General features: G+C 46.6%; 54 protein-coding genes (1 of these 54 running past the window's edge). 2 read left to right on the forward strand and 52 right to left on the reverse strand.

Features of this window, described 5'->3' with window-relative positions; translation table 11 throughout:
- Positions 1–134: 134 nt before the first annotated feature.
- The 9 genes from LUCIF_RS26325 to LUCIF_RS24430 form a co-directional block, all read right to left on the reverse strand.
- Positions 135–296 carry a hypothetical protein gene (locus LUCIF_RS26325; RefSeq protein ID WP_165865920.1) on the reverse strand — a complete coding sequence of 54 codons (162 nt, stop codon included), beginning with the start codon at positions 294–296 and terminating at the stop codon, positions 135–137.
- A gap of 60 nt (positions 297–356) precedes the next feature.
- Positions 357–1,886 (reverse strand): methylmalonyl-CoA decarboxylase subunit alpha, encoded by a 1,530-nt coding sequence (gene mmdA, locus LUCIF_RS24395; protein WP_122630415.1) that lies wholly within the window; start codon positions 1,884–1,886, stop codon positions 357–359.
- A gap of 77 nt (positions 1,887–1,963) precedes the next feature.
- Positions 1,964–3,145 (reverse strand): MFS transporter, encoded by a 1,182-nt coding sequence (locus LUCIF_RS24400; RefSeq protein ID WP_122630416.1) that lies wholly within the window; start codon positions 3,143–3,145, stop codon positions 1,964–1,966.
- Positions 3,146–3,188: 43 nt separating this feature from the next.
- Positions 3,189–4,373, reverse strand: coding sequence for a CaiB/BaiF CoA transferase family protein (locus tag LUCIF_RS24405; protein WP_122630417.1), 1,185 nt, complete (start codon positions 4,371–4,373; stop codon positions 3,189–3,191).
- 152 nt (positions 4,374–4,525) lie between these two features.
- Positions 4,526–5,293, reverse strand: coding sequence for a LytR/AlgR family response regulator transcription factor (locus LUCIF_RS24410; protein ID WP_165866155.1), 768 nt, complete (start codon positions 5,291–5,293; stop codon positions 4,526–4,528).
- Entirely contained in the window at positions 5,268–6,986 is a 1,719-nt protein-coding gene (locus LUCIF_RS24415; protein ID WP_122630419.1) for a LytS/YhcK type 5TM receptor domain-containing protein, read from the reverse strand. Before LUCIF_RS24415 ends, LUCIF_RS24410 begins: the two co-directional genes overlap by 26 nt.
- Positions 6,987–7,095: 109 nt before the next feature.
- Positions 7,096–10,224, reverse strand: coding sequence for an efflux RND transporter permease subunit (locus LUCIF_RS24420; RefSeq protein ID WP_122630420.1), 3,129 nt, complete (start codon positions 10,222–10,224; stop codon positions 7,096–7,098).
- Positions 10,205–11,332, reverse strand: coding sequence for an efflux RND transporter periplasmic adaptor subunit (locus LUCIF_RS24425; protein ID WP_122630421.1), 1,128 nt, complete (start codon positions 11,330–11,332; stop codon positions 10,205–10,207). The genes LUCIF_RS24420 and LUCIF_RS24425 overlap by 20 nt, the downstream gene beginning before the upstream one ends.
- A 105-nt stretch (positions 11,333–11,437) precedes the next feature.
- A complete protein-coding gene (locus LUCIF_RS24430) occupies positions 11,438–12,025 on the reverse strand; it encodes a TetR/AcrR family transcriptional regulator (RefSeq protein ID WP_122630422.1) in 588 nt (195 codons plus the stop codon).
- A 282-nt stretch (positions 12,026–12,307) separates the two neighbouring features.
- Between LUCIF_RS24430 and metA the strand changes: the two genes are divergently transcribed.
- Positions 12,308–13,225: a homoserine O-acetyltransferase MetA gene (metA, locus tag LUCIF_RS24435; protein ID WP_122630423.1), complete on the forward strand. Its 918-nt coding sequence runs from the start codon at positions 12,308–12,310 to the stop codon at positions 13,223–13,225.
- Positions 13,226–13,235: 10 nt separating this feature from the next.
- Here metA and eutC read toward each other — a convergent pair whose 3' ends face one another.
- The 33 genes from eutC to kduI all read right to left on the reverse strand — a co-directional run bounded on the left by eutC (position 13,236) and on the right by kduI (position 46,732).
- The gene (eutC, locus tag LUCIF_RS24440) at positions 13,236–14,003 is read right to left on the reverse strand and encodes an ethanolamine ammonia-lyase subunit EutC (protein ID WP_122630424.1); all 768 of its coding nucleotides are present in this window, start codon (positions 14,001–14,003) and stop codon (positions 13,236–13,238) included.
- A 14-nt stretch (positions 14,004–14,017) separates the two neighbouring features.
- Positions 14,018–15,382: an ethanolamine ammonia-lyase subunit EutB gene (locus tag LUCIF_RS24445; protein ID WP_243638791.1), complete on the reverse strand. Its 1,365-nt coding sequence runs from the start codon at positions 15,380–15,382 to the stop codon at positions 14,018–14,020.
- A gap of 31 nt (positions 15,383–15,413) precedes the next feature.
- A complete protein-coding gene (locus LUCIF_RS24450) occupies positions 15,414–16,814 on the reverse strand; it encodes an ethanolamine ammonia-lyase reactivating factor EutA (RefSeq protein WP_207858416.1) in 1,401 nt (466 codons plus the stop codon).
- A gap of 101 nt (positions 16,815–16,915) precedes the next feature.
- A complete protein-coding gene (locus tag LUCIF_RS24455) occupies positions 16,916–18,346 on the reverse strand; it encodes an amino acid permease (protein ID WP_122630426.1) in 1,431 nt (476 codons plus the stop codon).
- Positions 18,347–18,380: 34 nt separating this feature from the next.
- Complete coding sequence (locus LUCIF_RS24460) at positions 18,381–18,566, reverse strand: hypothetical protein (protein WP_122630427.1); 186 nt, start codon at positions 18,564–18,566, stop codon at positions 18,381–18,383.
- A 297-nt stretch (positions 18,567–18,863) separates the two neighbouring features.
- Positions 18,864–19,430: an ANTAR domain-containing response regulator gene (locus LUCIF_RS24465; RefSeq protein ID WP_122630428.1), complete on the reverse strand. Its 567-nt coding sequence runs from the start codon at positions 19,428–19,430 to the stop codon at positions 18,864–18,866.
- Positions 19,427–20,857 carry a sensor histidine kinase gene (locus LUCIF_RS24470; protein WP_122630429.1) on the reverse strand — a complete coding sequence of 477 codons (1,431 nt, stop codon included), beginning with the start codon at positions 20,855–20,857 and terminating at the stop codon, positions 19,427–19,429. The genes LUCIF_RS24465 and LUCIF_RS24470 overlap by 4 nt, the downstream gene beginning before the upstream one ends.
- 374 nt (positions 20,858–21,231) lie before the next feature.
- The gene (locus LUCIF_RS24475; RefSeq protein WP_122630430.1) at positions 21,232–21,819 is read right to left on the reverse strand and encodes a hypothetical protein; all 588 of its coding nucleotides are present in this window, start codon (positions 21,817–21,819) and stop codon (positions 21,232–21,234) included.
- A gap of 72 nt (positions 21,820–21,891) precedes the next feature.
- Positions 21,892–22,473 carry a GH25 family lysozyme gene (locus tag LUCIF_RS24480; RefSeq protein WP_122630431.1) on the reverse strand — a complete coding sequence of 194 codons (582 nt, stop codon included), beginning with the start codon at positions 22,471–22,473 and terminating at the stop codon, positions 21,892–21,894.
- A 292-nt stretch (positions 22,474–22,765) separates the two neighbouring features.
- Entirely contained in the window at positions 22,766–23,875 is a 1,110-nt protein-coding gene (locus tag LUCIF_RS26655) for a phage tail protein (protein ID WP_207858420.1), read from the reverse strand.
- Between the two features lie 5 nt (positions 23,876–23,880).
- The gene (locus LUCIF_RS26330) at positions 23,881–24,135 is read right to left on the reverse strand and encodes a hypothetical protein (protein ID WP_165866156.1); all 255 of its coding nucleotides are present in this window, start codon (positions 24,133–24,135) and stop codon (positions 23,881–23,883) included.
- A gap of 52 nt (positions 24,136–24,187) precedes the next feature.
- A complete protein-coding gene (locus LUCIF_RS24495) occupies positions 24,188–24,553 on the reverse strand; it encodes a hypothetical protein (RefSeq protein ID WP_122630433.1) in 366 nt (121 codons plus the stop codon).
- A 12-nt stretch (positions 24,554–24,565) separates the two neighbouring features.
- The gene (locus tag LUCIF_RS24500; RefSeq protein WP_122630434.1) at positions 24,566–25,570 is read right to left on the reverse strand and encodes a gp53-like domain-containing protein; all 1,005 of its coding nucleotides are present in this window, start codon (positions 25,568–25,570) and stop codon (positions 24,566–24,568) included.
- A gap of 128 nt (positions 25,571–25,698) precedes the next feature.
- The gene (locus LUCIF_RS24505) at positions 25,699–26,616 is read right to left on the reverse strand and encodes a gp53-like domain-containing protein (protein WP_122630435.1); all 918 of its coding nucleotides are present in this window, start codon (positions 26,614–26,616) and stop codon (positions 25,699–25,701) included.
- A gap of 5 nt (positions 26,617–26,621) precedes the next feature.
- Positions 26,622–30,254, reverse strand: coding sequence for a host specificity factor TipJ family phage tail protein (locus LUCIF_RS24510; RefSeq protein WP_122630436.1), 3,633 nt, complete (start codon positions 30,252–30,254; stop codon positions 26,622–26,624).
- Between the two features lie 92 nt (positions 30,255–30,346).
- Positions 30,347–31,300 carry a phage tail tube protein gene (locus LUCIF_RS24515; RefSeq protein WP_122630437.1) on the reverse strand — a complete coding sequence of 318 codons (954 nt, stop codon included), beginning with the start codon at positions 31,298–31,300 and terminating at the stop codon, positions 30,347–30,349.
- 12 nt (positions 31,301–31,312) lie between these two features.
- Positions 31,313–31,789, reverse strand: a complete 477-nt coding sequence (locus LUCIF_RS24520) for a hypothetical protein (RefSeq protein ID WP_122630438.1) — start codon at positions 31,787–31,789, stop codon at positions 31,313–31,315.
- A 41-nt stretch (positions 31,790–31,830) separates the two neighbouring features.
- A complete protein-coding gene (locus LUCIF_RS26335) occupies positions 31,831–31,980 on the reverse strand; it encodes a hypothetical protein (RefSeq protein WP_165866157.1) in 150 nt (49 codons plus the stop codon).
- Positions 31,981–32,093: 113 nt separating this feature from the next.
- Complete coding sequence (locus tag LUCIF_RS24525) at positions 32,094–32,483, reverse strand: C40 family peptidase (RefSeq protein ID WP_122630439.1); 390 nt, start codon at positions 32,481–32,483, stop codon at positions 32,094–32,096.
- 125 nt (positions 32,484–32,608) lie between these two features.
- On the reverse strand, positions 32,609–33,226 hold the full coding sequence (locus tag LUCIF_RS24530) for a DUF1833 family protein (RefSeq protein ID WP_122630440.1): 618 nt from the start codon (positions 33,224–33,226) through the stop codon (positions 32,609–32,611).
- Between the two features lies 1 nt (position 33,227).
- The gene (locus tag LUCIF_RS24535; RefSeq protein ID WP_122630441.1) at positions 33,228–33,590 is read right to left on the reverse strand and encodes a hypothetical protein; all 363 of its coding nucleotides are present in this window, start codon (positions 33,588–33,590) and stop codon (positions 33,228–33,230) included.
- Positions 33,591–34,130: 540 nt separating this feature from the next.
- Positions 34,131–34,508 carry a hypothetical protein gene (locus tag LUCIF_RS24540; protein ID WP_122630442.1) on the reverse strand — a complete coding sequence of 126 codons (378 nt, stop codon included), beginning with the start codon at positions 34,506–34,508 and terminating at the stop codon, positions 34,131–34,133.
- 69 nt (positions 34,509–34,577) lie between these two features.
- Entirely contained in the window at positions 34,578–35,765 is a 1,188-nt protein-coding gene (locus LUCIF_RS24545) for a hypothetical protein (RefSeq protein ID WP_122630443.1), read from the reverse strand.
- A gap of 508 nt (positions 35,766–36,273) precedes the next feature.
- Entirely contained in the window at positions 36,274–36,525 is a 252-nt protein-coding gene (locus tag LUCIF_RS24550) for a hypothetical protein (RefSeq protein WP_122630444.1), read from the reverse strand.
- Entirely contained in the window at positions 36,510–38,111 is a 1,602-nt protein-coding gene (locus tag LUCIF_RS24555; RefSeq protein ID WP_122630445.1) for a hypothetical protein, read from the reverse strand. Before LUCIF_RS24555 ends, LUCIF_RS24550 begins: the two co-directional genes overlap by 16 nt.
- Positions 38,112–38,323: 212 nt before the next feature.
- On the reverse strand, positions 38,324–38,518 hold the full coding sequence (locus tag LUCIF_RS24560) for a hypothetical protein (RefSeq protein WP_122630446.1): 195 nt from the start codon (positions 38,516–38,518) through the stop codon (positions 38,324–38,326).
- 319 nt (positions 38,519–38,837) lie between these two features.
- Positions 38,838–39,206 carry a LuxR C-terminal-related transcriptional regulator gene (locus LUCIF_RS24565; RefSeq protein ID WP_165866158.1) on the reverse strand — a complete coding sequence of 123 codons (369 nt, stop codon included), beginning with the start codon at positions 39,204–39,206 and terminating at the stop codon, positions 38,838–38,840.
- 659 nt (positions 39,207–39,865) lie between these two features.
- Entirely contained in the window at positions 39,866–42,241 is a 2,376-nt protein-coding gene (hypD, locus tag LUCIF_RS24570) for a trans-4-hydroxy-L-proline dehydratase (RefSeq protein WP_122630449.1), read from the reverse strand.
- A gap of 14 nt (positions 42,242–42,255) precedes the next feature.
- A complete protein-coding gene (locus LUCIF_RS24575; protein ID WP_122630450.1) occupies positions 42,256–43,158 on the reverse strand; it encodes a glycyl-radical enzyme activating protein in 903 nt (300 codons plus the stop codon).
- A gap of 19 nt (positions 43,159–43,177) precedes the next feature.
- Positions 43,178–43,741, reverse strand: coding sequence for a helix-turn-helix domain-containing protein (locus LUCIF_RS24580; RefSeq protein ID WP_122630452.1), 564 nt, complete (start codon positions 43,739–43,741; stop codon positions 43,178–43,180).
- A gap of 265 nt (positions 43,742–44,006) precedes the next feature.
- A complete protein-coding gene (locus LUCIF_RS24585; protein ID WP_122630454.1) occupies positions 44,007–44,993 on the reverse strand; it encodes a 2-keto-3-deoxygluconate permease in 987 nt (328 codons plus the stop codon).
- Positions 44,994–45,056: 63 nt separating this feature from the next.
- Positions 45,057–45,812 carry a 2-dehydro-3-deoxy-D-gluconate 5-dehydrogenase KduD gene (gene kduD, locus LUCIF_RS24590; RefSeq protein WP_122630456.1) on the reverse strand — a complete coding sequence of 252 codons (756 nt, stop codon included), beginning with the start codon at positions 45,810–45,812 and terminating at the stop codon, positions 45,057–45,059.
- Between the two features lie 92 nt (positions 45,813–45,904).
- Positions 45,905–46,732, reverse strand: a complete 828-nt coding sequence (gene kduI / locus LUCIF_RS24595) for a 5-dehydro-4-deoxy-D-glucuronate isomerase (protein WP_122630457.1) — start codon at positions 46,730–46,732, stop codon at positions 45,905–45,907.
- A 350-nt stretch (positions 46,733–47,082) separates the two neighbouring features.
- On the opposite strand from kduI, the gene LUCIF_RS24600 reads away from it, so the two are divergent.
- On the forward strand, positions 47,083–47,268 hold the full coding sequence (locus tag LUCIF_RS24600; RefSeq protein WP_126720625.1) for a hypothetical protein: 186 nt from the start codon (positions 47,083–47,085) through the stop codon (positions 47,266–47,268).
- 116 nt (positions 47,269–47,384) lie between these two features.
- Here LUCIF_RS24600 and LUCIF_RS24605 read toward each other — a convergent pair whose 3' ends face one another.
- From LUCIF_RS24605 to LUCIF_RS24650, 10 genes are all read right to left on the reverse strand, one after another.
- Positions 47,385–48,152 (reverse strand): IclR family transcriptional regulator, encoded by a 768-nt coding sequence (locus tag LUCIF_RS24605; RefSeq protein WP_122630461.1) that lies wholly within the window; start codon positions 48,150–48,152, stop codon positions 47,385–47,387.
- A gap of 333 nt (positions 48,153–48,485) precedes the next feature.
- On the reverse strand, positions 48,486–49,292 hold the full coding sequence (gene modA / locus LUCIF_RS24610) for a molybdate ABC transporter substrate-binding protein (RefSeq protein ID WP_122630463.1): 807 nt from the start codon (positions 49,290–49,292) through the stop codon (positions 48,486–48,488).
- A gap of 216 nt (positions 49,293–49,508) precedes the next feature.
- Positions 49,509–49,940, reverse strand: coding sequence for an RbsD/FucU family protein (locus LUCIF_RS24615; RefSeq protein ID WP_122630465.1), 432 nt, complete (start codon positions 49,938–49,940; stop codon positions 49,509–49,511).
- 12 nt (positions 49,941–49,952) lie between these two features.
- Entirely contained in the window at positions 49,953–51,020 is a 1,068-nt protein-coding gene (locus tag LUCIF_RS24620; RefSeq protein ID WP_122630467.1) for an ABC transporter permease, read from the reverse strand.
- 19 nt (positions 51,021–51,039) lie between these two features.
- Positions 51,040–52,578 carry a sugar ABC transporter ATP-binding protein gene (locus LUCIF_RS24625; RefSeq protein ID WP_165866159.1) on the reverse strand — a complete coding sequence of 513 codons (1,539 nt, stop codon included), beginning with the start codon at positions 52,576–52,578 and terminating at the stop codon, positions 51,040–51,042.
- Positions 52,578–53,309 carry a DUF2291 family protein gene (locus LUCIF_RS24630; RefSeq protein WP_122630471.1) on the reverse strand — a complete coding sequence of 244 codons (732 nt, stop codon included), beginning with the start codon at positions 53,307–53,309 and terminating at the stop codon, positions 52,578–52,580. Before LUCIF_RS24630 ends, LUCIF_RS24625 begins: the two co-directional genes overlap by 1 nt.
- Before the next feature lie 87 nt (positions 53,310–53,396).
- Positions 53,397–54,395 carry a D-ribose ABC transporter substrate-binding protein gene (locus LUCIF_RS24635; protein WP_207858422.1) on the reverse strand — a complete coding sequence of 333 codons (999 nt, stop codon included), beginning with the start codon at positions 54,393–54,395 and terminating at the stop codon, positions 53,397–53,399.
- 96 nt (positions 54,396–54,491) lie between these two features.
- Entirely contained in the window at positions 54,492–55,982 is a 1,491-nt protein-coding gene (gene glpK, locus LUCIF_RS24640) for a glycerol kinase GlpK (protein ID WP_122630473.1), read from the reverse strand.
- A gap of 43 nt (positions 55,983–56,025) precedes the next feature.
- Positions 56,026–57,564, reverse strand: a complete 1,539-nt coding sequence (locus tag LUCIF_RS24645; RefSeq protein WP_207858424.1) for a DUF1593 domain-containing protein — start codon at positions 57,562–57,564, stop codon at positions 56,026–56,028.
- 12 nt (positions 57,565–57,576) lie between these two features.
- On the reverse strand, positions 57,577–57,671 hold the end of the coding sequence (locus LUCIF_RS24650) for a transketolase family protein (RefSeq protein ID WP_122630475.1). Its footprint extends 847 nt past the window's final position; only the last 95 of its 942 coding nucleotides appear in the window; its start codon lies beyond the right edge, outside the window; it ends in the stop codon at positions 57,577–57,579.

The raw sequence follows: 57,671 nt of genomic DNA on the forward strand, positions 1-57,671 counted from the left end.
CACCGACAATAATCATTACCACGTTGCCCCACCAAAGCTGGGCAAGGCCGGTTTGTTCGACCAGCGAATACAGTAGCGACGAGATTTGTTCAAACATGCACTTTCCTCCTATAGTATAAGGTTACGAACAAGAATTAGTGGCCGCCCTTCAGCTTGCTTTCATCGACATGGCCCAGCTTGTTCAGATGGGGAAATATATACAAAACCAGGCTGATGCCATAAATAATTACGAAGCTCAGTAGAAAATCGATAACGCTTAATATGATCGCGCCTTCCATCGAATCAGGTACTGTCATTTTGCAGGTCTCCTTTCTAGCTGTTAATAAAACCCGGATCCATGGCAGTGAAATCAGAGATTACAAGGGAATGTTACCATGTTTCTTGGCCGGCCTGTTTTCCCGCTTTGTCGCCAGCATGTTGAGGGCCGCGATAATACGGGGCCGGGTTTCCTTCGGCTCGATGACCATGTCCACAAAGCCGCGTTCGGCAGCTTTATAGGGTGTGGCAAACTCTTCGATGTATTTCGCCGTCTTGGCCTGCACATCCGGATCACCGCGGAAGATAATGTTGGCGGCACCCGCCGGTCCCATGACCGCGATTTCCGCCGATGGCCAAGCCATAACCTGGTCGGCTCCCAGGTGTTGCGAACACATGGCAATATAAGCGCCGCCGTAGGCCTTCCGGATAATCACGGTAATTTTCGGCACAGTTGCTTCAGAATAGGCATATAGCATTTTTGCGCCATGCCGGATGATACCGCCATATTCCTGAGTAGTGCCTGGCAAAAAGCCCGGCACATCCACCAGCGTTATCAAAGGAATATTAAATGCATCGCAAAAGCGAATGAACCGTGCGGCCTTGTCGGACGCATTAATATCAAGGCATCCAGCCATAATCTGCGGCTGGCTGGCGACCATTCCTACCGTTTGACCATTAATACGCGCAAAACCGGTAATAATGTTTTGCGCGTATTGAGACTGTATTTCATAAAACTCACCGTTATCGATGACTGCTTTCATAATATCTTTCATGTCGTAAGGCTGATTAGGATTATCCGGCAATAATTCATTTAAACTTGCTTCTGTACGGTTAGGATCATCGCCGGTATCGACAACCGGAGCACCCTCTAGGTTATTGCCGGGCAGAAAATTTAAAAGATACCTTACCTGGCGCATGCAGTCTTCGTCATTTTCAGCCGCAAAATGCGCTACACCCGATGTGCTATTATGCGTTACGGCGCCGCCGAGTGCCTCGGCTGTTACTTCTTCGGCGGTAACGGACTTGATAACCTGAGGTCCTGTAATAAACATCTGGCTGGTATCCTTCACCATGAAGATAAAATCAGTCAGCGCGGGTGAATAAACTGCACCGCCGGCGCATGGCCCCATAATAATCGAAATTTGAGGAATTACACCGGATGCCTGGGTATTGCGCCAAAATATTTTACCGAACCCGGATAAAGCGTCGATTCCTTCTTGAATCCGTGCGCCGCCTGAGTCATTAAGGCCAATAATGGGAGCACCCATTTTGAGCGCCAAATCCTGGACTTTAACAATTTTAGCAGCATGCATTTCACCCAGTGAGCCGCCGACAACTGTAAAATCCTGCGCATAGATATACACCAAGCGTCCGTCCACCGTACCGTAACCGGTTACTACCCCTTCACCGGGAGCTTCTTCTTTTTCCATGCCGAAATGAACGCAACGATGCTTTACAAATTGATCAAGCTCAACAAATGTACCGGGATCAAGCAGCTTTTCAATCCTTTCCCGCGCCGTCAGCTTGCCGCCGGCATGTTGTTTGGCAATCCGCTTTTCGCCCCCGCCGGCCTTTACTTTTCTTTGCATCTCCTTCATATTCCGGACTTTTTCCTGAATCGTAACCATACCTTACCTCCATCAATAAACCCCGCCTAAATTAAAACATAGTCCGTGGTTTAAAAGAAAATACCTTCGCTTATTTTTTAGATTACTACTTCATCCCGGCGCAAAAGAAAGATCGAAGCAAAACTACCTATAAACGCCGTACCGCCCAGAAGATAAAAACCGCTGGCAAAACTGCCGCTTTGATCCACCAGCAGCCCGATAACCGGCGGCAGCGCCATGACCCCCCAGGCGCCCAGCGTATTTACAAAGCCCATCGCTAAGCCGGGATTTTTCGGACAACTATATACGGCAAAATTGAAGATTCCGCCAAAAGGCAAACCCGCCATAATCCCGGTAAAAACAATAGCAGCGGCGGCCACTGGCAAGGTTTTCGCATTGGCTATCGCCACAAAACCAAGGGCTAAACAAAAATGGGACAAAACTAACAAAGATTTGGTCGAGAGCCACTTTTTCCCCAGAATAATTCCACCCAGAGGTCTTGAGATAATGCCGAGTAAAAGCACCAAGGAACCGACTATCCCAGCCATCTTCGGTTCAACATGAACATTTTTGATCAGCAGCGTATTTACCCAAACGCCTGCCGAGGTACTCGTGCCGAAGCTTCCCAGCTGCGCCAGCGTAAGCAGCCACATATTCCGGCCGCCAAGTATATAACCCCAGTCAATTTTCTGTACTGTACCAGTAACCGGCGTATTGGGAGCAAAAAGAAGCCATAGGATCAGAAAAGCTCCCGCCATGCCGCCGGTTGTGAAAAACACGCCATGCCACCCCAGCGTGCTGAGGAGTTGCGGAATAACATAGATTACAAAACCGGCCCCCATTAGAATCGAACCGCCATAGACACCCTGGGCCAGCTGGATTTCTTTGCCGGCGAAAAAGGTCGGCACATAGCGCAATCCGGCAACAATGGCCGAACCGGTGCCAATGCCGGTAATAAATTTCCACACGAGAATTTCGTGATACGTATTGGAAAAACCGATCATGACATTGCCGATGGTTATTATGAACAGACCAATCGCTGCTACTTTCTTAGCCCCCAGCTTGTCGGAAAAAGCGCCTCCCGGCATTTGCAGCAAACCATGGGTAAAAAAGATAGCCGTTGTGAAAAATCCGGCCAGCGCCATTGTGATAGAAAGTTCTTTTATTAAGGTCGGTACAAGAGGTCCGTGATTTGTATAATTAACGGAAAAAACAAATCCGAGCATTGCTGCAAAAAAAAGTGCTTTCCATCGTTGAGCCCATAACGTTTCTTTTTCCATGTTACTAACTCCCCTTTCAATAAATGCAAAGATAACCGGCAGATCAAATCGCTTTTTGGGCCCGCAAGTCCGCAATCTGTTCCTTACTCAGGCCCATAAAGTCCTGTAAAATTTTCTCAGTATGCTGCCCCAGCAGCGGCGCTGGGGTTTCCACCGCCCCCGGAGTTTCCGACAGCTTGATGGGTAGGCCCGGCATCTTCAGGCTGCCGGCTACGGGATGCACAACTTCAACAATCATGTCCCGCGCCTGAATCTGCGGATTTGTTAACACACGATCGACCGTATTAATCGGTCCGCAGGGAATGCCGGCGCCATCCAGGATTTCAATCCACGCGTCAACGGTTTGGGCAGGAAATATGCCGTCTAATATTGTTTTGAGTTGTTTTTGATTTTTAGTTCTGCTGGCGTTTGTGGCAAAGCGTTCATCATGGATCAGCTCCGTACGGTTTACTAACTGACAAAACTTTTCCCATAACCTGTCATTTCCCACGGCAATGATAATATATCCATCCTTGGCGCGGAAGGCTTCAAAAGGCGTAATGGACGGATGACGGTTGCCGATGGGACCGGGCACTGTCCCGGAAACTAAATATCTGGCAATTGCATTTTCCAATATGGCTACCTGACAGTCCAACATTGCCACATCCACTTTTTGTCCCTTTCCGGTTGCCGACCGGCTGTATAATGCCGTCAATATGCCAATCACCGTAAATAAACCGGCGGTAATATCACCGACCGACGCTCCGGTCCGTGTCGGTTCTCCCCCTTCCTGCCCGGTAATACTCATAATTCCGCCCATTCCCTGCACAATTACATCATAAGCTGGCTTCGACATATAAGGTCCGCTATGTCCAAAGCCGGAACAGGCGGCATAGATAAGACGGGGATTGATTTCCCGCAGAACATCATATCCCAGGCCAAACTTTTCCATTGTTCCGGGCCGATAATTTTCGACCACAATATCCGCCTTTTTGACCATTTTCTTAAAGAGTTCCTGCGCTTCAGGCGACTTAAGGTTTAAAGTCATTGAGCGCTTGCCCCGGTTCAGACTCATAAAATAGGCGCTTTCTTTACCGACAAAGGGTCCGAAACTGCGTGAATCATCTCCTGTTGCCGGACTTTCAATTTTAATTACGTCCGCTCCAAAATCGGCGAGCATCATGGAAGCGTACGGACCTGCCAAAACTCTTGTCAGGTCCAGCACCACCAACTTATCGAACGCTTTCATAAAACAGTCCCTCCTTGATTTTTCTAGTGAACTATATTTGCTCCCATGATATCACGACGTTTTTTTTAAAAATTCTAAAATTGGTTAAAATAACAAAAAAGGCGCCTAAAGCGCCTTTTTTTCCTAACGAAATACATAAATATAATTATACTTTATATCTTTTCAAATGCCTTATTAAACTCTTTTAGATAATGCCGGGCGACGGGAACCTGTTCGTCATTATATCCTTCCAGCCTAAGCATGTACGTATTATTAAACCAGGGGATCACTTCACATACTTTATCAAGATTAACCAGATAGCTTTTATGCGTCCGGAAAAAGGATTGGGACGCCAGTTTTTCCTCAATTTCTTTCAGCGCCAGTTTGGTAATAAAGTTCCCCTTGGCGCTGCAAATCAAACACTTGCCTTTCTCGTCGGCCTTTACAAAAAAGATATCGGCAGGATGCAATATAAGCATTCTTTCATTAGCCCAAACGCAAAATCGCCGGTGACCGCTTGCTTCATTTTTATTAAAAAAATCACAAACGCGGGTATTGGCAAGGTTACTGGAGACGTGAAGAGACTGCAGTTTTTTGATTGTTTGCTCCAGCCGCTGTTCATCATAAGGCTTTAAAATATAATCCACAGCGTTCAGTTCAAAGGCCTTAACGGCATATTCACCATACCCCGTAACAAAAATAATATGCGGCGGATGCGGCAGTTGCAAAATTTCCCAGGCTGTGGTAATTCCGTCTTTTTCGCGCATTTGCACATCCAAAAAAATTACATCCGTCTGGTGCTGACTCCATTTCAAGAACTCGACCGTCTCGGAGCCATCTTCAAATTCGCCAATCACCTGAATGCCTTTCAGTTCTTCGAGCATACACTTAAGTTCTTCCCGGGCCGGATATTCATCATCCACAATAATCGCTTTTAACATCCTCATCCTCCTTTGCAGCGGGAAGTGAAATGGTTACCTTGGTACCTTTTCCCAGTTCACTTTCTATGAACAGGCCATATTGTTCACCGCAAAAGTTTTTCAAACGGTTATTGACATTACTGATCCCAATATGGTCCCCTTTCGGGTCCGGTTTAAATACTTCCTTGATCTGCGCTTTTGCCATACCGACGCCGTTATCTTCTACCATAAGTTTTACTTTGTCTTCCTCTGCCCGGCCCGAAATAGTCACCGTTCCCCCTTCCCTCTTTGGATAAAGTCCGTGTTTAATAGCATTTTCCACAATCGGCTGCAAGATCAAAGGGGGAACATAGCATTTGCATTCTTCGGGTATATCATATATAACCCTAAGTTTGCCCTGAAATCTTGCCGCTTCGATTTTGACATAATCATTGACGCGCTGAATTTCTTTTTCCAGACTGATCATCGTATCGGAAAGGGTCAAGTTGTTCCGGTAATAGTTGCCTAAATGAATTAACAGTTTTCTGGCAGTTTCCGGTTGCTTCCGGCAATAGTAAACAATCGTGTTTAAGGCGTTAAATAGAAAATGGGGATTTACCTGCGCCTGCAGCGCTTTGATTTCCGCCCGGGCTAACAGGACCGATTGACGTTCCCCCTTACTGACTTCAAGCTGGGTTGATATTAACAGCGCCAGGCCTTTAATCAGTTCGATCTCAAAGGGACGGATGCTATTCTCGCCAAATTTATAAATAATAAGGGCCCCGATTACCTCTTCATGGTCTTTCAGCGGTGCAACAATTTTCGATCCCAGCAGGCAATCCGAATGCTGACAGCCTATTTCAGCGCGGGTTTGGGCCAGCGTATACTCACCGGTAGCAATAGCACGTTCCGTACTCCGGGTAAAAGCTGTCCCGATATGGCCGTGCACCGGCGCACCGACGGATGACAAAACCTCTGTACGATTGGTAACTACCACCGCAGCTAACTCTTTGACAGTGCTATAAATAATTTGCGCGGTCTTTTCCGCCGACTGCCGGTTCAACCCTTTCCGCAAATAAGTTACCGTAGTGCTGGCAATTTGCAGTGTCAATCTGGCGGCAGCCCCTTCCACCAGTTCCTGCTCGCGAAAAATATTTTCCAGAATTATAACTAGAGCCGTAATTCCCAGCGTATTCATGAAAAGCATCGGCGGCGCTATCTCCTCGACAAAACGCACCGCCTGTTCAAAGGGCCTGTCTACCAGCAGCAGCAATATCATATGGCAAAATTCAAGAAAAAATCCCAATACCAGGGCATAGGGCCATTTTTCCTGCGCCGGGACTCTTTTACTGAACATACCCGCGGCGAATCCTTCGAGCACGGTAGCCAAGGCACTGCCCAAAGCGCTGAATCCGCCCAGATAATATCGATGAAAGCCGGCGATCAGACCCGCTCCCAGCCCTACCGCGCGCCCTCCCACTAAACCGGCCACGACTACGCCAATCGCGCGGATATTCGCAAAACCGTCCGTCACGGGAAGACCGATGTAACTGCCTAAAATGCCCACCACTCCAAAGAATACCGAAATTCCTATCTTTTCATTCGCTGAAGTCCCGCTTTTAAGCATTATGCCGCGAAATAACTTAGCCTTGCTTAAAAAAAATACAACCACCAGCATGACCATCAAGCCACTCGTTAACTGATTACTTATTTGTTCCCACTTAACAAGCATCATTTCATCATCCTAACGCAAGATTAATTCTGTAGTTTTTGCTTCCGGCCTGATTTATTAATTATAACATCCGCATAGGCTGTTTGGGAAAAAACATCGCCGCCAAACCGGCTTATGCTTTATGATCCGGCAGCACATCATCAGTTTGAGTGTTGCTGTCATGACTGGCATCCAGCAGTCCGTGCGCCATGCTGACACTCCATTTACGGCTTCTTAAATCATCCAATATGGTATACACCACCGGAACAACGATCAGCGTTAAAATGGTTGAGGTAATCAGACCGCCGATAATGGCATGCGCCATGGGTGCCCGGGTTTCGGCGCCCGGTCCGATGCCAAACGCCAGAGGGAGCATGCCGAACACCATGGCGGTGGTCGTCATCATGATCGGCCGCATCCGGATCACCGCGGCCTCAATTAAAGCCTGGTTCCGCTCTACGCCCTGCCCAATCCGCTGTTTGGCAAAATCAATCAGCAGGATTGCGTTTTTCGTAACCAGCCCCATCAACATGATAATCCCGATTAAAGACATCATGTTGAGCGTGCTGTGCATAGCCAGGAGACCCAGAATCGCGCCGATAATCGCCAGCGGCAAAGCCAGCATAATGGCAAACGGATCAATATAGTTTTCAAACTGGGCGGCAAGAACAAAGAAGATAAACAGCACCGCCATGGCCAAGGCTATGAGAATTCCCTGAAAGGCATCCGCCATTTGCTGCGATTGTCCCGTAGCGACAAATCGATATCCGTCGGGCAGTTTAACAGCCGCCAGTTTCTTAGCCAGCAGCTTGTTGAAATCCCCCAGGGTAATGCCGCGCAAATTGGCTGAAATCGTAACCTGGTCCTGCCGGTCATAACGCAGAATTTGAGTCGGACTGGTAGCATAAACCGTCTTGGTTACCGCCGAAAGAGGAATCATGACGGTTTGCCCGTTATTGTCCCGGTACGCACTCGGCAGGTAGACGTGATTTACATCCGTCAGGCTGCGCCGGTCGTCAGGAGCCAGTATGACCCGCACGTCATAGGAATCGTCCTCATCCCGGTATTGGGACACAACGGTACCGTTAAACATGGTTTGCAGGGTATCGGCAATATTGGCCGTCGATACGCCAAGATCCGAGGCCTTATCCCGGTCCACTACGACTTGGGCATCGGGGTTGCCAGCCTCATAACTGGAAGAAACATCAACCGCTCCCTGTGTAGCGGCGACGATTTGTTCCACCTGTTCGGCAAGACCGGCCAGTGTATCCAGAGAGGTTCCCTGAATCACTAACGACACCGGTTTGGTACTCGACAAACCGGATTTTTTGGTTATGCTGATTTGTACCCCGGGAATTTCATTCAATTTTTCCCTTAGAACGGCAATCACGTCATTATCGCTGACGTTCCGCTGATTTTTGGGTTTCAGTTCGGTCACAATATTGATCGAATTCACGTCCGCCGTGCTGTAGGTCATGGTTACCTCCGGCAAACTGTGGACAATCCGGGATATCTTGTCGGCAATGTCCCCCACGGCCTGTACATTCATGCCAGGATCCACACTGGCCGACACCGAAAGTTCGCTGTTGTCCGCGTCGGGAATAAAGGTCGATCCCACCAGCGGCAGCAACGCCAGGCTGCCTGCGAACAGCGCCACGGCGATTAGGAGAACCTTACCGCGGTGTCCCAAAGCATAGCGGAGCAATTCACTGTAACGAACGGTCCAATGGTCAAAGACCCGGTTCCACTGCCGCCAAATTGTTTGCAGCCGGCTTTGGGACTGTTCCGGTGCAGGCGCCAGGTATTTAGCCGCTAACAGCGGCGTCAGGGTAAAAGCAACCAGCAGTGACACCAGAACACTGACGGCTACCGTAATCCCGAATTGCTTAAAAAACTGCCCCACAATGCCAGTCATCATTCCTACGGGCAGGAATACGGCAACCAGGGTAAAGGTCGTTGCCATAACCGCGAGACCAATCTCATCGGTCCCTTCCGAGGCCGCCACCTGCTTGTCTTTTCCCATTTCCAAGTGGCGTACAATGTTTTCGATAACAACAATGGCATCGTCGATCAGGAGCCCGACAGCCAGGGATAAGGCCAGCAGAGACATGGTATTGAGGGTAAAATTCAAAACCTTCATAACAAAAAAGGAAGTTACAATCGATGTTGGAATGGCGATCGCGGCAATGACCGTGCTTCGCCAGTTCCCCAAAAACAAAAAGACGATGACCACCGCCAGCAGACCGCCTAAAACCAGATTAAACAGTACGTCATGAATGGAGTCGTTAATCTGCCGGGAATTATCCCGCACTAATGTCATTTCCACTCCCGGCGGCAGGTCCTGCTTAATCTTGGCCATTTCCTGCCTGACATTTTTGGCGACTTCTACCGTGTTGCTGCCGGATTGTTTCATAATATCCAGGCCGATGGCCGGTTTATCATTTAGTTTGGTTAGGGTTGTCGCCGTTTTCGTGGTATCATCCACACCGGCAATATCCCGCACATAGAGCTGCACCCCGTCCCGCCGGGCAATGGGAAGATCCAAAAATTGTCCGGGCGCTGTAATACTGCCTACGGTTCTTAAATCCGTATTGCGTTTTCCATCCGTAAGCTGGCCGCCGGGACTTTCAATATTCTCGCTGCGCAGACTGTTTAATACTTCCGGAATTGTCAGGTCAAAAGCGGCTAGTTTATTGCTGTCCATGTTCACCTGGATTTCCCGCTCCAGCGCTCCCTGTACATTGACCGCCGCCACTCCGTTGACCGCTTCCAGTCTTTTGGTCACTACATCTTCGGCCAGCAGCGTCAACTCCCGCTGACTTAGATTCCCGGTCAGAGCAATGGAGGCAATCGGCAAATCCGACGGATCAAACCGGGTCACAATCGGCGCATCCGCATCCTGCGGCAAAACCCCTTGCAGCCGGCCTACCTTATCGCGTACATCCTGGGCAGCGGTGGCGGCGGATGTTTCCATGGTAAACTGGATGACCGTTGTCGAAGTTCCTTCTTTTACGGTCGATGTAATATGGTCAACACCCGGTACGACACTGACCGTTTCCTCCACTTTTTGGGTTATTTTCGATTCCACCTGTTCCGGGGACGCGCCCGGATAATTTACCGTAACCGCGACAACAGGGATTTCAACATCGGGATATTCATCCACATTCAGCGACAGATAACTGAATAAGCCCAGCGTAACGAGGGCCAGAATCATAACCGTCGCAAATACAGGCCGCTTCAGACTAATTTCCGTCAGTTTCATTTTTCCCCACCTGTTCCGCTACCTGTACGGCATCCCCGTCTTTGAGCTGGTTTACATTACTGATTAGGACGGAGTCACCGGCCTTTAGCCCGGATTTAATTACCATGCTGTCACCCGTTACCGCGCCAACGTCAACTGGATGACGCACCGCTTTATTATTTTCCAGGGTAAAAACATAGTACAAACCCTGTTTTTGAACTACCGCAGCCTGCGGCACCGTTAATACCCGGACTGCTTCACCCGTTGCCAGTTGCACTTTGGTAAACATACCCGGCTTTAAAAGTCCCGCCGTATTATTGATCCTAATTTTCGTGCGAAACATCCGGTTGGCCGTGCTGGCCGCCGGATTCATCCGTTCCACCAAACCGTCAAATATTTTGCCGGGATAGGCATCCACAGTAGCCGCCGCTTTCTGGCCGGCCTGGACGCGGCCCAGATCTTCCTGTTCAATATTGACCACGGCATATACCGTATTAATATTTTCCACAACCATCAACGGCGTTCCGGGTGAAACCACCTGGCCGACAGTCGCCGTCTTGTTGGCGACAACGCCGTCCACAGGGGCCGTAATAACCCCGTACCCGTACTGTTGTTCCGCGCTGTTCAGACTTGCCGAAGCACTGGACAAATCCGCCTGGGACGATTTTAATTTGGCATCGGCCGTTTCGAGCTGCTGCTCGGATATTGCGCCCAGATCATAAAGCTTTTTATACCGCTTATAATCGGCAGCCGCAAAATCATAATTAATTTTTACTTTCGTAACAGCGTCCCGGGCCGTGCGAACCGAATTGGCCTGTTCCACACTTTCCAGTTTTACCAGTGGGTCGCCCGCTTTAACCGACTGTCCTTCGTGCACAAGCACCGTCTCAATCCGTCCGGCAATCTTGGCGCTGACCGCAGCCGCTGTTTGCCCTTCAATCGAACCATCCAGCTTTAATTGGGGCGTCATGCTTACATACTGGATTTTCTTGATTTGGACGTTCACCACACCGTCATCCGCCGGCGGCTGATTTTTAGCGCTGGAAAATGCCCCGCTCCGGAATGCCGCCATCAATGCAACAAATAGAATCACGGGAAGAATCCAATACTTTACTCTGAACCGTTTCATCCCATTGTTCCTCCTCTTCCGGTTTCGGCCAATCCTGTCCTTCACATCACATACCTACCGGTCGGTATGTGATTTCCGCCAATGATCCTGTCGTGGCATTTCCCGCTACTTCCGGTCAAGCAATTGCCAAAGGTTGTCCATCATTTGTTTTCGCAGCAGCGGCGTATTCAATTGTTCACCCAGTGAATTCTGACCATTCAGCATGGTCAGAATGAGGATCGCCAGAGCGTGACTGTCCAGGTCGGACCGAATTTCACCCTGCTCCATGGCCTGCTTAAGCTTCGTCTCAATTGCCTGGCAGAACAGAGCGTGATTGCGGTCAATCCGCCCTTGTATTTCCGGGAAATTCTGGATAACTTCCAAAATCAAACCGGCAAAGTTCAGGCGGTAGTCGCCTTTACGGATGCCAAGCAGTTGATACGTGTACCGCTCCATTTCCCGTTCGGCGATGACCGTATCGAGTATTTCCCGCACTCCTTGCGAACAGCTGAACAATTCCTGGTATTTTGCCTCAAACCGGTCAAATAAATAGTGCAAGGCCGTGCACAGCACTTCTTCCTTACTGCCGAAGTAATGATAAATTCCGCCTTTCGTTATGCCTGCCTCCCCGGCAATATCCACAAGGGACACATACTTGTAACCGCGCAGCAAAAACAACCGCAAAGCAGCAATGGTAATATTTTCTTTAGTCATCGTTTCTTAACTCTCCCGTAAAAAGAATACTTCTTCATACCTACCAGTCGGTATGTGGTTATTATCGCGCAAACCGTTCCGGCTGTCAATCCAATGCGGCCTGATTTCGTCAAGTAAAATCTAACAGTTTTTACGCCCATTGACAAGGCCGGTGGAAGTCATTAAGATTAAATTAGATGAAGGGAGCATCTGTTTGTATAAGAAACAGGTGCTTTCCTATATTTTAACTGTCTGGAAGTCACAAGAACAACTGATTTCCAAATACATAAGCCGGAGGTAACAATGCCGATCAAGATTCCCAATAACCTGCCCGCCGCCAATATCCTGGAAAGCGAAAATATTTTTGTCATGTACGAAGACCGGGCCTATACGCAGGACATACGACCCCTTAAAATATTGCTTTTAAATCTCATGCCGACTAAAATTACTACGGAAACCCAGTTGCTCCGCTTATTAGGAAACTCACCCCTGCAAGTGGAAGTGGACTTTATCTATACGGCTACCTATGCCCCGACGAATACGCCGCAAGAGCACTTAATCAAATTTTACGAAACTTTTGACGCCGTTCGCGGCCGCAAATACGACGGCATGATTATAACCGGCGCGCCGGTTGAGCAGATGCCTTTCGAACAGGTGGCTTACTGGGATGAACTTTGTCAGATTATGGAGTGGAGTAAAACCCATGTTTATTCGACACTTCATATCTGCTGGGGAGCCCAGGCCGGCTTATACTATCACTATGGCATCGCTAAATATGACCTGCCGCAAAAAATGTTCGGCGTTTTTCCGCATAAAAAGGTTTCCGGCTTCCAGGGCAAACTGTTCCGCGGCTTTGATGATGTTTTTTATGTGCCCCATTCGCGGCACACGGAAGTCCGGCGGAAAGATATCGAAAAAGTGCCGCAGTTACGCATCGTCGCCGAATCCGATATGGCCGGGGTTTATACCGTTACGGCGCAAAAGGGGCGGCAAATTTTCCTCACCGGCCACTCCGAATATGATCCGCTCACCCTGAAAGCCGAATACGACCGTGACGTGGCCCAGGGCTTGTCCATCCAAATTCCGCTCAATTATTATCCCGGCGACGACCCCGCCCAAACGCCGCTGGTACTTTGGCGCAGCGCCGCCAACTTATTGTTCTCCAACTGGCTCAACTACTATGTCTACCAGGAAACCCCCTTCAATCTCTCCAGCTTATAAAAAAGCCGAATCATATCTTTAACTCAACACCGCTTTTTTTCTCCCGCATTAACACTTCTACTAAATTTACAATCTGCGCACCAGCTTCTACTGCCGGTACACCTCTTCGATGAATATTAGAAATTACCGTTCTTTGTGATTCCGGCTTTAATGTGCTCGATTCATAAGCCATGTAAGAACTCATACTTTCACCGGTTGCCAAACCCGGTCTTTCACCCACAAGCAATATCGTCACCCTTGCCTGTAATGCTTCACTTATTTTATCCATGGCTGCAACCCTGCCATATTTAACAAAGATAGGAGTGCCTATTGTATAACCCTTTGCTGTTAACCCATCCATTATCATAGGATAGATATCTGCTAAATTAGCATTTATGGCACAGCTGCTTAGTCCATCGGTTGCTATGATTTGCACCTCAGGATTATGAATACAGTTATGCTTAATATGATCTATCGTTTCCTGTGAGAACAATCTTCCTAAATCTGGCCTTTTGATATACTGCTCTTTGTCTTCCACTAATGTTTGCACTTTGAAAAATCCAAACTGATCAACGATACTTTCATCGACATAAGACCATACTGCATCCATTGCGACCGCATGATCCGCTCTAAATTTCAGTAAGGTTTCCGTTTTACATCTGTCCCCTGCCCTGCCTAACCCAATCCTTGCATTTGTCGTCTTTTTTAGCCTGGCACAACTTTCTCTATCTCTAGGGCTATCAATCATCACCCGGTCAAAATAGTCAACTGCAGAAATATCTCTTATCATTTCATTCATACTATTTTCCACTCCTAAACTGTAAATAATGAAGGATCTCCGGCCTTTTCTGTCAGTTTGCCGTTTTCCAATATACCCAGTTGTTCCATTCTTTGATTAAAATCTTTAATCGGTTTCTTGCCAGTAATGTCCCGCATGGCAGCAACGTCATGATAGCTGGTCGTTTGGTACATTAACATCACATCATCCCCTCCAGGGATACCCATAAAATATGTACAATCACACGCTGCAAGCAGCAATGCTAAATTTTCCACATCGTTCTGGTCTGCCTTCATATGATTGGTATAGCACACATCCACTCCCATAGGCAGACCTGTTAATTTCCCCATGAAATGATCTTCCAGTCCGGCTCTGATCATTTGACAGCCATCATACAAATATTCCGGCCCCATAAAACCGACTACTGTATTGACTAAAAAAGGATGATATCGTTTAGCCAAACCATAACATCTCGCTTCCATGGTCACTTGATCCGCACCATGATGTCCTTCAGAAGACAGTTCCGATCCTTGTCCTGTTTCAAAGTACATAAAATTAGGACCCCGGGAACTCTTTTTCTCTTTCATCAAATAATATGCCTCATCCATAAGCTGTACCGTTATACCGAAAGCTGCATTGGCTTTTTGTGAGCCAGCCAGACTTTGAAACATGAGATCCATGGGAGCGCCACTCTCTAGTGCTGCTACTTGACTGGTGACATGAGCTAATACACAATTTTGAGTAGGAATATCCCATTTCACCATAAATTCCTTAAATCGATTTAAAACAGCAGATATACTCTCAATGGTATCCACAGCAGGATTTAATCCAATCACAGCATCACCAATGCCATAACTGATTCCTTCCATCGTAGAAGCCATAATACCAGCTAAATCATCCGTAGGATGGTTAGGCTGCAGCCTTGACGACAAGGTCCCTTTTTCACCAATCGTCGTATTACAAGTAGCAAGATTGTGTATTTTCTTAGCCGCGTACACTAAATCCATGTTGCTCATTAATTTAGTGACGCCAGCGATCATCTCTGAAGTCAACCCATCTTGGATATTCTTGATCTCATCCTCATTTGATTTTAGCAAAAATTCTCTAAAGGCTCCCACGGACATGGATTTAATTTTACAAAAGGCTTCCTGGTTAATGCTATCTTGAATCGCTTTCGTAACGTCATCGTCTTCATAAGGAACTACCGGATTATTTCTCAAATCGCCAAGAGCCACTTCCGATAAAACAACCTTCGCGGCCACTCGTTCGGCTGTATCGTGGGCTGCAATGCCTGCTAAAATATCCCCTGATTTTTCTTCATTGGCTTTAGCAAGTACTTCTTTTATATTTTTAAATTGATAAGTTCTTCCAAACAGCCTGGTCTTTAACATCATTTCCATCACCTGTTTTTAATCTTTTAATTAATCTTTACTATTTAAAAATCAACGTTTTTACAACGGTAGGCACAACATTCGCTATTGATTTGCCAATATCAATATAGTCACCATTATTAACCTTGATTTGATCAATACAAATCACTTTTTTAATGTTATTTGACATATTCATAATGATTTGCCCTAATGCTTTCGCAAAATCATTTTCAACAATTACAATCACTGGCTGACTACTCGTTGCAAACCCTGCAATGATGGCTTTTGCCATCTCTTTTATTTGCAAATAAGATGGTGATTTGGGACCTTGGAAAGCGAGGGCTACCGGGATATTTTCATATCGTTTGATTTTTTCACCAACCGCTTTGAACATCTGATCTATATTCTCATCCTCTGTAAGCTTAATAATAGGGATATTTTTAAGAGGGGTCAGGTCATCATCAAACAAAATGGTACTACCGCTAATTTTTATAGAATGACTACCTGCTCCTATGACGGTAGCCCTAATTTTCTCTCTGGATTCTACAAGGCGATGTTGATGTTGCTCAAAGGCTTTTCGAATCGAGTATCCTAATAAAGGACCGATATCTCCAAATAGAATCACATCTTTTATGTTGCCTATTTCATAATCACTATATATAAATTCAGCAACACCGCCTGAAAACATGATCTTTTCCGCCTCCAGCCCTTTATGCGTTTGACCGATAAATAATTTCACGGCTTCTTCATGTAACCTTTGATTGCTGTTTATTTGTACAAGCATCTCAGCAAAAATATCGGTAAGAATTTTTAAGTCTGTCAGTCTAGCCACTGTCCCAACAGCTAAATTTAAATGCATACTTTTGATAAATTGAATTACTTTATCTGAAATATAGCGAATCATACCTTGTTGATCAATTTGTATCAACCTCCCACCAATATCTAAAGCAAAGGAGTCAATCACTTCCCCTTCCCTAAAAATTGCAGCATTGGTAGTTCCCCCGCCAATATCAAAATTAATGACTGTTTCTGTAAAATGCTTAGATGCTTCAGCAGCTCCCGCTCCATAGCCAGCCAGTACGGACTCTAGATGAGGTCCAGCCGTTGCAACGACAAAATCACCAGCAAAATCCGAAAGAATACTGAGTACTCGCTCTGCATTCTTTTTACGGGCTGTTTCCCCAGTAATAATGATTGCACCTGTCGCTATTTCGTGTTTTTGTACACCCGCTTTGTCATATTCAAATTCAATCATTTCTTTTATTTTTTTTAAATTGATCTTGTCCATTGAAACGAATGGCGTGAAATGGATCTTACTTTTATAAATGATTTGTTTATTTGTAATTTTTACTTCAGGAATAAGGAACGAAGTAGCTGTATTTTGCACTGTAATTTTGCTAAATATAACTTGGGTCGTCGTTGTCCCAATGTCAATGCCAACACTTAAAAACTCATCCTTCACCTTATATTTTTCACCTCCCGGGAGCAGCATAAATAGGAAAAAAGAGCCTAACCCGAATGCCTGAAACGAACATAACATTCCTAATTAGACTCTAGTGCGGTCTAAAAGTTGGGACCCTTAAACCACTTACGGGCACTAACCATATAATAAAATATCAATAAAACGGTTACGCCCAGCATCGTATACCCAGTTATTTCATTAGGCGGCGCTACAAATAATACGGTAATAAAAAGAATCCAGATTAAACCGATCGCGTTAGCCGGCATGCTCCATTTACCCAAGTGCCATGGCCCATTGTTCTGCGCTGTCCAGGAACCATTCAGTTGAGCACGGAATTTCAAAAACAAGGGAATCCCGTAGGATAAATATAACGCTATGGTACTAATGGAAACAATGATGGAATAACCACCGCTATAAACTGCCATCAAAAAAGCTACAACTACTGACAACCAAATTGCCGAAGCTGGCGAGTGAAAACGTTTGCTGATACTGGACCAAATTTTTGATTTAGGCATTCCACTGTCACGGGAAAAAGCAAAAATCATGCGGGAATTGGAAGTGACAGAGGAAAGACCGCAAAACCACATTGCTAACGTTACCAGCCATAGCGTGGCTCTTCCAGCCCAACCGCCAAGTGCCTGTTCCACTACATAAATAAACGGATTACTGGCGCCGGCTACTTGACCGGCATCACCGATAGTGCTGGTAATGACAAACAACATGAAAAATCCAAAAACAGCCGAAATTAATACCGACAGGTATACACCCCAAGCCGCTTTTACCCGTGGATTAACGGTTTCTTCCACAGTATGCGCGGAAGCATCGTACCCGGTATACGTCCATTGAGCCTGCAACAAGCCTAGCAGGAAAGCCCACCAATACGGGTATTCACTGGTTGTAAAACCTGTTTTAAAAACAGAACTCACATCATGATGCGGACCGAAAAGCAAAAGAGCGCCAACCAGAACTAAAACACCAATAATGTGATAAGTGGCACTAAAATTATTGAGCCAAGCTACTACTTTAATACCAACATGATTCAATAAACCGTGACTTAATAAAATGCAGGCATAAATCAGCAGAAAATGATTCCAGTCTTCTTTAATTCCTAATAACGGCGCTAGAAACTGCGCCGCACCAAAATCAATCCCTGCAGTAATGGCAAACTGACCAACCATATTGAACCAGGCTGTAAACCAGCCCCAACCAGTACCACCCAAAATAGTAGCCCAATGATATAACGCACCGGAAGTAGGGATGGCGGAAGTTAGTTCGGCAATTCCTGCTGCCACCAATAATGTGAAAATAGTTGCCAATGGCCAGCCAATGCCAGTCACAGCCGGCCCCCCCATACCAAATCCATAGCCATATAGAGTTACCGCGCCAGTCAAGATGGAAATAATGGAAAAAGAAATAGCAAAATTAGAAAATCCCCCCATATCGCGCAATAGCTCTTGCGTATAGCCAAATCGTTGTAAGTCATTAGCATCTTTGTTTATTAGCGTTTCTTTTGGGTCATCGTAATGAGACATACGTCTTCCTCCCTTACTATTCCTGAATAATTCTTTAATGAGTTTCCTGCAACAATGCTTTACTGACAGTTGCTCTACTTTTTTTACCTGCAGACGCTAAAGAAAACATTACATGGTTTTCTTCTTTATAATTGCGGACATTATTATTGGCAACTACTACAATCGATACGCCAACCAGCAACGCTGTGGCGATAATGATTGCCCCAATGACTATCCCCATCTCTCTCACTCCTTTCTTACTGTTTTTATCAGATTAAAATAAAAAAGCCCATTATAGCTAAAGTAATATTACTTCAACGATAATGGGCCACATTGCCCGATATTAAAATGCTGCTTCAGCTTTTATTTATCATTTTCATACTATAGAAGAAAATAAAAAAGCCTAATAGGAATGTCAAAAACTCAACATTCTTACCAGGCTTTAATGCCCTAATATTCCTTTTTAAAAAAGTTCTAAAATAACCAAGTAAACGATCACTGTCAATAGCATTTATTATTTTTCATAATAATGCACTGACTATTTTTTGTCAATAATATTTTTAGCAATTTGTGCTAACGTCATTCGTTGCCGCATGGCCTCCCTGAGGAGCCATGTATGAGCTTCCCGCGCGGAAATAGCCAATCGTTCCTGAACAATAGACCTGGCTCTGGCAATCACTTTTTGACTTTCCAGTTGCGCTTTCGTTGCTTTTAACTCTTGGTTTACATGACACAGGTCTTGCCAGCGGGCATAAGCAATACGAACCGCTGCCAGTAAGTTTTTCTCTGATACCGGTTTTACAATATAGCCGTATACATGCACAGCTTCTGCTCTTTTAATAAACTTAGGCTGGCTGTATGACGTTACCATGATGACTGGTATGTTAAGCCCATGCATAATCTTGGCCGTTTCTAAACCATCCAAACCTGGCATCATAATATCAAGAATAACCAGCTCCGGTGCTGTTTGTTTGGCCAGTTCCACCGCCTGCAGACCATTGCCGCACTCTGCACAAACAATATATCCGGCCTTTTCCAACACTTCTTTGATGTCGTTCCTTATTAATACTTCATCTTCCGCAATAAGAATAGATAATGGCTTCATCGTATCCCCTCCCCTGTACTGAGCGGAAAAGAAACCGTTGCAATTGTTGAACCGGAATGATGTTCCAATCTAAAATGACCGCCTAATTGCTCACAAATTAATAACTTTACAATATGCAATCCGAGTTTTTCTTCCTCTGAACCATATAATTCACAACCGCTATCGACTACAAGTAAATGAACAATGCCTCCTGATTCCTCAATAAATATACTGATTTCGCCATAGGGAGCCGACTTTATTCCATGTTTCAAACTATTACTAACCAATTCATTAAAAACCAGACCAATAGATACTGCCTGATTAATTGAAATGAGCACGGTTTGCCCTTGCACTAAAGCTTGGATTTTCTGCTTAGGCAAACAGTAGTTTTCTAAAATCCTGTCTAAAATATATTCTGCCAATTCCTTAAGGTCGATAGACTCCAAAGAATACTGCGCAAAAACCTCATGCACCATCGAGATGGACAAGATCCGGTTAACACAGGCTGTAAACTCTTGTTTTATCTTCTTAGAATTAGAACGGCGCATCTGCAAGTGCAGTAATGAAACAACATTTTGCAAAGTATTTTTTATTCGATGATGAATTTCCTTTATAACAGCACTTTGCACATGCAATTCCCATTCTTTTTGCCGTAATTCCGTAACATCCCGGACCGATATTACACATCCGCTAAGTTCTCCTCCCGTTACCAGCGGATGGGCCTGAAACATATAACTCGCATGAGCAAATTCATAATTTACCGGCTCTTTTAATCCTTCAACCATTTCCTGAAATGAAGCAAAAGATAAAGCCTCTACCAGATTGCCGTCAACTGAATCCGTTCCATATATGACTTGGACGATAGACACTGCATGTTTATTGGTATAGATAATTTTCCCCTTGTGATCCATAATAAAAATTCCATTTCCCAGCCATTTTTCCCAATCCCACCCCGTCATCGTCAACGACATGAATGTATGACTCAAAAGTTCGGCCGTCTGACTCAAAAATTCCACCTTTTCTTCTTGACGGATTTCTGCAGAAATATCTCTTTCCATGATTAAAACACCAATTGTCATTCCTCGATCATTGGTGATTGGAACCACCGTCTGGGCAATCGGCAGACCTTCTTGACTAATGCCACGAATATTGCGTACTATTTTTCCTGTAGATAAAACCTGATATACAGCTGGTTCCCGTGTCACATAAGCCATTTGACCTACTACGCTATTATGATACAAGGATGGGGAGTTATGAGAGTATGCCCACGCCAAAACAATCGCATCCACTTCATTAGTACTCAAAGCATCAATGAAAATATCCGTGCCTGTTAATGTTGCGATAACATCAAGCTGATTTACCATATTCTCTAGAATACTAATATCTTGCATAGCTAAATTCGTATGTGCCAGACACAAATCACGAATCGAGTGCTTTTCCTTAGGCATTGAAAAAACCTCCGATTTTATTCACTAAAAACCCTAATAACACAAAAAAACCTATTAAAATCATTAGTTCTACACCTGATTTTAATAGGCCACATTGCCAATATTAGATTTTCATTATTTATATGATTATTACAATTTAATATTTGTGTCTAATTCGCGGATTTAATAAAAAGTCCTGCAAAAATGTTACTCCTTCTATTTCTTGGAATGCTTCCACATTGTATCTTTTATAAGGGCAGTATATTCAAAGACTAGTTCCTCTTTCTGATCCGAAATCAAAGAGCGGACTTAATCAAAATAAAAAAATGGCTCCGGGTTTCCCCAAGAGCCAATTGTGCCATCTTTATTGGAATCCTAATACTACTTGCTAAACATCAAAATCGATACTGTACTCCACCGGCATTCGTTTCCCTGTCATGATAATACCAAAACTGATTAATATCCAGTTTTTCAGCTATGCCATGGCTGCCATAACCGATCCCGATGGCTCCCTTCTTCGTCCGGTCAATCGGAGGTACTGTAATATTCACGCCCACGGAGCTGGTCTGATCCATAACGACTTTGCCAGTTTGAAATTTCTGGGTTTCACCCTGCAATAAATCGAATTTATAATCTTGGCCGTTCACCTTTACATTGACAGCCGGTTTTTGAATGTCAGCCTGAACATCTGTCCCTTCCTGCCGGGTAATTTCCTGCTTCGTCTTTGGGTCTATATATTTTATAGTTTCCTTCGGCACATAGACAACCTGGGTTTGCGTTTTTGTTTCCCCCTGCACAATAACAGGCGGCTGATTCTGTGCCTGATTCAACGTATCCTGAGTACCGGCCAGCTTGGCTTGCAATGTTGCCAATTCGGCCTGCAGCGGCGAAATCCGCCATTTGTTTGCACCCCACACTCCGGTACCAATGCCTAAAATAAAGACGACTGTCAAAATGACAGCCGTCTTTTTCACCGTAGTCATTATATCACCCCAAACAGTTTAAGATCATTAAAGATAAGACCACCGCTGCCTGTTAAGCGATGGTCTCAAAATTTATCCGTAATATTCATTTCCGTCGAAAGTTTGGCCATTAATGTTTAGAGAGTCCGTATATTGCCACATCCTGGAACGCGAGAAATCATTACTGCTTCCCCACTGAGCATTCCAATACGGCACATAATCGGCTAATTGGGAAGTGTCAATGATTCCGGTCAGCCATACATAGGAAGCGTAAATCCCAACATACTGATATCCTGCTTCGTTCAGAGCGCAAATAAAAGCGGAACACATATCGGTGATAGTTTGATTGTCCGGCATCCCGTTCCGTTCCTTATATCCGTCCGCATCCTCCAGGTCATACCATATGCCGAATTCCGGATTGACACCATATTCTTGTAAAATATCCTGTACATACCGGGCTTCTGTCTTGGCTTCCTCAACATTCAAAGCATAACTATAATAGTACACGCCGATCTTTAGGCCGGCCGATAACGCTCCATTCACGTTGTCGGTAAATTTTTCGTCAAGATGACGGAGGCCATAACCAAGCCGGATTATAGCAAATTCACAGCCGACGTCCACTACCGATTGCCAATCTACTTCGCCATTATGGTAGCTTACATCAATTCCTCTCATTCTATTCCCCCCTTTATTTATCATATGGGTTTTCGCCAGGCTTGCTTAGGCCAGCAACCAGCAGTAGCAAAAATTCCGTCAATCCGGTGTGGAGTCATTCTTTTACTGCAAACAAACGATTAACTGCCACTTTCAATCGTATCCAGTTTAGTTTGATATTCTGATTTTAGTGCCGTGTAATTCGCTTGCGCCGATGCTGCCGTAGCCGAATCACCCGCTATTAGCGCGTCGAATAGGCCAGAGACAACGCAATAAATTGAGGCTGGTATTCGATATTTACATTTGGTGCCTCCTAATATTTCATGGTTGCATAGTAGGCAATATTTTTGCCGCGAGTTTCTGGACCACCTGTGGCACCAGTATTATAGGTACCAGGATTAACTTCACTTCCAGGCCAGCCATAACTGGTAGAGCTATACCGTTGCAACCATACTGTCCCTGTTGTAAAACCACCGGAATGTAAATGACTTTCAATGCTACTATGTTCTGCGCTACCCAATAAACGCCCCGTGACCATTAATGTAACCCCGGTTACTGTTGCGGTAACATTCGCTGATATTGTAATGCTTGTACTGCTTACGATGCTAGAAACGGTCGCTCCTGTCGGGATTCCTGAGCCGCTAATTGGCATACCTACAGCCAACACAGCTGTTGTCATGCCGCCGGGGATTGATATATTGGCAATAGCATTACTACCAGATGTTGTATTCCCGGTAATATTGGTCTGGTCAAATCCCCGGTTATCATCAAGCACTCGAATATCCTCACCACGAAGGTCAGGAAGCCGAAAGGTTGTTGAACCATCGCCTACGGAAAAAAGTCCCCAAAGACCGCCTGACCATTTTGCTTCTGTCGTAGCTAACCCGTTAGTATTAGCAAAATTCCAAAGTCGCGGATAATCAGAACGATTTACAAGTTGGCCTATCAATTTTACACGTCCCGGCCTAACAATCATAGAAGGCGGTGCAATATCTCCAGGTAAGACACCATCCCGAATATCATCAACAATCCATTTTACTGTTCCGTCTGTCAAGTAAGTTCCAACTCCTGTCCACGTCGGCTCTGTCATCGCCGACGTTCCAGCGGTAATACATTCCATACGGGCATAATTTGGCGCATTGGCAGAATAGCAAATATCGCCAACTTCATAAGCCTTGCCTACTTGCCAACTATTTAGGCCCTTATGGCTATCAACATAATCAATTGATGCCTTCTTCGTATCCAGCTCATTAATCGCCGACTGCACATCCGTGGCTGTAATATTTCCAGCCGGCGTGTTCTGGATCATGCCGGCCACAAGTCCAGACACATAATCAAAAAATTGGCCTAAGGCCGTTTTAAACGTCCCGGCAGTCGGATTGCCAACTAAATCATCTTTTCTAGGCAAAGTCGGATTCGCCATAATAATCACTCCCTAATTTTTTTGAAAAACCTTCCGCTAAAGATTTTTTCAGGGCTTTGATGCCAGCAGCGGGCCATTGCCAAAAACCTTAATACCCCGCCTGCCAAAGCAAAAATGGTCAATATTTTTACGACTTTATCCAAGTCTAAGTCCACTGCCTCACCCTCCCGCTCATAAAAAAATAGACGCTGATGCGCCCCTAATTGGCTGTTGTCGTCGAAGCCGTACTGCCATGCCTCGGACAATTGGTATTCGTACACTGGCCCGTTGAAGTATCGTTTTTGTTTCCACAGACAAAACAATAAATATCCATTAACCAATCGCCTCCAGCTCAGTTTGATAGACAGCCCTCAGGTTAGTATAATCCGCCTGCCTTGCATTGGCCGCCGCAGTATCGCCAGCAGTCACTGCCGTTAGATAAGCTTGGGTTATTTGTTCAAACTGCGGTTTATATTTAGCATCAAGAACAACAATTTTTTGCTCTGCGGTCTGAACTGGTGGCCATACTAAAGCAGCCAGAAAAGCACCATTTGAGATTGAATATTTACCTTGATTACTAATTGCATCTTGCCATTGACCCTCTGTAATTTCGATTGACGTTGATGGAATAGTTTCGCTTACTCCTTCAATATAAAAACCCATAGTTCCATCGGTATTAGTATTTACATAATATTTCATAAAAGAACCTCCTTATTTTCCTACAGCATACCAGTAGACGCTTCCGCAGTTTGCATATAGATATGCTGTAGTTGTTGACACGCTGTGCACTTTAGTCGAATACATATTATCCGTTCCGTTTGAAGGTGTGTTTTGAGTAGCCACAAATGAATAACATGCAGACGAAAAAGCAAGCGGGAAAGTAATATAAAAAATTGGGCCGCCACCAGAGGCAACACCCCACTGTTCAGTAAAGCTATCTGACCACTTACGGTAGCCAGTTGTGCCAAGAGATTCGGCAACAATATATGGAGTAGACGAGGTCAACACTTGTGTCCATCCAGTCCAACCCAAACTACCATTATTGTCGTACCATCTACTTATATAACGGTTCATACTAAAATAATCTATTGCTTCTACTGTTGTCCAGCGGGTATTATCATGAGTTATAACAACAAAATACCACCAACTCGTAGTTGGTGCATTCGTAACATTTTGTCCTTTGTAGAATCCGCACCCTGAATAACGCAAAATATCCAAATTCTGACCAGAAATGTCTTTTGCAGTAGTTCCTAAACCGTATCCAGCAGGGGCACCCGTTGCAGTAGTTAATATATTGGCACCATTTAGAGTTGCTGCTGCTGAACCGCTCTCCCCTTGGACCACGAATACTGAGTTTCCACTAGAGTCATTCACCAAAAAATCTGTAGCAGCACTCGAAGCAGGTTGTACCCACGGAGTCGTACCCTGTGGCCCGCTGCCAATTTTTGCTCCCCCTGTACTGACAATAGATAAACCATTAGGAATTGTTAATGTTCCGGTCATGGTGCCACCATTAATGTTTACTTTTTTCGAGTCCAACTCATTAATTGCCGACTGCATATCCGTGGCTGTAATATTTCCGGCCGGTGTGTTCGGGATCATGCCGGCCACACTCCCGGACACATAATCAAAAAATTGGCCTAAGGCCGTTTTAAACGTCCCGGCAGTCGGATTGCCAACTAAATCATCTTTTCTAGGCAAAGTCGGATTCGCCATAATAATCACTCCCTAATTTTTTTGAAAGCTTTATCGCTACCGGAATACATACTTTCCCACCCCGCTGGAATGAAACCTATACTTGTGTCTGTTTTAAATGCGTAAAACATTATTATGTTCTTTTCCTTTTAATGGCCAATTGCAAACCAGAAGATTGCATTTTGGTCTCCTGCCGGACCCGCTGTATCATATATCGTAAATGAGGTCTTGGTCCATCCAGCAATAATGACCGTTCCAGTTGATGCGACATTGTCCGTTCTTTGTGTCATGATAGATAACGTCTCATTCGGAAAAGCTATTGGGAATGAAGCCGTAACATTGTTTTGCGACTGATAGGCTCCAATCATCCCCCATTGAAGTATTAACCCGCTCGGCAGCTTTTGAAAGCCGTTGCCAGCTAAGGATGCGCCAAATAAAGCAGAATATGGTAATTCGGACGAACCAGCAACAACTTGCCACCCATAGGAAGTATTACAGCACAGTTTTAGTGAATCTCCCCCCTGTACAAGCATAGAAGTTACATAGGTTCCTTGTCCGCAAACTATGGAATCTGTGGATTGTACTTGGATAGTTACAGAAGCACCGTTTGTTGAGCAAAATTCAAGATTAGAACCGTTAGCGCACGTTACAGCAGCCGGCAACTTTACTGTATATGTTGATGAACCATTTAGAACAATTGTTTTTCCTACATCTGCAGCGGTCAATGTTGTCGCCGCCGATAAGTTGTATATTGCCTGACTATTCCCCAGCGCCCGCTGCACAAACGCCGTCGTAGCCAACCGCGAGCTATTGTCAAACTGTGCCGCCGTTACGCCATTGATATCGCCGGTTACCGTGCCGCCAGCAACATTTACTTTCTTCGAATCCAATTCATTAATTGCCGACTGCACATCCGTGGCTGTAATATTTCCGACCGGTGTGTTCGGGATCATGCCGGCCACAAGCCCGGACACATAATCAAAAAACTGACCTAAGGCCGTTTTAAACGTTCCGGCAGTCGGATTGCCAACTAAATCGTCTTGTTTGGGCAATGTCGGATTTGCCATAATAATCACCCCTTAATTCCTTGTATTTGCGCGTCGATTACTCCCGCGACGGCAATATTATCTTTGTCATACAGCGTTATGAACGGACCGGAAACATCTTTATCGGCCAGCCTAAAGGTTAATGCGGTAGCTCCACCGCTATCCTGAATTGTAACATTGACGTTCCTAATAACACGGTATGTTTTCGTAATTGGCAGCCGCATACCGGCTGCCAGTATTGCGATGTCGTTTAAAATCTCGGATTCGTCTTCCACATCAACGACAGCCGCAAATCTCCTGACTATCCCCTGCGTAATACCGGCCCCGATTGTCAAGCGTACATCATGAATACTGTTTCCGTTGGTTTGCACCTTACCGCTATATGATACGTAGGGACCCTCCTGGTACATTAGTTTAGTATCATCCGGAAACATCAAATCATTGTCGCTGCCATATATCGGGTATGGATAGCGTTGACGATAAAAGATTTGGGAATTTCCATCCGTAGCCAGGTTGAATGTCAGCGTACCGTCACCGTCCGACAGGAATGCATCTTCATAGGTCATTGCCGCCCACCTTTCACTATAAAACGGCGCACTGTCGATCGGGTACATTGCCGCCTTTAAGTCAGCCGGATACATGGCCCCGCCGGTGTCATCGGCGACTAAGAAACCACCAATAACCGAACAATTCGTTTTGGTGCCGGGAAATCCACCGGCTTTAACATCCTGCTCAAAAATAACATTGTTCACAATTTCGTCGCCCAGACCGATGGTTACCGAGGCCACATTCTCACTTTCATTGCCGGAATTATCGACTGCTTTAACCATCACTGTAAAAACACCGCTGCGCAAAGCGTTGGTTTCAAACGGGGATGCCACGATCAGGCCGTCATGCAGAGCGATCGCATTATCCCAAAATGTAGAGCTGCCAATGTTATATTTAAAACGATAGCCGGCCAAATCTACCGGGGGATCGGGCAGCGTAAAAGTAAACCGCCGGAATCCATTGGCGGCTTTTTCTGCGAATAGGGTTTCTACGTCCGGCGGCGGAGCGTCTTTGCCGGTAATTAATACCGGCACCGAAATAATGCCGGAGGATACCAGGCCAACTTCATTGATCGTGCGAACCTTTACTAAATAGGAAACATGGGTCTTAACCCCAATGATCGAAGTACGTAAATTCTTTACCAAGGCAGCCCATAGTATCCACGTATTCCCATTATCAACGCTATACAGTACTTCATAGCCGGTAATTAATTTGTTACGCGGAATCATCCAGGATACATTCAGGTTGGAAACGGTCGTGCCGTCTTTTTGCCGGTACGTTTCTTCGGCGGCGCTTACACTGGTAACTTCCACCGGGGTCGGGTCCATTGCGCTGTAATTGATTGCCGGTATCGTTTCCGCCTCGTTGTAGATTTCTTCGATGTATTCAAGGCAGGAGATTTTTCGCCGCATATCCTGGTCCCGGCTGATATTGAGCACCCGGAAGGGCTTGACTACTTTGTTCGTTTCACCAAAGCTGTATAGGTCCCATTGCAGCGGCACTTTCGGCAAAGAACCGGTGAGAGTCAGCGTATCAGTGCTGGTTTCCTGCGTAACTCCCTGCACGCTGACCGTGACAATCCGTTGTGCGTCCTGGGCGGTTGTCGCCGCCGGGTCTGTAATCTGCACGGCTACCGCATAGGATTTGCCGGGCTCCAGCGTTACCTGGCGGTCAAGCTGCAGGGTCGTAGCCGTAGCTGCTGCCAAACGTCCGGAAAATCCCCACTGAGGCACATCGTGCGCCAGCAGCACCACATCATTGATCTGGCAGGCGATGGCATCAATATCCGCGCTGTGGTCCACCGTCCGCTGCAGATATTGGTTGAGCCGCAGCCGGTATTTGCCTTCCCGGTACGCCTGGGTCACCGTGGTGGCACCCTCCAGGGTGATCTGAGTAATGTTGGGCTCGGTTGTGCCGTCATAATCGTCGGCGTAAGCGGTGATAACATCCTTCTGGTAGTCTTTGTCCTTGTTAATGAAGGTGATTTCTATCGCGTTGGCCCGGTCTTTCAGTCCCATGAAAGTTTCCTGGAATTTATCGGTGATAATATTGCCGACCGTAAACAGTTGTACCGGTTGGCCGGGCGCATCGCAGACCGCGCCGTACCGGGTTCCCCGCATAATCACCTTACCCCGGCCAACCCCTTCCGGTTTCTGCAAGGCGGTCCAGAGGTCGGCCGCCGTATCGAAGATATAATTGAAGGTCAGGTTCCGATCCTCGCAAAATGCCGCCCAATGGACGAAATCCTGATGGACCGCCCGGGATGCCGGAGCGCCCTGGACAATCCATTCCAAATTGCCGGTATGGATGTTTTTGATTTGCCGGCAGCGGTGGATCATATCATAAGCCGCCCAGGCCGGATTAGTAGCCGGTTTTTGTTCGTATTGACAGCTGTCGGCATTCCATACCCAAACATTGTTCCGGGTCTGCAGCCAGGTTATGCTGGGCATGCCCCCGCTTAACTGATTGGTTGCCAGCGCCTTAATTCCGACAAGCACCTTGCCGGGACGGTCAAAATCGTCATATAGAATACTCGACAATTGCGTCCAGAAAACGCGGGTGGAATACCGGGTATCGGTACCGCTTTTAGCAATACACTGGATTCGCACCTCATATTGAGCAGCGGGAAGGTGGTCAACACGGTAGGTACGCTGGAAAGCGGTATTGGATGCTGCGGTAATTTGTAAGTTGGTATTAGTTCCGTCGGTGAAATTGCTCCAATTGGCATCACCAACCTTATGGTATTGCGCTTGTACGGTGACCGAAGCATTTTCAAGGCCCCCGTCATCTTTGATGTGATACAGCCCGCCCGGAAACTGCAGGGTGATTTCCAGGCCCTCTACGGCATTTCCCCCGGTTTGCTGGGTTGTCCAAGTGTTGTCGGTATTCAGCTCATAGGCTAAATCCTGATCAATATAGGTGTCGTTAAAATTGGCAATAGCCGTTTGGTCGTTCGTGCCCAGCCGGGTTTCGACGGTTACGTCTTTATAGTAGGAAACCGGATTATCATTAATCCGGATATCGCTGATTGCGTCAATCGGGCCTTCCCCACCACACAGCAGGATATTCATGTACTGTTTATCCCCATTGCTCGACACATGCTGGGCAATGACTTGTCCGGCCGTTCGCATAGTGCCGTAAGTAACGGCCAGGGCATTGCCCTGGCCGTTCAACGATTGCGTATTATTCCAATTGTACGATGGGTTCACTTTGACAGTGTCCGGTTTGGCTGGCGGGAACCAGTGATTGATGAGAGCGCCACCAATCATACTCGCACCCGCAGCGGTCACTCCAGACCAAAAAGCCTTTGCCGTCCACCCACCTGATGCTAAAAGGCCACCTGTAATACCTCCTAACAATAGTGTATCTATAACCTTTAGCCAGCTCGGTTTGCCGACAACCGGACAGACGGCAAGCCAGTCATCACTCTGGACGGTCTGTTCCTTTGCATCTTCGACAATTTCCCCGTTCCGGCTCACAACAAAGTTATCTAACCCCATAAGGTAGGGCTGAACATATTCATAAGCCGTTTTACCGGGAACATGTTCGCAGGTATGGATTTCTTTGTCGTTGTAGTTAAACGGATTTTTCAGTACAGTAATTGTGAGCATTTCAATTATTTCACTCCCTCCGATTCCAAGAAAGACCTTTAAAAAATACCGCTCACTGGCGGCATGGTTCTCTTGGCACGGTCAATCTTTCCTTATGCCGTCGCATAGGAAGCGTAATTATTGACCAATGTTGCGACGATGGCGCTGCCGCCGGAGCCATTATTATAAAACGCCTTAAACGGCAGCGTAATGAATATTCCTTTTTCACTTTCAATCCCCGGTGAAGTTTGCTGGAAAATCACTTCTTCCATAAAGAATTCCAGGCTGTGGGTACCGCTAACAAACTTGAACTTCAACGACGATGCCGTGTTATTGACTGCATTACTCAAAAGCACTGTATCTTCAAAAAACGCCTTGATATTACCGGATATTTGCAGAAGACCTTCCGGCAGACTGGTTCGGTAACCGCCGCTGCCAATGGTATAAGTATTTCCGTCCAGCCCAAAATCAGCGTTCAGGCTGGCTTCGGTTACGATGGCCAGCGGTGACCCGCCTTCTTCTATCGACCCTTGAAAGTTATTGAATTTTAGGACCGGGATATTACTCAGAGTTGACGCCAAAGGTGCGGCGTCAACCGTTCTTTTGGCGCCGAGAATATCAAAATTAGCGGTCAATTCATTATCGCCGCCGTAGGTGAAGGAAAATTTATTTATCTTACAACCGTTAAACATTTCATAGGCCGGAACATCCGGATATTGCTGTTCCAGCACCAATGACGGCTGACTTTCGGTTACTTTAAAAATATGGGTATAAGGATCACCGGAGCCGGTAGTCACCGGGTTGCCAAACATAGCCCGTAACCAGAAGCCGAAACCAATCTGGTCAATCGGCACCACAATGCTGCCGGATACGTCAGTATTGCCGGTTGCCGGCTGAACTTGGTCCCGGCGGCTGCGAATGGTGGCTGAATCAATCAGGGTTTGCTTAATTGCCAGTTTGGACTGATTCATCGGCATGTTATAGCCTGCGGGCGACGCCGGCGGCTGACCATAGTCGGCCTCATAGGCCAGTGCCAAATGAGACTTATATCCTCTTGCTCTTGACATGGAAATTCCCCCTTAGAAATTAATGTTATAACCATTGATCGACGTAATTTTGATGATAATGTCCATCCGTCCGGGAAACCGTGGAAAATAGGCAACCGGCTCGATGTTGTAATTTACCACGCTAATGGGGTTATCCGGACTTAGTTGGGCCAGTTCCTGGTAGATCAACTGGCCAAGAGTATCACATTCCGCGACGCCGCGAAACTCTGTTACATTATTGGTTACGGTGGCCGCTGCCTGAAGGATTGTCCAGCCAACCGTGAGGTTATAGGTATACTCTTGCAACTCCAGCCCTTCCGATTTACTACCCGGATAAAGGATAATCAGCGGGCAATCATTTTCCGTTGGCGGGTTTTTCCCGTTAATGCCGACAAAAATACTGGGCGCCTTGTTATATTGCGATGAGCAGAAATTTTGTATAGGCTGGCTGGCTTGTAAGGCATCCCGCCATTTACTAATGATGTCGCTCAATTTCAGTGTTGAAATCATATAGTCATTTCCCCTTTTCAATGGTGGTAGGCCGCCTTTTCTCAGTGACTGGCGGCATACTCTCCCATTTTACAGATTGCGCAGGTGCCGGTGGTGCCGGAAACAATCCACCAGGCACATGCATCTTTTATACATTCACTAAATGGAATTGTACTATTATTAGGGTTCATACCAAAAATTGGACAATACATCTTTTCTCCTCCTTTAAATTAAAATAGCCGCTTACTGGCGGCAGGGTTCTCTCGGCATGGTATTATGCCGCCCTTATATCAAAGGTTTTTTCAGTACAGTGATTATGAGCATTTTATCCCTCCGGCACATAAAATCCTTCAATCCGTTTGGCCCAGGTGGGATTGTCGATCCGGTCGATGTTAACGCCAATCTCCTTACGTGTGTGCACAAACCGTCCCTGGCCAATGTATACTCCTGTATGATTACAGTAAACGGTAAAGCGGATCACAACAAGCGCCGGAACGAGGATTTCTCCTTCGCACCTGCGCCAGAACGGCCTTTGTCTATTCATTTCACGATGAATCAGACTGGCCTCTTCACAGGATATTTGATAATCCGGCAGTTCAATCCCATACCGCCGGAAGACTTCCGTAGACAGTCCCCAGCAATCAAGCCCCTTGGCTGGGTCCCGCCCACCGTCGAGAAATGGCAGACCAATTAAATCATCCAATTTTCTATTCATACTACCCTCCAATAAAGAAAGACTGCTGTGCGGTCTTTCGGCTCGTGGCGCAGAGCGCAGGGCGCGGGAAAACTACTTACAATCCCTGAATATCCTTGCTCTGTAAGAACTTGTAGTTTTACAGCTTATGCATAAAGCCCGCCCTCGGGAATACTTGGCTCTCCTCCATACCTTACCGAGTTGCCCCGCTCACGGCAGGACTGCAATGTACCGTCACATGGCGGCAATGATCCGGCATACCCGCACTCAATTCCTTTATACTGATCCCGCCAGGCGCAAAAATTCTTGAGCACCCGCCGAAAGGGAAACCGCAGTTGTACAGACAGATCACAGCCTAGATCAAATGTTACCCAGTGGCTGTCACAGGTAGTCGATTGCACCGTAAAGATTTCTTCCACCTCGGGTAAAAGATTATCAAGATGCTGCGAATGGACTACCCTGAGCGTTACTGTTGCGCCGGTCAGCCCATTGTTTGCTTCCACATAGGCCTGGACAATCTGCGTGATATTTGAAACCCGTACTGGTACAGACGGCTGAGTCTCTTCACTATCTTCCTTGATTTCGCCGACGGTAAAGTTAAACGCGCTCCAGGTATGGCCGTTCCATACGATGTCTTCACTATTGCGAACCAGCCGCAAAGACTCCTCCGAATCCGGGAGAGCGACTTCCAGCAGCAATAGCCACACGCCGTCACTGGTTATTTTGTTTTTTTCAAGTACACCGGCCACTGACAGATTTAACATGTTACACCTCCTGAATGGTCAATGTGCCGGAATAGTATCCCGGCGCCGCCAGATCGAAACTAATGTCGCCGCCCACAAAACGGACGGAGAAGAGTTTTCCGGAATACGGATCGTTGGAAACAGCCGGATAATACCAATCAAAAGCCAGACTGCCGCCGTAAACCGTATTCCGATAAAAATCGCGCAAAACAGCATACTCGCCGGCCGGTAACGCCGTCCATTTCAGAACAAAGGTCTGCGGCATCCGGGTAAACTTGGCCCGGGAAAGAACCAGTCCGTTTTCCATTTCGGACTGTAAAGAGGGATCTTTGATTTTGGTTGTAAACGGATAGACCGGTTGCTGAATATTAGGAAATTGTGCCATAATTTTCCTCCTTGTGTTAAATATTTTTTTATTCCATAATCTCCGATTGTATTTCGAAGATATATGACTACCTTAGTAGAAGATTACCGAGTGCAAAACCAAGAAGCAAATATTGGTATGTGTCGTACACCGCCTGTTGACCTGTCTTCAAAAAATGGAGAGCCGGACTGACTATGGTCCCAGAGTTGCCCCAAAAGAGGCTACTTAACAGCAGTGGCAGCATCCGCGAGAGATGCTGCCACTGTATTAGCCTTTTCTATTGTCGCCTCTTAAAAGGTTTAGTTGCGTCATTGGCGTTTACAAGGAATACTTGGGTAACTGTTTGAGAACAGTGGGACAGGTTCCTTGTCTCCTATACTCTCTATCACCTCAATGCTACCCTTCTGAACAATGAACCTGTCCCCATCCCCCCCATTTTAGTTCTGCGGTCAGTTTCTGTGTCCTATGTTTTGCGGGGCTAGAAGGCATCGGCATTTTTTCGTTGATGTGACCATCTTCCGCTGTTTTGCAGCGGGGGCACCGAAGTCATCCTTCAACATCTCAATTTTTCGATTTTGCTTTTGACTTTATGTTTCTAATATACTTCAGGCCCAGTAATATGGACAAAATGCCCAAAGAACACGAAATAGCACCTGCAACAAAAACTCCAGTACGATTTCCCACCTCATTACTACTTTCCCAAACTAGAATTACGCCTATTGAAGCAATACAAATTAGAGCTACTCCTATCAGAATATAAATCACGCCAACTATTCTTGCCCCTATTTTATATAGCTTTCCGAGTAAACTTGTTTTCGACGGAATAGCAACATACGGGGGGATATTACCGCCGATATAATAGCCGGGGTTGTATTGATTATCCTGCCACTCCTTCAGCTTTTTAGTTGGATTTTCGTTTTTTTCATGCTTATGGCCCAACCTTCTCCCCCCCTTTCTCTAGCACACTCCCGTAGATATTGCTTTATGTCAGGACTTATAGAGAATGTCTTACCTAGAAAAGATCTCTTCCAATTTCCTGGCTAAGGATTGGTATGGACCATCATTACCTATTATAATAGGCGAGATTGGTCTCTCTTTGAAGTCAGATCCACCCCAAAATCCGGATTTCCCTACTTCATACTTATCACCGCTATATACTTTCGGTATAACAATGATCTGCCCGTTGTCGTTTATGGAAATATATGCCGTGAATGAGTCCTGGGCATGCCGAGCGTCGAGAGTTAAACGAAACGCCATATTTGTCAACGTATCTTCACTACCAATTATCGTTTTACCAGCATTTTCTTGGAAAAATCTATTATTTAAACCAACCTGTATAATAATTCTTGTATCACCATTATTTTCCTGCCTGATTACTCGAATAGGTGTTTTATTCAATGATTTTAAAAAAGAATCACCCGTTCCTATGAACAATGACGCCCAACTAAGCGCTGCCACACCTTGCCGATCAGGCTGGTATGAATAAACAAATTTATCTCCCGCTTCTACAATTGGTTTGACATTTACGTTAGGGGCCGCGATACCATCAGGATGTGGTATTCCTGCCGCATTAACCCTCCACAATACTCCATTGGGATTGTATTTCAGCCGATACCCGTTTGCTATATCTTCATTACTTAGTTTAGCATTTACAAAAGCGGTATTAGTAGGGGATACACAAAAGTCTGTCTGTATTTTCTTATACGCTTGGGATAAATCGGAATAATCAATTATATCGCTTTTAGCTTTAGTCACATTAACTACTGGTGACGGATTCGGTATTGCACCGGCGAGTGAATTATTGAGATCTACCGTCAGCATGTCTGTTTTCGTTTTCGCTATTTCTGCTTCTTTTGTTGTTGCTGCTTGCTGGGTTGATACATCCACCCGTGGCAACAAAGCTACATACCAATCACCCCCGCCAAATCTTGCATAGGCGATCCCGTCAGTATCACGAACTATTATTGAATTACCATACTTCCTATATAACCAATCCCCTTTGGTCACAAGAGACGTATAATAATCTTTCCCGTAAAATCTGACATAGCCAGTTCCGGCATCATTAAAAACTACTGCCGAATCCCCATACATTCGATATAAGAAGTTGCCCACCATAGCAGAGGGGTCATAATTGCTGGTTTCACCTGATATTTGATCATACCCTATATCATTTTGGGGCGCACCCACATCGGCCATAAAACATCACATCCCCACTATACTTTGCTAGTTTATTTGTCTGCCCTTAATTCGATTAAGTCCAAGTGACCACGGAAACAAAAAAGCCATCAGTATTTTCATCTGATGGTCTGTATCAACTTTCCAATTTCCTCCCCTTGTTCCTTATCCGTACATTAAGCGGCAAAAAAGGTTAGGTCCGGTTTTAAAAAATGTCTAAAGATCTGAAACAAGACAGATTTCTTGGTAAGCTGTGTGATGAAAGTGGCAGCATCTGCGAAAGATGCTGCCACCATGTTGGTCATTTGTGTTATTCCCCCAGAGGACAACAGTTGCATCAGATGCGTCCCTGACGCTCGGTACTGACGCTTCGCTAGGATCAGAGGGAGCGACTGACTGCAGAATCCAAATTCTGCAGTCAGTCGCTGTGTCCTGTGTTTTTCGGAAAACTAGAGTTGCAAGGGGTTCTGCGATGTAACCATCAGCTTCCGTCATTTTGCAATAAGTTTAGCTAGAGTTTTGCAGTAAATTATTCCATTTTATTCCAAAGCCCCTTGAATGGGAAATCGGGGTAGACCAGCCTCCAAATTTGTGAACAGTTGTCACATTCAAACCATTTCTCTTGGAAGGTAGCATAATACTCTTGGACAGGTACTTCTTTCATATCGCCAGTTCGCACTATGCCTTCAAGATACTTCTGGAAACGCTCAAATTCATAAATTGAATAAAAACCATTGATTTCTTCAAATTGACTGCATATGCATTCTACCTTATCAGCCATGACGGATCAACCCTTTCTAGGTAAATAAATACTTGGTTACCGCCCCCGACAAGCCCCCCTTGTGATGCAGCAAATCCTTCAAAAATAGTTGTTCCTTTGGGGACTCGAATCTGGACAACCTCCGTTGCGGTGTTTCCCCATTTTTGATCTAAAGCACTATCAATTATTGATTGTAAAGGTCCTCCGGGTTTTGTTCTTGTCCAGTAGCTTCCTAGCTCATTTGCCTTACCACCATATACTCTATATAAAATTATATCCTCTTCAAGTACTTTTTGGCTATAGGTTGCACTTCTAAAACTATTAGCAACTGCCTCAGGTAAAGGTCCCTTGTTAAGAGGGCCAAAAATTCCCACAACTCTCTCAGAGACACTTGTCTCTTGTGCCAAAGCCGCTACTTCCGTTGCAGCTTTGCCCACCCGCAAAGCTATGCCAGCACCACCTAAAAAGCTCCAAAACTGAGCATTTTCATAACCAGCTACTTTGTATAATCCTAACCCGGAATTATTATTATTTTGGTCCCAATAAAGTGTATCCTTCGGTGGCGGATTAATATACGTATCTATTCCATTTGTTACTTTAAAGAAACCATCTTGTGTATGAATTATTGCTCCTTCATAATATGGACGGGAAACTAAACTAAAAGTATCCACTACGTAAGCTACATTAGTATATCCTCCAGATTTAGGAGATAGGCCATTTGCCCGGTATATCAAAGAATAATCGACTTTACTCGGCTCCTTAGCAACTATACTCTCAGATTCACGCACTGCCAGGGACGCATCCGTTTCAGCCTTACTTACGCCTTTAACAGCATTTCCTGCTGCCTCCGAGCCACCATTTTCCGGAGAAATACCTACTACCATTTGCAATTTTGTTTGTACATTATCATACAGACCTTGGAGTATTTCTTGCTGTTTATAAAACTTTCTTAAATCATCAGGATGTGGTATTCCAGCAGCGTTAACCCTCCACAATACTCCATTGGAATTGTATTTTAGCCGATACCCGTTTGCTATATCTTCATCACTTAGTTTAGCATTTACAAAAGCGGTATTAGTAGGAGATACATAAAAATCTGTCTGTATTTGCTTATGCGCTTGAAATAAATTGGAGTAATCAATTATATCGCTTTTACCTTCAGTTGCATTGACTACTGGGGATAGATTTGGTACTGCACCGGCGAGTGAATTATTGAGATCTACAGCCAGCATGTCTGTTTTCTCTCTAGCTATTTCTGCTTCTTTTGTTGTTGCTGGTTGTTGGGTTGATACATCAATCCGCGGCAACGAAGCTACATACCAATCACCCCCGCCAAATCTTGCATAGGCGATCCCGTCAGCATCACGAACTATTATTGAATTGCCATACTTCCTATATAACCAATCCCCTTTGGTCACAAGAGACGTATAATAATCTTTTCCATAATATCTGACATATCCAGTTCCGGCATCATTAAAAACTACTGCCGGATCCCCATACATTCGATATAAGAAGTTGCCCACCTTAGCTGAGGGATCATAATTGCTGGTTTCACCTGATATTTGATCATACCCTATATCATTTTTAGGCGCACCCACATCGGGCATAAGACATCACATCCCCACTATATTTTGCTAATTTATTTGTCTGCCCTTAATCCGGTTAAGTCCAAGCAACCGCGAAAACAAAAAAGCCATCAGTCTTTTCATCTGACGGCTTTATAAATTTCGCTAGGCAGCTTTCCCCTACACCGGCAACTCCGATTTCATCCCCCTATTCCTTATCCGTACATTAAGCGGCAAAAAAGGCTAGGTCCCATTTAAAAAAGATGTCTAAAGGCTTGCAGCTGATTATGGCTGTAAAACCGGCGATTGCTGCGCGTCCAGCTAATATCCAGGGTGTTTAATTGCGTATGTAAAATTCTGGCCTTTTCTCTTAACTCACGTTCCGAAAGATCCGGTTCTTGCTGGCGATACAGGTCTTCCAAAAGCTCCAAAGTATAATACTTTTTCATAAATCTCACCTTTCTCTCTGTAATGTGAGGTAACTAGACAGGCAGCCACCCGTAAGAGACGTTCCGGCAGTTAATAAGACAGATCGCTCGCTGATGCAGAAACCGGAATTACTCCCAACATCGCTGCCATTCCAATGAACTCATCACCCCCTTATCCTACAAATAGCCTTTATACCAAAGCCCCTTTACCCATTGGGTAAAGGGGCTTTGAATCGGCCTATGCTAACTTGTATACTATGCGAGCTGCCGCCGGAGCCATTAGATAAAATTGCTTCTCCTATTTCTTATCCGTACACTAAGTGGTCAAAAAGGTTAGGGTCTAATTTCTCTTTGCACCGTTCTTTCTACGGCCTGAAGTATTGAGATAGGCAACCAGCCGGAAAACAGCCTGCTGAATATGAAATTTTACAGTTCCCGGACTCAGTCCAAGTATTTTACCGATTTCCTCGACAAGATACCCTCTTTTTAATAATTCGACTACGGTCAGCTGTCGTGAAGATAATACGGTGATCCCCTGATCAATATCGGCGAGTACACACACAATGTCGTCTTTACCATGAAACAAGCTGCTGCCGCCACTGACCCGTTCATATTTAACAGCCGTGATTTCTGCTACGCTTCTCAATTCCTGATAACGGCGGATAATAGAAGCAATCCCTTTCGAATCATATTCATTGACATACAACATTTGCGTTCCCTCCCAATTTTTCTTAATAGTTACCCTGTTTGCCGTACTACAATTATCTCCATAACAATGGAAGGAGCTTATTTTTAGTCCTTTCCTTGTCATTAGATAACCAACCAATTCTTGAGAAGCGAACAAAGTGGACAAAAAAGGAGCCTAGGCATAACCTTAGGCTCCCTGCATTGTCGCTCAGGATTTATAAGCTATTGTATTTCAAATTTTCCCCATTTCAATAACCCTGGTTTTGCCAAGACTTCAAAATGCATCCTGTTTCTCTCCTTAGCCTGAATGATATAAATAGGAGTTCTATTCTGAAGTTTTGTTGAGTTATTATTTTATCAATTAAAGAATAACATGTCCCGCTATTTACTGTCAATATTTTACATTAATAAGATATTATTCCTCATATTACGTTTTCTAACAAATAGCAAATTATATTTTTAACACCTATTTTTTCTTTTTTTGACGAAAATTCCGGCTATTGCGGAAAAGATCATTTCTCCTTCTACCTTTAATCCGTACAGTTTCCCATAAAAACGGCTAGGGGTATTTTTCAAAAAAATACTATAAAATAAAAAAACGGCCCCCAGGTTATCCCAGGAGCCTGAATGAATTCCATTTTATTGGATCTTTGACGTTTTTCTCAGTTTGTAACCCTCTTTCTAATTAAAAGCCTGTTCGGTCCGTTCAATAATCTCATCCTGCAGTTCCTTGCTCAGATTATTGAAGTGATCGCTATAGCCGGCGACCCGCACAATCAGGTCCTTGTATTCTTCGGGCTGCTGCTGGGCCGCCAGCAGCGTCTGCCGGTCAATGACGTTAAACTGGATATGGTGTCCGTCCAGATTAAAATAGGTGCGGATTAAAGACACCATATTTTCCAGCCCTTGTCCCCCGGCTACCACGGAGGGGGTAAATTTCTGATTCAACAGCGTCCCCCCCGTACGCAGGTGATCCATTTTGGCGGCCGATTTAATCACCGCCGTCGGTCCCAGCCGGTCGGCGCTCTTTTCCGGCGATATGCCTTCCGAAACCGGTTTGCCGGCTAAGCGGCCGTTGGGGCTCGCCCCCAGTACCGAGCCGAAATAGACGTGACAGGTAGTCGGCAGCATGTCGATACGGTAAACGCCGCCTTTCATGGTTGGCCGGCCTGTGACCTCCTGGTAAAATGCGTTGAAAATGTCCACCATGACCGCATCGGCATAGTCATCGTCATTGCCGTATTTGGGTGTTTTATTCAGCACCAGATTGCGGAGCTGCTCATAACCGGCAAAGTTATGCGCCAGGGCCTGCATCAGTTCCGGCATGGTAAACCGCTTTTTATCGTAAACATTGTGTTTGATCGCCGCCAAACAGTCTGTAACCGTCCCGATTCCCACGCCTTGTATATAGTTGGTATTATACCTGGCCCCGCCGGCATTATAGTCCATTCCTTTGGCAATGCAGTCGCTGGTAACGACCGATAAGAAGGGCACCGGCATGTGGGTGGCGTAAAGCTGCTCAATGATATTGTTGCCTCGGACTTTGATGTCAATAAAATGGTGCAGCTGGGCTTTAAAGGCGTCAAACAGCGCTTCATAGGTTGGGTAATCCGCGGCGCTGCCGGTTTTGAGGCCCAGCTGTTTGCCGGATACGGGGTCAAAGCCGTTATTCAGGGTGATCTCCAGAACCTTGGGAATGTTGAAATAACCGGTCAAGATGTACGCCTCCTTGCCGAAGGCGCCGGTTTCCACGCAGCCGCTGGCGCCGCCCTGACGGGCGTCGACGATGTCCTTGCCGGCCCGGAGCAGTTCCTGAATAATGGCGTCGGTATTGTAAAAGGCGGGCTGCCCCCAGCCTTTGCGGGAGATTTCGCAGGCTTTCTTGATAAACATCTGCGGCGATTTTTTGCTGATTTGAACATTGGAACTGGGCTGCAGCAGTTTCATTTCGTCCATGGTTTCCAGAATCAAATAAGACACGTCGTTAACGCCGTCACTGCCGTCATCCCGGACGCCGCCCGTGTTCAAGTTGGCAAAGTCGGTATAGGTGGCGCTTTCCTTGAGGGTAATTCCCACTTTGGGCGGCGCCGGCTGGTTATTGAATTTCACCCACAGGCACTCCAGCAGTTCTTTGGCTTTTTCCCGGGTTAGCGTCCCGTCTTCAATCCCTTTTTTATAGAAGGGATATAAATGCTGGTCCAGCCGTCCCGGACTCAGGGCATCCCAGGGATTAATCTCTGTCGTTACGCCGATATGGACAAACCAGTACATTTGAATCGCCTGGGCAAAGGTTTCCGGTTTATGGGCCGGAACCACCTCACAGTTGGCGGCAATTTGCAGCAGGTCGGCCTTGCGCCGGGCATCGGTTTCTTGGGCCGCCAGTTTCCGGGCATAGTCCGCGTAACGTTTGCCATAAAGAATAATGGCGTCGCAGCAGATCCGCATGGCTTCCAGTTGCGTCTTTTTGGCATAAGCAGCCCGGTCCTTCATAAAATCAAGGGCGGCCAGCTGCTGATCAATCTCCGCCTTAAAATCGAGAAACCCCTGACGGTACATTTTGCCGTCGGCGACGGTATGGCCGGGCCCCCGCTGCTCCATAAACTCGGTAAAAATGCCGCTTTCGTAGCAATCTTTCCACTCCGGCGTCATCTGCGCCAAAATCAGTTGCCGCATGGACCGGTTCCGCCAGTAGGGAATAATTTGCTCTGCCTGAATTTTTTTGGCTTTTGCCGACACTTTGAAAAAGATATGCTGCCGGCGGTCCATAATATCCAGGTCCTCCAGGGTATGGCAGCACAAATCGGGAAAGGTCGGCGCACACTGGGGCCGTTCCCCTTTTTCCCCGACAATCAGTTCGTCTTCATTAATGCAAAGCGCCTTATTTTCCATGATGTGTTTAAAGGTCAGAGCCCGCAAAATAGGGATTTCCACTGTCCCCTGATATTTTTGATAGGCCTCGGTAACCAGGACGGCCCGCTCAATCGAGAGATAGGGTTCGGCCGTCACACTCTGGCGCCGGAGCTTGCGGACCCTTTCATTCATGCCGCGTTCTTCCATTCGTTTCTCCTCCCTTATCCGCCTATTTTCACTTTTAAATGAGCCCGTTCCAACCTGCTTTGAATTTCCGCCAGCCGCTGCTCGGACGGTTTCGCCAGTTGGCCGGCCGCCGGTTCCATTCCCAGTTTACGATATTTTCCCTGGCCGATGGCGTGATAGGGCAGCAGATTGACCATGGCAACCTTCACATCCCGGCATAAATCAATCACGCCATTGATATGTCCGTCATTCGTATTAATCCCCTCAATCAGCGGCAACCGCAAATGGATCTCGGCCTGCTGCGCCGACAGCCGGCGCAGATTCTCCAGAATGAGACTGTTATCTACCCCCGTATACTGGCGGTGCAGCCCGGCATCCATCAGTTTAATGTCATATAAAAAGACATCGACCCGGTCCAACAGCCGGGAAAAGCTGTCAAAGGGCGCATAGCCGCAGGTATCCAGGGCGACGGAAATCCCCCGTTCCCTGCAGGCGCCGGCCAGTTCCGCCACAAAATCAATTTGCGCCAGCGCTTCGCCGCCGGAGAAAGTCACCCCGCCGCCGGACTGGTCGTAAAAAGGCCGGTCTTTTTCAATCTCCCGGAGAATTTCCCCGACCGTATATTCCCGCCCCGCCAGTTCCCGGGCATTATAAATGCAATGGTCAATGCAAGTTTCACAAAACAGGCACTTGGCCGCGTCATAAACAGGATACTTTTCCGCTTGGCTAAGGGCTCCCTGACTGCAGCTTCGTATACACTGGCCGCATCCGGTGCACTGCTCCGGATTGAACAGCATCTCCTTATGGAAACTTTGGCTTTCCGGATTGTGACACCACAGGCAATGCAGCGGACAGCCCTTGAAAAATACCGTGGTCCGGATTCCCGGCCCGTCATGGACACAAAATTTTTGCAGGTTGAAAATCAACGCTTTTTTCATTGAAAATACCCTTCCTAAGTTAGCTTTCGGCAAACGAATTGGGCTCACTGACCACCAGCAGCTTAACCATTTTATTGGTATAGTTAGCCCAGTTATGCACCGTCGCCGAATTGTAGTGGGCTGAATCCCCCGGAAAGAGCTCAAACTGTTCATGATTCATAAACAGCGTCAGTGTGCCTTCCAGTACGTAGACGAATTCTTCCCCTTCATGACTGTATTGATTAATCTCTTCCTCGCAATTGATAGGCAACAGTTCCACAATCCTCGGCAGCAGCGCTTTGCCGGACCGGTCGTTGCTCAGGTGATACTGAATGAACCGCGAGTTGGTAATTGGAAATACTTCCCGCTCATAGCTACGCATAATACAGCTGCGGTTCCGGGTCAAACCGGTGAAAAAAAACGGCAAGCTGACGTCCAACGCCTGAGCAATTTGGGCCAAAGAGTCCGTGGCTATAGCCGTCAAGCCGCGTTCCAGCTGCGACAGAAAGCCCGTAGACAAATTGGTCTTTTCGCTTAAGTCCTTCAGAGTCATCTTTTTATTAGTCCTAAGTTCCTTGATCTTTTTGCCAATGTCGTTGTTCACAAAGCTCCGGCTCCTTTTAAGCGTCGTGTTTTATCACTTGATCCTAATAAAAATATATACCAAACCAGTAAAATATTCCACCCCTATTTTCAATAAACAGAACAAAAATTTATATAAATGAATTTCTTCAGCTATAACCCAAGATTAATCTTCATAATCAGCCACGAATTTCACGAAAATGAAAATAGAAAAGGGATGTTCGCGCCAATTCGGCCTGCGAACATCCCTTTCCTTTTATACCGGACCTAGCCCGGCAAAAAATCTGTTACCCTTCTTGCTGTACCTTAAGCTTTTTGCTGAAAGGACTTCTATTATTAAACTTCCTGGCCCACCAGCCCGTCAGGATAGGCGTAATAATTGCCGTCACCAGAACACTGGTGGCAATCAAAGCCGTGGCTGAAGCCACAACAGGCGTGAATTTGGGGTCAATCGCCGCAATAACAACCGGAACGCCGACAGCGGCTCCCGCGGTGGAAGCGGCGGCAACCCCCGCCCGGCCATTGCCGCCGGTGAGAAAATCGGCCACCAGCAAAACCGATCCCGTCAATACAACAACCGTAACCCCCAGCAGAATTCCCAGCAGGCCGGTGTTGGCAATCACTTTAAAATTCAGGCCGTTTCCCAGGGCAAAGGCAAAAAACGGAATAAAGACGGGCACTGCTTTTCCTAAGAAAGAACGGATATCATGGTCCAGATTTCCTAAAAGGAAGCCGATTAAAAACGGCAGGATCGCTCCCAGCATGGCCTGCCAGGGAAAGTTGCCCAGGCCCGCAACGCCTAACGTAACCATTGTCATAAAAGGACCGGACTCTAACGTCATAAGAGCATAAGCGCTGGCTTCCTCCTGAGTGCCGTATTGATTCATCAAGGCCATATACAGGCCGCCGTTGGTGTCGTTCATGGACGCAACAATGGCCAGCACGGAGAGGCCGGCAAAAAACCCGGATGTGATTCCCGCGGGAGGAATAAAGTGAGAGGCAATCATCCCCATAAGAGCGGCAAACAACACCTTCGTCCCCACCAGCGCGCCGCTCTTTCGTAATACGATCCAGGAAGACCGAAAGTCAATGGTAGCACCCATGCAAAAGAAAAAGACAGCCAGTATCGGCAAAATGCCGGTCATCAAAGCAGCGGTAAAAGAACCGAAAAACTTCGCCGTTCCCGGCGCCAAGGTGGTTAATGTCGCTCCCAGCAATAGCGGCACAAGCATCATGCCACCCGGAACTTTTTGCACGTTTTCCATAATCTTCATAGCGGTAAAACGACCTCCTGTTATCTTCTTATGACGATTTCCCTGCGAGCCCCGGCCACCGGCTTACCGGGCCAGCCAGCCGCCATCCACTGCCACCGTATATCCATTTACATAATCGGCCCCTTGGGAAGCAAGAAAAACGACGGGTCCGGTCAAGTCCGCCGGCGTTCCCCAGCGCCCAGCCGGAATCCGGCCTAGAATTTCCGCGCTGCGGCTTTCATCCGCCCGTAATGCCTCCGTATTATCCGTTGCCATATAGCCCGGAGCAATTGCATTCACATTGATGTTATGCCTGGCCCATTCATTGGCCAGCAAGCGGGTGAGTCCCATTACGCCGCTTTTGCTGGCCGTATAGGAAGGCACCCGGATTCCGCCCTGAAAAGACAGCATGGACGCAATATTAATAATTTTGCCGCCGCGGCCCTGCCTGATGAACTGTTTAGCTGCCGCCTGACAAAAAAAGAAGAGCGATTTCAGATTGACGTTCATTACGTCGTCCCAGTCTTTTTCCGTGAAATCAATGCTATCGGCGCGGCGGATAATCCCGGAATTATTCACCAGAATATCCAGGTGCCCGAAGGCGGCAAGGGTCTGGTCAATAATGCCCTGGATCGGTTCCATTCCGGAAAGGTCGGCTTTGACAGCCAGAAATCTCCGTCCGGCCGCCTCGACCTGCTTCTGCGTTTCGCCGCAGGAGCTGATGCCCACTCCGACAATATCGGCTCCCGCCTGCGCCAGGGCGACGGCCATTCCCTGGCCAAGCCCCCTGGAAGCGCCGGTTACGATGGCCACTTTTCCCGTTAAGTCAAATAGATTCATTTTTCATCATCCCGCTTAATTAAAATTATTTCACAGCGGCATCGCCCCGCTGCCGCAACGAAAGTAAAAAAACTGCCTATGGCGCTGCGAAATTACCGTAAATCCGGCATAGCAACATGGTCCATATCGTCGAAGGTCTGATTTTCCCCGGCCATGCCCCAGATAAACGTGTAACAGTGCGTTCCCACCCCCGAGTGAATCGACCAACTGGGTGAAATCACAGCTTCTTCATTTCGCATAATAATATGGCGCGTTTCCGTAGGCTCGCCCATATAGTGGAAAACAACCGCATCCTCGGGCAGATTGAAGTACAAATAAACTTCCATTCTGCGGTCGTGGGTGTGGCACGGCATCGTATTCCACATGTTGCCCGGTTCCAGTGCCGTCATACCCATAACCAGCTGACAGCTTTGAACCCCCTGGGGATGAATATATTTATAAATATTCCGTTCATTGGATTCCTTTATTGAGCCGAGATGATTGGGCTTAATGCTGCTGCGTTCAATTTTAGCCGTCGGATAAGACTTATGGGCCGGCGCGCTGTTGAAATAAAACTTGGCCGCCTGCGTCTTATTGGCACTGGAAAAAATCACCTCTCTGGCCCCCATACCCACGTACAATCCGTCCGTTGTTTCCAGTTTGTATTCGACTCCGTCCACTTTTACCACGCCGGGACCACCGATGTTAATAATTCCCAGTTCTCTTCTTTCCAGAAAGTAGTCAACGCCCATTCCCTTTTCCACCTCCAGCGCCAAGGGTTCTGACGGGCAGGCTCCTCCTGAAATCATCCGGTCCACATGGCTATAAACCATCTTTATCTGACCGGATACAAATAAATCCTGAATCAAAAACCGTTTTCTCAGCTCCTCTGTCGTATAATGCTTTGCGTCTTCCGGATGTACTGAATGCCGGACCTCCATAAAAATCTGCCTCCTTTTGAATCTCGCTTAGTAAATTTAAAATATTTAGTTTTTTACGGCAATATTCCACTATGTAGAACGTTATCCCGCTATGTTTATTTCTAATTAGACTTATAACCCAAAAAATCCTTTTCCATCCAACAATAAATCCACCATGCGGAATTCAATTTCAGAAAATGTGCATTATTTCTTTATTACAATCGGAAAAAGAACATAAAATCCAGTATTGTTAGAACCAGACAGAATTATAATTATTAGTAGCGTTCTTCTGTTACTGACAAATCAATACAGGAAAATATCTTTATTCTGTCGAATTAGAATAATACGCCCAGGATGAGAGGATGAATATTATGAATAAATTCGTAATAACGGCGGAAATTGTAATGAAGATGATTGAACACGGAAAAATTATTTCCTCCTCCGATCCGAATAACCCGGAAAAACAAAATGAGGGTTTCGTTAAAGAAGTCTGTAAAGCATATAAAGCGATATACGAAACGATACAAGGTGCCGAAAAAAGCGAATTTAACAAATAGCTCTTTATAGTAAGTAATACCTGGGCGTTTCTTTATAAGATAGAAAAAACCCGCTTTCCTGCCTCTCGGCATAAAAGCGGGTTTTGCATACTCTGGATTTTCTATTTTCACTTGTCTTATTTGACATATCCCAAAACCCGGGAAATATGTCTTGTGTTAGCCAGCAGTTTTCCTACGACTTCCTGCTCAATAAAGTCAAGGGAGAATCGGCTGGCCAAGCCGGAAATACTGACGGCCCCCACAACTTTTTCCGTTTTGTCGTAAATCGGTGCCGCCACGCAACGGCCGTCCAATTCGCACTCCCGTTCATCCAGCGCATAGCCCCGTTTGCGCACCGCCCGCATTTCCCGCAAGAAATCAGCCGGAGTCGTCAATGTATATTCCGTCTTCCGTTCCATGCCTTCCTGTTCCAGGATCTCCAGAATCTCTTCATCGCTATGCTTCATTAGCAGTACTTTACCCAAAGCGGTGCAATGCACGAAATTGGTGGTTCCCAGCTTTGCCACCAGACGCAACGCATGCGGACTTTCCACCGTGTCAACATATAAAACCCTATTTTTTTCCAAAACTGCAAGATGCACTGTTTCTTTCGTAAATTCATTCAGCGTCTCCAGCGGATTACGCGCCAACTGTTTAATTTCAAATTCTCGCTCCGCCCACTGGCTGATCATTAACAGCTGAAAACCAAGGTGATAACTGCCGTGATTATCACAACAAACATAATTCCGGTTTTCCAGATTACTCAACAGGCGATAAACCGTCGATTTCGGCAGTCCTGTAGCATCGGTAATTTGTTTAAGACTAACCGGTTCGGCGCAGTTACCGATTAATTCCAGGATATCAAACGCCCTGTGCAATACTTGAACCTCTAATTTACCTGCCATATAGTACACCTGCCATATTTTATGGGATCGAAAAGTATAACTTTTCGGGTTGTTTCTAAAATAACACATGCTTCTTGAGTTAGCCGAAAAGTAAAATACTTTCCTTCCACTTAAAGACCCATTGGGTCTTTCTTGTAAAAACAACGTTGAATACTTAATTAAGATGTTATTATAATTCAAGCAAGATATCCCGCCTTCCTTCTTTCGGTCTGATAAAAAAATCCGACCTCCAGCAGTTTCAGACTGCTGCTGCTCGAATCCACCTCGGCGCGGAAGAAACCGTCTAAAATAAGAGACCCTGCGGTTTTTAAACAATAAGCCGCAGGGTCTTATCTATTGCTTGTTTGTTAAGGGAATAAAACCGTATTTTTGAAAAATTTTCATTGCTTCCGGACCGGCAAGATAGTGTAAGAACTGCTCCGCTTCCTGCGCATGTTTGGTGCCGGCAAGCACAGCACCCGGAAAAACGATAGCCTGATGCGTTCCCGGCGGTGCAGCGGCTGCCACTTTCACTTTGCTGCTGGTAGCGGCAACGGTAGAAAAAACAATACTTGCGTCCACATTTCCCGTTTCCGCATAAGCTACCAGAGTACGGACATCCTTGCCTAATACCGCTTTATCCTTTACTTTATCCCAAACGCCAACCGCTTTCAGCACTTCCACGCCATATTGGCCGGCCGGTACAGTTTCCGGCGCACCCAAACCGAATTTTTTCACGCTGTCTTGGGCCAGATCCTTAAAATCGGTCAATCCCAGCCTGGAATCGTTAGGAACGACCAGAACCAACTGATTGCCGACCAGATTGATGCGGCTATCCGGCTTAATCAGGTTTTTCTTTTGCAGGTTGTCCAGTTGTTGCTGCGCCGCTGAAATAAAAATGTCCGCCGGCGCCCCCTGTTCAATCTGCGTCTGCAAATTTCCGGCAGCTCCCAGATTATAAACAATCTTAACATCCGGGTGAATTGCCTCATATTGTTTTTGAATATCAAACAACGCTTCCTTCAATCCCAGAGCCGCCGAAACATTCAGCTCAACCGGCTTGGTAGAATTTGCCGCCGGGTTATTGGAAGCACAGCCGGAAATCAACCCCATAAGAATCAGCGTTCCAATTAACCCGTAGACAAAATATCTCTGTTTCATAGCCTGTCTCCTTTCTAATTATAATGACATCATTATGTAGCCAAATATAAACAAACATAAACGAACAAGACCATTATGGCTTCATTATATAATCCATATTTTGGTGATGCAAGCTCTTTAGTCAGAAAATTAGAATCAGAGTATGAAAACAAGAGAAAATACCGGATTGCAAAATGCAAAAGGCTGTATTAGCACAAGACTAATACAGCCCGGCGTTTATTTTATTACGCCTTTTTTAATCAACATACAGCCATATAGTTTTTTCTCTGTCGTTGCAACAATTGCGTAGGCCTGCTTTGCCCTTTCATAAAAATCGAACCGTTCCAAATACTCAATCGCGGTGTCGCCCCGTTCTTCATATTTCGAAACCACGCTTCTTATCTCGGCCTGAATTTCCGGCACCGTGGGATCTCCCGGCACCACCTGCATTAACGCTACCGGAATCTCTACATAACAATCCAGCGGAAAAAGCTGCAAAATAGCATCTAAAATAACCGGAACCCCATGTCCGTCACAGCGGACCAGCCGTTGGGCATTACTGGCGGCCGGATAATTGGCATCCCCGATAACCAAATCATCCCCATGACCCATTTCATGCAGAATTTTTAATAATTCCGGTGAAATTATATCAGGAATCCCCTTCAACATGCCAATCTCCCCCTAACCATCCTTGCGCTGCAGCGCCATTTTATTTTCCAGATTTCTTTGAAACTGGTCCACAATGACGGCAACAACAATCACCAGTCCTTTAATAACCATCTGCCAGAATTCCGATACCCCGACCATGACCATGCCGTCGCTGAGTACGCCGATAACAAATGCGCCCACCAGCGTTCCGCCGATTGTTCCGATGCCGCCGGCCATGGAAGTGCCGCCCAGCACAGCGGCGGCAATGGCATTCATCTCCCAGGTATTGCCTGTTGCCGGATGAGCCGCAACTAATTCGGAAGCTACGATAAGCCCCACTATAGCGGAACAAAAACCGGAAATCATATAAACAATCGTCTTAACCCGCCGGACACGGATGCCGGAAAGTTCCGCCGCCTTTTCATTACCGCCGACGGCAAAAATGTGCCAACCGAGCGGTGTCTTTTTGAGCATATAAGCCGCCACCGCCCCGACAAAAATCATAATCCAAATCGCAATGGGAATTCCCAGTACATGGCCCGCGCCGAGAATAGGAAATCCTTCATTGCCCAGCTTGACGCTGCCGACTAGGTTAGGAAAGGTCTCCCCGTTGGACCGGATCAGGGCAAAGCCGCGGGCCGCATACATTGTGCCGAGAGTAGCAATAAAGGGCGCCACATTGAAGCGGGTAATGAGAAAGCCGTTTACCGCTCCTACGCCGGTTCCTAAAAGCAACGTAAATAATATGATAATAAGCACATTAAAATAAATGGTAACACCGAATAGATCCAGCCGGAGCCCTTCATTGATCAATCCGCCCGCAATCATCCCCGCCAATCCGACAATAGACCCGACCGACAGGTCGATGCCGCCGCTAATAATAACAAGGGTCATCCCGATCGCCAGCAAAGCATAAAGAGCCACATGTTTCGCGACGAGTATCAGACTATTGGCCGATAAAAAACTGGGAGTAAGGAAGCTGAACACAACGACTAAAAGAATGAGAGCAATGAAGGTTCTCGCTTTTAACAAAAGCATGCCCAGCGACATGGTATTCTTTTTTTGGCCCGTCCCCGCCAGCGGTTTTGCTATTTCACTCATAGTAAACGGTCCCCTTTATCTAAGAAATATTTTTCACTTTGAAAGTGCTATGCCCGATTGCGGAGGCCTTCACCAGAGCCTCTTCCGTGATTTCGTCGCCGCAAAATTCGCCGGTCAGTTTGCCATTCGACAAAACAATGACCCGGTCCGAAATGGCCATAATCTCTTTTAGCTCGGAGGCCACCATGATGATTCCCATTCCCTGAGCTGCAAACTTATTAATAAGATGAAAGACATCCGCCTTGGCACCCACATCAATGCCCCGCGTTGGTTCGTCTAAAAGCAAAATCCTGGGAGCCGTCAAGATTCCCTTACCAATAACCACTTTTTGCTGATTGCCGCCGCTTAACGAAAGAATCGGCAGGTTTCTGTCGGCGACCTTGATTTCCAGTTCCTCAATCGTCTTGGTTATGGAGGCATTTTCCTTTTTATCGATCAGATGAATTCCCCTGGTATAATTCCATAGGCTGGCCAGAGTCATGTTTTTGGCGATGGATAACGTTTGTACCAGCCCTTCCCGCTGCCGGTCTTCCGGGATATGGGCAAATCCCCTCTTAATTTGCTCCGGAATAGACCTGGGTTTTATCTTTTCCCTCTCAAGATAAATATCGCCGGTTACCGCCGGATGCATCCCCATGAGGCATTCAAACAATTCGGTGCGGCCGGATCCTAAGAGACCGTACACACCGAGAATTTCTCCGGCCCGCAGGGTAAAGGAAACATGATCCAGCAGATCTCCTCCTCCTTTGCGGGGCAAGGTCAGTGACTCGACCCGTAAAAATTCATCCCCCATTGTTTTTTCCTGCTTATGAATGAAACTTGTTTCATTATGACCGACCATATTCCGTACAATCCAGGGGATATCAATCTTTCTTACTTTTTCTTCCGCAATGAAGCGCCCGTCCCGGAGAATTGTGACATAATCCCCAATGCGTAGGATCTCTTCCAGCCGGTGAGAAATATAGACGATTGAAATTCCCTGCGCCTTTAACTCATGAATGATACGGAACAAGACTTCAACCTCCGCCGTGCTCAGGGAAGAAGTCGGTTCATCCATAATCAGCACATGTAAATCCTGCTGGGCCATGGTCTTGGCAATTTCAACAATTTGCTGCTGTCCCACCCGCAAATCGCTAACCAGTATGTTGGGGTCAATCGGATGTTCCAGCCTGGCGAGCAGATTTCTTGTCTTCTCTAAATGTTTTTTGTGTTCGATAAGAATACCGCCCCGGGTATATTCCCGTCCCATAAAAATATTCTGCGCTACCGTAAGATTCGGAAACAGGTTTAATTCTTGGTGAATAATGCCAATCCCCATGGCATCGGCCTCCCGGGTATCCCTTATACGGACCGTCTCGCCATTGAGCTGGATGGTTCCCTCCGTAGGCTGTTCAATGCCGGCAATAATTTTCATCAATGTGGATTTGCCCGCCCCGTTCTCGCCGATTAATACATTCACTTTACCGCGATATACATTAAAATCAACCTGATTGAGCGCCAGCGTTCCGGGATAAACTTTTATAATTTTCCGCGCCGTCAGGCACAACTCGTCGGCCATTATTTTTCGCCTCCCGCCAGTGTCAATTGAACAGGAGTTACGACGATCTCCCCCGCCGGCATAACAGTAAACGCACCGGTAAACTCAATTTCCCGATTTGGGGCTTGCTTTAGATCAAGCTTGCTTAAAATCAGCTCTTTAATCCGCTTATTCAAGGCATTTGACACTTCCGCAAAGTCCATCTGATTTTTAAAATCGTCAAATTTAATAAAATCGAGTGAATCCCTGACGGAGGTTCCTTTAATTACCGGCCCTACCTGAATTTTCAGTTCCGCCTTATGGTCGTACGGCGGCAGGTCAATATCCATAGTCCCGTTTCTTGATTCGGTATTTATCTTAAGTACGTTTCCTTTGCCTTTGACAATAAAATTCCATTCCTTTCCTCCCTGAGCACTGCGGACGCCATACTTTTTACCGGCTTCCTCAACATTGTTCCGGATTGCCGCCAATACTACACCAATGTCAACCGCTTTCCGGTTCATTACCGGCAGCACCTTGCTGTCCCATGCCGCAGCAACAAACTTGTCGGCGTCAAAACTGTCATCCTGAAAATAAAAAGTAACCCCTTGCCTGTTCTCCTTATTCTTGTCGTTGGGAACAACCGTATAAAGCTTGCAGCCGGACAGGAGGAGAGTTAGAGACACAATCACGGCAGCCAGGAATACGGCATTGATTTGTTTAATCACTGGAGCAGTCCACAGCTTATGCATAAGTCTGATCATCTTATTCATAGTATTCTCCTCGCCAAAGAATCAATGGTTACTCGTTTTGGTCAGCCTCAGGATGGCCGGCCGGCCACCCTGAGACTGCAAAGCGGATCATTCCTTCATAGAAAACGTTTCCAACTTCTTGGCATTGTCCTTAGTAATGAGAATGCATTCTTTCAGTTGCTTTTCCTGTTCACCGGTGGACCCGGATTTTAAATACTTATCGGCTTGTTCCACTGCCAATTGAGCAATCCGGTAAGCGGGCTGCAGGACCGTTGCTTTTATATCGCCGCCGAGAATGGAATCCCGGACATCATTGCTGCCGTCAAAACCAACCACGATGACATTTTTCAGTCCCGCTGCCTTTATAGCGGCCATCGCGCCCATGGCCATCGTGTCATTGCCGCAAATGACGCCTTTGATATCTTTGTTGGCCTGAATAATGGATTCCATTTTTGAATAGGCTTCGGTCTGGCTCCAGTTGGCACTTTGGCGGGCAACCATTTTCATATCGGGATATTGGTCGATTACATCATGGTATCCTTTGGAACGAATCCCCGCATTGGTATCCGACTCCTTGCCGACCAATTCCACATAATTTCCCTTTTCCCCCATCAGTTTGACAAACTCTTCGCCGCCTAGTTTAGCCCCCTGGAAATTGTCCGATACGATTTGGGACACCGCTTCGCCGGTTACATTAATTTCCCGGTCAATCAAAAAGGTAGGTATCCCGGCCGCTTTCGCTTTTTTAACAGCGGCAACGGTTGCGTCGGCGCCGGCGTTATCACAAATGATGGCAGCCGCTTTCCGGGCAATCGCTGTATCGAACATTTCATTCTGTTTATTCGCGTCGTCATCATGAACCAGGGAAAGCACCTCATAACCAAGCGCCTTGGCTTTTTCTTCCGCGCCTACGGCTTCCGACTTAAAGAACGGATTGCTGTGAGAAGGGGTAATCACCACAATGAGTTTGGATTTCGGCGTATCCGCTTTGGCTATGTCCGCCGCCTGCCGGTCCGCTTGCTTCTGCCCGCCGCAGCCAGCGAGTAAAAAGCCGGCTATACATAGTACCAGGAAACCGATGAAAAAGGACTGACGAATGTTTTTCACGTTTTTTCCTCCCCTTATGTATCTGTTTTATTTATACTCCTTCCGGTTGAGTCTGCAGACTCTGTAAGCGGAAAAAGCATAGACCGCCTTCTGTGGCTATCGCGTTAAAATTCTGCCCACCGCCTGTTTCCAACCCTGGAAATATTGATTTCGCACGGCTTCCTCCATGGACGGAACATAAGTCCGCCCCTCCAGGCGCAGCTTCCGGATCTCCGTCTTGTCATGCCATACACCGGCGGCAAGCCCGGCCAGATAGGCCGCCCCCATGGCGGAAAGTTCGGCAAATTCCGTACTGACCACGTTAATTTGCAGCATATCCGCCTGAAATTGCATTAAAAAAGAATTGCGAGTGCCGCCGCCATCAACCCGCAATTCACGGGGCCGTATTCCGGAACCCGCCTCCATCGTATCGACGGCGTCTTTTATCTGATAAGCAATGGCTTCCAAAGCGCTCCGGACAATGTGCTCCTTGCGGCTTCTTCGGGATATTCCCACAATCCCGGCCCGGGCGTCGGTATCCCAATAGGGTATACCGAGCCCGGCAAATGCCGGCACGAAATAGACGTCTTCGTTATGGCCGATGCTTTCTGCCATAGCCGGAAGCTCATCCCAGTGTTGAAACAAACCCAGATTCTCCTTTACCCACTTCAGAGTATCGCCTGTAGCGTGCACGATCCCTTCCAGCACATATTCAACCCGGCCGTCAATCCCCCAGGCAATGGACGTTACTAATCCGCCCGCCCCTTCCCGGTATTGAGACCCGATATTCATGAGCACGGAGGAACCGGTTCCATAAGTAGCTTTGACCATTCCCGGCTCAAAACAGGTTTGCCCAAATAGCGCGCCTTGCGAATCGCCGATTACGCCGGCTATGGGAATTTCGCCGGCGAACAGCTCATTCACGGCGGTATAACCAAAACCAGTATTCGAAGCTTGAACCTTCGCCAGCATCGTTGCGGGAATATTAAATATTTTCAGTAAATCATTATCCCACTGCAGGCTTTTGATATTAAACAAAAGGGTCCGGCTGGCATTCGTATAGTCGGTGGCGTGAACCCGCCCCTTGGTCAGTTTCCATATCAGCCAGGAATCCATCGTACCCATAAGCAGCTTGCCGGCTTGCGCCCTTGCCGCCGCCCCCGCCACATTTTCCAAGATCCATTGGACCTTGGTAGCAGAGAAATAAGGGTCAAGCAACAGTCCGGTCCGGTCTTTGACCATTCCTTCCCAGCCCTGCTGCTTCAGCCGGGTGCAGATTTCCCCGGTCCGCCGGCATTGCCAGACAATGGCGTTATAGACCGGCAGCCCGGTTTCCCTGTCCCATACGACAACGGTCTCCCGCTGATTGGTAATCGCCAGTGCGTCAATCGCCGCCGGTTTCAATTTCGCCTTTGTCAGCGCCTCGGCCAGTATGGCTTTCGCATTTTCATAGATTTCCACCGGATCATGCTCTACCCAGCCCGGCTGAGGATAATACTGTTTATGCCCGACCGCCGCCCGGGCCAGAATGCGCCCTTCTGCATTGACCACCATAGCTTTTGAACCGGATGTACTCTGGTCAAGGGCAAGTATATACCCGTTCCCCATTTTCGCCCCCCCGCTTTCAGGCCAGTAATTTTCTCTCATAAAATTATTTTACGGTAATGACGACATGGGCATACCGTGTAAGCGGCGGCGTGCCCGAATCCTTTACCGCAAGAATCATATGGATCGTATCGCCCTTCTTGGCGTCCTGCGGAATCTTCACAGCAGCGTGCTTTTTATTGGCATGGCCTACTTGGACTTCGCCTGCATAACTGCCGGCTTCCCGATACTGCCACCATTTATACTGCAGCTTGTCACCGTCTGGATCTGACGCCTGCCCATTCAGCTTTACCGTTTCGCCCGCTTTTGCCGTGATATCAAGGCTGCCGTCAACGGCAACCACGGGCGCATGATTGCAATGGGCATAGTCCGCCTGGGTCCACTTGACCCGCGCGGCAAAATCATTTTGAATCGCATCAATCCAGCGTGCCTGCGGATAACTTTTATCCAGTTTTTGCGTATACGGATTATAATCAGCGACATTTTCCCCATCTTCCCAACGATTCGGATTGGTCTTGGATTGCACAAGACGTCCCGACCAGCCGCCGTTTGCATGATTTTCCAGGGAACGCAGGCCGACATTGACAAGGTACAGATATGACGGCGAATCCCCTTCCGAGATAAAATCATACTGCCCTCTGCCTTTTTCTTTCATATAAGAAAGATCACCGTATTGATCATCCGGATCTGCCTGGATCTTATGTCCATCACCCCAGGTCATATATTCCTGCAGGAGCGGCCCATGGTCTTTGATATTAGCTGCCATCCATTTGCTCTCCAGATAAGGCTTCAAAGCTTCCGGCACCGTTTTCGGCCAGTCATAAGCTAAGCACCAGAATTGAGAAGAGTTATACAGTACTTTAATATTTGGCCAGTTGGGGGCAATATAGTTCCGATAAGTCGCATCCTGATCAAGGATGACATAAATTACTGTTTTTTTGCTGACCTTATCATAGATGGCCTGCCACTGGTCTGTATTTTTATATTCGTCCTCAATAGATTTCAGCGCACGGGCAATCGTATTGGTACCACCCCAAACCTGCAAATAAACAGGAGCATCATTATTATCAAGCAATACCTCCTTAATGCGGTTCGAGCCATCTGTATCCCGGCTCATTTCCCCTTCGAAATCGATATTGCCAATTTTGACGAGGCTCAAAAGTTTGTCTGGCGAAGGATAGTGCCCATCGTGCTGTAATAGATTGGGATAGACCTCACGGTATTTAGCAATGAACTTCTGCATCCATTCTGTTCCACACCAACGAAGCTCCGTTCTCTCACCGTATAATTTACGCGTCAGAGGCATCGCCGAAATGAATTTTGTTCCCTTCCCATCGCCCTTATAATGCCATTGCGAGCTACTGTAGATAAGCCCTTCAACATCCATTTCGTCCGTATAAAGCAAAAAACGCAGGAAGGAATCCATATCGTCAATTTCGCCATCTGTCGTCACAATGGTTCGCGGCAAAGGCGTCGCCAAAGCTTTTGTTGCCTCTCCCCATGGCGCAATATGTAAGGAACAAATCATCATCACCCCCAAAACCATCGACCGAAAAATCACTTTGGGAAACCTATGACCTTCCATTCTGATCACTCCTCATGCACCTAAACTTAGTAACTCTTTAGCCAGTTCTTTAATATTGGCGACGCAAATTCCATAATGGGCAAATACCTCCGGGGATTTTCCCGGTA

This window comes from Allolucifera butyrica (assembly GCF_900476375.1).
Lineage (GTDB): Bacteria > Bacillota > Negativicutes > Sporomusales > UPPP01 > Lucifera > Lucifera butyrica.

Bases quoted from the DNA above. Each gene is read 5' to 3' on its own strand.
- LUCIF_RS26325 (WP_165865920.1), bottom strand. From the start codon at position 296: ATGACAGTACCTGATTCGATGGAAGGCGCGATCATATTAAGCGTTATC.
- mmdA (WP_122630415.1), bottom strand. From the start codon at position 1,886: ATGGTTACGATTCAGGAAAAAGTCCGGAATATGAAGGAGATGCAAAGA.
- LUCIF_RS24400 (WP_122630416.1), bottom strand. From the start codon at position 3,145: ATGGAAAAAGAAACGTTATGGGCTCAACGATGGAAAGCACTTTTTTTT.
- LUCIF_RS24405 (WP_122630417.1), bottom strand. From the start codon at position 4,373: ATGAAAGCGTTCGATAAGTTGGTGGTGCTGGACCTGACAAGAGTTTTG.
- LUCIF_RS24410 (WP_165866155.1), bottom strand. From the start codon at position 5,293: ATGTTAAAAGCGATTATTGTGGATGATGAATATCCGGCCCGGGAAGAA.
- LUCIF_RS24415 (WP_122630419.1), bottom strand. From the start codon at position 6,986: ATGATGCTTGTTAAGTGGGAACAAATAAGTAATCAGTTAACGAGTGGC.
- LUCIF_RS24420 (WP_122630420.1), bottom strand. From the start codon at position 10,224: ATGAAACTGACGGAAATTAGTCTGAAGCGGCCTGTATTTGCGACGGTT.
- LUCIF_RS24425 (WP_122630421.1), bottom strand. From the start codon at position 11,332: ATGAAACGGTTCAGAGTAAAGTATTGGATTCTTCCCGTGATTCTATTT.
- LUCIF_RS24430 (WP_122630422.1), bottom strand. From the start codon at position 12,025: ATGACTAAAGAAAATATTACCATTGCTGCTTTGCGGTTGTTTTTGCTG.
- metA (WP_122630423.1), top strand. From the start codon at position 12,308: ATGCCGATCAAGATTCCCAATAACCTGCCCGCCGCCAATATCCTGGAA.
- eutC (WP_122630424.1), bottom strand. From the start codon at position 14,003: ATGAATGAAATGATAAGAGATATTTCTGCAGTTGACTATTTTGACCGG.
- LUCIF_RS24445 (WP_243638791.1), bottom strand. From the start codon at position 15,382: ATGGAAATGATGTTAAAGACCAGGCTGTTTGGAAGAACTTATCAATTT.
- LUCIF_RS24455 (WP_122630426.1), bottom strand. From the start codon at position 18,346: ATGTCTCATTACGATGACCCAAAAGAAACGCTAATAAACAAAGATGCT.
- LUCIF_RS24460 (WP_122630427.1), bottom strand. From the start codon at position 18,566: ATGGGGATAGTCATTGGGGCAATCATTATCGCCACAGCGTTGCTGGTT.
- LUCIF_RS24465 (WP_122630428.1), bottom strand. From the start codon at position 19,430: ATGAAGCCATTATCTATTCTTATTGCGGAAGATGAAGTATTAATAAGG.
- LUCIF_RS24470 (WP_122630429.1), bottom strand. From the start codon at position 20,857: ATGCCTAAGGAAAAGCACTCGATTCGTGATTTGTGTCTGGCACATACG.
- LUCIF_RS24475 (WP_122630430.1), bottom strand. From the start codon at position 21,819: ATGACTACGGTGAAAAAGACGGCTGTCATTTTGACAGTCGTCTTTATT.
- LUCIF_RS24480 (WP_122630431.1), bottom strand. From the start codon at position 22,473: ATGAGAGGAATTGATGTAAGCTACCATAATGGCGAAGTAGATTGGCAA.
- LUCIF_RS26655 (WP_207858420.1), bottom strand. From the start codon at position 23,875: ATGGCGAATCCGACTTTGCCTAGAAAAGATGATTTAGTTGGCAATCCG.
- LUCIF_RS24495 (WP_122630433.1), bottom strand. From the start codon at position 24,553: ATGAAATATTATGTAAATACTAATACCGATGGAACTATGGGTTTTTAT.
- LUCIF_RS24500 (WP_122630434.1), bottom strand. From the start codon at position 25,570: ATGGCGAATCCGACTTTGCCTAGAAAAGATGATTTAGTTGGCAATCCG.
- LUCIF_RS24505 (WP_122630435.1), bottom strand. From the start codon at position 26,616: ATGGCAAATCCGACATTGCCCAAACAAGACGATTTAGTTGGCAATCCG.
- LUCIF_RS24510 (WP_122630436.1), bottom strand. From the start codon at position 30,254: ATGCTCACAATTACTGTACTGAAAAATCCGTTTAACTACAACGACAAA.
- LUCIF_RS24515 (WP_122630437.1), bottom strand. From the start codon at position 31,300: ATGTCAAGAGCAAGAGGATATAAGTCTCATTTGGCACTGGCCTATGAG.
- LUCIF_RS24520 (WP_122630438.1), bottom strand. From the start codon at position 31,789: ATGATTTCAACACTGAAATTGAGCGACATCATTAGTAAATGGCGGGAT.
- LUCIF_RS26335 (WP_165866157.1), bottom strand. From the start codon at position 31,980: ATGTATTGTCCAATTTTTGGTATGAACCCTAATAATAGTACAATTCCA.
- LUCIF_RS24525 (WP_122630439.1), bottom strand. From the start codon at position 32,483: ATGAATAGAAAATTGGATGATTTAATTGGTCTGCCATTTCTCGACGGT.
- LUCIF_RS24530 (WP_122630440.1), bottom strand. From the start codon at position 33,226: ATGTTAAATCTGTCAGTGGCCGGTGTACTTGAAAAAAACAAAATAACC.
- LUCIF_RS24535 (WP_122630441.1), bottom strand. From the start codon at position 33,590: ATGGCACAATTTCCTAATATTCAGCAACCGGTCTATCCGTTTACAACC.
- LUCIF_RS24545 (WP_122630443.1), bottom strand. From the start codon at position 35,765: ATGGCCGATGTGGGTGCGCCCCAAAATGATATAGGGTATGATCAAATA.
- LUCIF_RS24550 (WP_122630444.1), bottom strand. From the start codon at position 36,525: ATGGCTGATAAGGTAGAATGCATATGCAGTCAATTTGAAGAAATCAAT.
- LUCIF_RS24555 (WP_122630445.1), bottom strand. From the start codon at position 38,111: ATGCCCGATGTGGGTGCGCCTAAAAATGATATAGGGTATGATCAAATA.
- LUCIF_RS24560 (WP_122630446.1), bottom strand. From the start codon at position 38,518: ATGAAAAAGTATTATACTTTGGAGCTTTTGGAAGACCTGTATCGCCAG.
- LUCIF_RS24565 (WP_165866158.1), bottom strand. From the start codon at position 39,206: ATGTTGTATGTCAATGAATATGATTCGAAAGGGATTGCTTCTATTATC.
- hypD (WP_122630449.1), bottom strand. From the start codon at position 42,241: ATGGAAGAACGCGGCATGAATGAAAGGGTCCGCAAGCTCCGGCGCCAG.
- LUCIF_RS24575 (WP_122630450.1), bottom strand. From the start codon at position 43,158: ATGAAAAAAGCGTTGATTTTCAACCTGCAAAAATTTTGTGTCCATGAC.
- LUCIF_RS24585 (WP_122630454.1), bottom strand. From the start codon at position 44,993: ATGAAGATTATGGAAAACGTGCAAAAAGTTCCGGGTGGCATGATGCTT.
- kduD (WP_122630456.1), bottom strand. From the start codon at position 45,812: ATGAATCTATTTGACTTAACGGGAAAAGTGGCCATCGTAACCGGCGCT.
- kduI (WP_122630457.1), bottom strand. From the start codon at position 46,732: ATGGAGGTCCGGCATTCAGTACATCCGGAAGACGCAAAGCATTATACG.
- LUCIF_RS24600 (WP_126720625.1), top strand. From the start codon at position 47,083: ATGAATAAATTCGTAATAACGGCGGAAATTGTAATGAAGATGATTGAA.
- LUCIF_RS24605 (WP_122630461.1), bottom strand. From the start codon at position 48,152: ATGGCAGGTAAATTAGAGGTTCAAGTATTGCACAGGGCGTTTGATATC.
- modA (WP_122630463.1), bottom strand. From the start codon at position 49,292: ATGAAACAGAGATATTTTGTCTACGGGTTAATTGGAACGCTGATTCTT.
- LUCIF_RS24615 (WP_122630465.1), bottom strand. From the start codon at position 49,940: ATGTTGAAGGGGATTCCTGATATAATTTCACCGGAATTATTAAAAATT.
- LUCIF_RS24620 (WP_122630467.1), bottom strand. From the start codon at position 51,020: ATGAGTGAAATAGCAAAACCGCTGGCGGGGACGGGCCAAAAAAAGAAT.
- LUCIF_RS24625 (WP_165866159.1), bottom strand. From the start codon at position 52,578: ATGGCCGACGAGTTGTGCCTGACGGCGCGGAAAATTATAAAAGTTTAT.
- LUCIF_RS24630 (WP_122630471.1), bottom strand. From the start codon at position 53,309: ATGAATAAGATGATCAGACTTATGCATAAGCTGTGGACTGCTCCAGTG.
- glpK (WP_122630473.1), bottom strand. From the start codon at position 55,982: ATGGGGAACGGGTATATACTTGCCCTTGACCAGAGTACATCCGGTTCA.
- LUCIF_RS24645 (WP_207858424.1), bottom strand. From the start codon at position 57,564: ATGGAAGGTCATAGGTTTCCCAAAGTGATTTTTCGGTCGATGGTTTTG.